Genomic DNA, 56,917 nt, shown 5'->3' with positions numbered 1-56,917 from the left:
TACGTGAGAGGACCGATTTCTGTTAGCAGAAATCGGTCCCTTTTAATGATTTAATAAAATTTTTTTCATTGTTAGTATGTATCCGAAGACGCAGTAGAAGATTGCAAAACCGATAAACACTTCCGTATATTGATATTTACCCAATACGTAGAAGGAAACAGCTGGTATAATAGCTACCGCTAAAATGCTATAACCAGGATACTTGTGCCGATGCATGATAGCGAATAGAACAGAGAGAAACGTAGCGATGATACAAAAGACAGCAATCATTATTGGTGCACCTCCTAAATGGATTATACCATTTTTAGGGAAATAGAGAAGTTTTGTATCTTCTGTTATAATATAAGAAGATAAATATTTCCTATGTTATATAAAAATATATTGATTTTTTCTAACAATTCAATATAATGAACAATAACTACAAAATTCGACATCAAGAAGTGATGATGAGGACACGATCAATTTTTTACGATTTCCAGAGAGGGAAGCCTTTGGCTGCGAGCTTCCTAATACGGAAAAATGGATTACCACCTCTGAACTGCAGCAGTGAACGAGCATCTAGTAATTGCTTGCCGGCAAAAACCGTTATTTAGACTTGAGAAATTGGTGAAGTGTGTTACTTTACGAATTGAAACAAGGGTGGAACCACGAATACAACACTCGTCCCTTTTTTAGGGAGGAGTGTTTTTTTATTTCATTTTTGCATCACACTAGGATTGGAAGGAGGATACGCAGCATGCATCATGATGAGAAGAACAAAATTGGTTTAACAGTAGCACTTTCTATCGTAGTAGGAACGATTATTGGATCTGGTGTGTTTATGAAACCAGGGAGCGTATTAGATTACTCGGGGAGTTCTAATATGGCCATTCTTGCTTGGGTAATTGGTGGTCTGTTGACGCTAGCAAGTGGTTTAACAGTTGCTGAAATTGGAGCGCAAATCCCGAAAAATGGTGGGTTGTATACGTATTTAGAGGAGATTTACGGAAGTTTTTTGGGATATTTATCAGGTTGGATGCAAACAATTGTTTATGGACCTGCTATTATCGGAACATTAGGTTTATACTTTAGTTCTTTAATGATTAATTTTTTCTATTTAGATAAAGTGTGGAATTTACCAATCGCAATTGGAACGGTTGTGTTCCTTGGCGTTGTAAATAGTATGGGAACAAAATACGGAGGTATCGTTCAAACAATCACGACAATTGGGAAGATGATTCCGATTGTGTTAATTGTTGTGCTAGGTTTCTGGAAAGGGAATAGCGATATTTTTAACGTAGTTGTGCCGATATCGGAAAATCAAAGTATCGGTATGGCAATTTTAGCAACGTTATTTGCTTATGACGGCTGGATTTTACTTGCTTCGATTGGTGGAGAAATGAAGAATCCAACAAAGTTATTACCGAAAGCAATGACAGTAGGGATTTTAATCGTAACGGCTGCTTACGTATTAATTAACTTGGCATTATTAAATGTATTACCAGCAGCGAAAATTGTAGACCTTGGAGAAAATGCAACAGCGACAGCTGCAGGCATGTTACTTGGAGAATATGGCGGAAAAATTATTAGTATCGGTATTATCGTTTCTATTTTCGGCTGTTTAAATGGAAAGATTTTAACGTTCCCACGTATCCCAATGTCTATGGCAGAGCGTGGACAACTTCCATTTTCTAAGTTTATTGCAAAGGAAAGTCCGAGATTTAAAACACCAGCAAATGCGATTACTGTTGAAATCATTTTAGGAATTATTTTAATGATTATTAGTGATCCAAATAAGCTGTCTGAGATTTCCGTATTCATTATTTATATTTTCTATGTAATGACGTTTATTGGTGTCTTCATTTTAAGAAAACGTAATAAGAATAAAGAGCGTGCATATAGTGTACCGTTATTCCCAATCGTACCAATCGTAGCGATTTTAGGTTCGTTCTTTGTAATTGGTAGTGCGATTATTAACGATCCAGTAAGTTGTTTCTTATCGATTGGAATTGTATTTACGGGACTTCCGGTGTATTGGTGTTTAAATAAGAAGAAAGAAACAGAATGATGAAAAGGTAGGCGTATTATACGCCTACCTTTTTTACTGTAAAAAAATTGTACTTGCGTCTATTTTCTGTTTTGGTTACTATAGTCGTAGTAACCAAAACAGAAAGCGTGGGGAAAGACTTGAATTTTCGTGTTTATATTTTAGCTATCGCGGCTTTTGTAGTCGGAACGGTTGAGCTAATTATAGGAGGAACGCTCGATTTAGTTGCCAATGATTTAGGAGTATCTATTAGTGCAGCTGGTCAGCTTATAACAATATTTTCGGTAGTATTTGCTTTGTCAGGTCCAGTTTTATTAGCTTTGACAGGGAAGTTTGAAAGAAAAACATTGTATGTTGGAGCATTATCGATTTTCTTAATCGGAAATATTATTTCGGCATTTAGTGTGAATTACGGAATGCTGATGTTCTCAAGGGTTATTTGTGCGGCGAGTGGTTCATTAATTATTGCACTATCGGTAACACTTGCTTCTAGTGTAGTAGAACCGCATTTTCGTGCGCGTGCAATTGGAATCATTTTTATGGGAATTAGTGGATCACTTGTGCTTGGAGTACCGCTTGGTCTTGTACTCGGAAATGCATACGGATGGCGTGCACCATTTGTATTAATTTCGGTATTAACAGTTATGGCAATTGCTTGTATTTCATTATTCTTAACGAAAGTACCACCGACATCGGTATTATCAATAAAAGAACAACTTGCTACTTTAAAAGATAAAAAAATTGTAAGTGCACAGTTAACATCATTTTTGTTTTTAACAGGGCATTTAACATTGTATGCATATTTAACACCGTTTTTAAAAGATGTCATGCATGTTGAAGCAAACTGGATTAGTGTGTTTTACTTTATTTTCGGAATCGCAGCAGTAATTGGTGGCGGCTTTGGTGGCTGGCTTGCTGATAAATGGGGATCGAAAAAAAGTATTATTTCCATCATTATCGTATTTGCGTGTGCAATATTCATACTGCCATTAATGACATTCTCATTCCCGCTCTTCATCATTATGATGGGACTTTGGAGTATGCTGAGCTGGGCGATTTCACCAGCGCAACAAAACTATTTAATTGAAATTGCACCAGAATCAGCTGGTATTCAGCAAAGTTTAAATAACTCTGCCCTTCACTTAGGAATTGCACTTGGTTCAACAGTAGGCGGAGTTGTTATCGAAAAATCATCTGTTATATATAATGCTTGGGTAGGCGGTGGCTTTATTGTATTAGCACTGCTTTGCGCGATTTTCTCGATTACGAGAGGACGCTCTACTCAGTTCGTGAAAGAAGAATCTATCGTTTGATAGGTTCTTTTTTTATTTGTAAAAAATTGCAGGTTTTAGTAGAAAGGTGGAGAATTTATATGTAGCGAGGTGATGTATATGTATACGAATTTTTCAATTATTGGTCTTCTAATTTCAATGCTCCCTTTGTTTCTTATTATTCTTGCACTTAGATGGGTTCGTTTCATCTATAAAAATTCAGAGAAACAGGTAGAGCAAAATGAGAAAATCATTGAGCTGTTGATGGAGATAAAGGAACAAAACGAAAAGGAGTCTAAGTGAAAAACTAGACTCCTTTTTATTATTTAATTAGTATCTTAATTTCATTAACAAACTCTTAATTTCCTCATCTTCCATAAAGAGGTCATGGTGTTTCTGGGTAATCTTTGCAAGTGCAACGTCATGATAGAAAAATTCTGTAAAGAACTTTACGAAAGGTTGTGACATTGTTTTCATCGCTTGCCATGACTCTTGTTCTACGCCAGCAAATAAAATTTCACGATCGTCAACGATGAGTAGCAAGTAGCGCTCTAATGCATTAGGTTCTTCAGCTGGGATTAGAAAATGCATGTTTTCTAAGTCTGTTTCTACTTCTCCAACAATAAGGGATTCAATTTGAACACCTTGTTTTGCTTTTTGTTCTAGTAAAGGAAGATATTCTAAAAGAGTATCATTCCAAGCTGAAATAAGGATTGATTCTTTTGCACTTTCAATGAGTTCTTTACTTTGAACTCGAATAGAAGATTGCATCTTTAAGCTCCACACACGGTCATCTGTAAATGATTTTTTTGATATATTTGTTTCCAGTTCTTTAATATTTGATTGGAATTCTGTCGTTAATTTTTCAATTGCTAGCTTTAGTGGTAATGCTGTATACAGTTTTTTCTTTTCTGAAACAGAATCCATTACCATTCCTTTATCGATTAGGCGTGCTAGCACTTCATATATTTTTGCTTTTGGAACACCTGAATGCTTCACAATCGTTGTAGCATCTAATGGTTCATTGCTTGATACGACAACTTCGTAAGCTTGGCTTTCATATTGTGAGAAACCGAATTTTTGTAACATAGTTACCTCCGAACGAATGAGATTATATTTTAAGGATAATGAACTATTTGTTTTTGCACAAGTGGTAGTCCGTTTTCTAATTGTATTAAGGTGAGAATTAATTTCAATTTTTTAATTTTATCTATTATACTTAATATAATGATTAATAAGATTTCAATTTAATGCGAAGGGGATGCTTGGGGGAAGATGTTAAGAAGTTTACGATTAAAAATTGCGGTAGTGTTTTCAGTTCTTATTTCTATGATGTTCGTAATATTGGGTACAGCTGTGTATCAATTACAGAAAGAAAAGGAAGTGCGTTCCTTAGACGAGTATTCTCAAAATGCGATGGATCTTGTGACAGAGCAACTTACGACATTTGTTCAAAGAACGGATGAAGATATGGGGTATTACGCGAACAGTGAGATGATTCGTAATATGCTTCAAGGTGGGGTTACTCCAGAAGAGGAAGCGTTTTTAACGAAAGAGTTTGCAGAGTATAAAAAGAATCATCCTGGTATTTTAGATTTATATATTGGTACGAAAGATAAAAAAACATTAAGTGCCAATCTTGCTGAAGGTGGGCAAGTGCCAGAAGGATACGATCCAACGACAAGACCATGGTATAAAGATTCAGAGGCTGATGTAAAAAAGGTCCATTGGGGACAACCTTCTTATGAAATTGCAACAGGAAAGTTAAGTGTAGGTGTTTCTAAAGCAATTACAGCTCAAGATGGATCTGTATTAGGCGTTGTTGCGATGGATGTATCGCTTGGGACGATTCAGAAGTTGCTTCACAATATTCAATACAATAATGACGGAGAAATGTTTATTATAAATGATAAAAATATGGCTCTTGTTTATCCAGAAAAGATAGGGAAAGATGTTTCTAAAGAGCCACTTATAAAGAGCTTAAATAAAGAGGTAACAAAATATGCGGTCACTACAATAAAAGGTGAAGATGTAGTTGTTTATAGTCAATCATTTGATACGATGAAATGGACGATAGGAATCTTTTATCCGAAAGAAACGATCGATGGGCTATTAAATAGTACGAGAAATACAGTTATTATAATGGCATGTATTAGTTTATTAGTTGGAATCGTAGCTTCCTACTTGTTCTCAAGAAGATTAGCAAGACCACTGCAACTATTAAAGAATCACGTGCAAAAAGTAGCAGAAGGCGATTTAACGCTCCGAATGAAAGTGACAAGTAAAGATGAAGTTGGAGAGTTGACTAAGCACTTTAATGATATGGTTGAACAAATGAATGAAATGGTAAGTAAAATTAAAAACAGCGTATCAACGGTGCAACAATCAACGAATAGTTTACATTATTTAACGAACGAAACAGTAGCGGCTAGTAGAGAAGTTTCAGGAGCAATGGATGATGTGAGCGGAGGAGCTTCTACTCTTGCGAATAGTGTGGATGAAGTTTCAGCTCAGCTCGAGAATATGGCGGAGTCAGTGGAACAAATGAATAGCTCCGTTGGTGAAATAAAAGGAGTGGCTGGCAAAGCGGAAGAGGCATCTAAGCAAGGATTAAATACAATGAGGAATTTAATCCGTACGAGGGGACAATCATCTTCGATTGTTGTTCATACAGAAGAAGCATCGGATAAGTTAGAACAAAGAGTTGGATCGATTCAAAATGTTGTTGAGCTTATAAAAGGCATTTCGGATCAAACAAATTTACTTGCTTTAAATGCATCGATTGAAGCTGCCCGTGCAGGTGAGCAAGGTAAGGGATTTGCGGTTGTTGCTGAAGAGGTGCGGAAATTAGCAGAACAATCAAAAGAGGCAACCGGAGAAATCACAACGATGATTGGTGATGTACAATTAGAAGTAAAAAGGGTTGTAGAAGTTGTAAGTAAATTGAAAGACATTGCAGATGTGCAAAATAAAGTGACGACAGAGGCGGAAATGGAGTTCCGCACAATTATGTCAGTCGTAAATACGATTAGTACTTCAGTTGAAAAAATTGTAGAAGAGGTACATAACATAGGTTACGAGCAGGGGGAAATTACAGCGGTAATGCATACAATTGCTGGTACGAGTCAAGAAAGTGCAGCTGTTTCTGAAGAGGTACATGCTGCAACGGAATCACAGGTGAATCATTTAGAAAAGGTAGCTCACACGATGGAAAGTTTGACAGAACATATGAGAGATTTAGAAAGATTAGTCGAGCAGTTTAAAGTGGAAGAGTAACATATTAGTAAAATGATGAGGATTTCGGTAAAATAGACAATGGATATATAAGAAACAATTATAGGAGGAAGACTACTATGGCAATTGTTGATGTATCGATTATTCCAGTAGGAACAGGTAATCCAAGTGTTAGTGAATATGTAGCAGAAGTACAAAAGGTGCTAGAGAAAAATGCGGATCGCGTGAAGTATCAATTAACACCGATGAATACAATTATTGAAGGAGATCTTCCTGTCATTCTAGAAGTAATTCAACAAATGCATGAAGTTCCATATACGAAAGGTGCACAGCGTGTTGCAACAACAATTCGTATCGATGATCGTCGTGATAAAGTAAGCACGATGGAAAAGAAATTAAACTCTGTTCGATCAAAATTATAAGGAAAAGCAGCGATTTTCGCTGCTTTTTTCATATAGGAGGTAGATAAGATGAGTGAAAAGTTTAATGAACAATTTGACGGGTTACTAGAAAAATACACGGAACTATTACTTGGAGAGAGCAATGAAGAGAGAAAAGAACAGGTGCAGAAGTGGGCACTGTATTCTTACATAGCGAAGACGATGCCGGCTTTAGTGAAGCATTGGAATGAGACATATCCTGATGCGAAAGAAGAGATGGTACAGTTAATTACAGATATTAAAAGGCTGAATGAAGAGAAGCGAAATGAGCAATAAAAAAACTTGAGGGAAATATAATCGTAAGTTTTCTGTATTAATATCCTTATATAATTTACATGGAGTATAAAGGATTTTATAGGCATGTCGAATATTTTCGACATGCCTATTTTATGCCTATTAAACTCCATTTTTCTAAATGTCGAAAAATATTTCAGGTATATTTATAAGCAGAAATATAGGTTTTTAAATGTTTTTATAGTATTTTATAAATTATCTAAATAATTATTTGTATCCAATAATTTTAAACAATGATATAATTTTGAAGAGGGGTAAAAAACAGATAAATTACAGTCATAGGGGTGAATTACATGGAACAATTAATGCGAAATTCGTTTCTTTTCTTATCTAAAAATAAAGCGCTAACAAAACTGGCTAAAAAGTACGGTTTACGCTTTGGTGCAGGTCGCTTCGTCGCAGGGGAGACGATTGAATTAGCGACAGCTGCCATTCAACAATTAAATAAGCAAGGTCTTTGCGTAACAATCGATTATTTAGGTGAATTCGTTGATAATGAAGCGGAAGCAAATGAAATGGCTAACCAATCGATTGAAGCGATCCGTGCAATTGGAAGAGAAGGTCTTGATTCGCAGCTTTCTTTAAAGATGACTTCTATGGGATTAGATATCTCTGATGAAATCGTAATGAACAATATGCGCCGTATTTTAGAAGCGGCGAAAGAAAATGGTGTGTTTGTTACCATTGATATGGAAGACTATACACGCTGTGGTAAAACAATTGATATCTTTAAACAATTAAAATCTGAATACGATAATATTGGTACTGTTATTCAAGCTTACCTATATCGTACAGAAAAAGATATTGAAGATTTAAATGCTTATAATCCGAATTTACGTCTTGTAAAAGGTGCTTATAAAGAACCTGAAGAAGTGGCGTTCCCAGACAAGAAAGATGTAGATGACAATTATAAAAAAATTATTAAAATGCACTTATTAAATGGAAATTATACTGCAATTGCTTCACATGACGAAGCGATTATTGAATATACAAAAAAACTTGCTGAAGAACACAATATTCCAAGGGATCAATTTGAATTCCAAATGTTATATGGTATTCGTAATGAGCGTCAACTTGAGCTAGTAAAAGAAGGATACAAAATGCGTGTTTACGTACCTTATGGAAACGACTGGTATGGATATTTCATGCGTCGTTTAGCAGAACGTCCAGCAAACGTTGCGTTCGTATTAAAAGGTATGGTTAAAAAATAACCAAGGAGAAAATACTCCTTGGTTATTTTAATTGCTGAAATGCATAATGTGCCATTTTCTTCGTATCAGGATATAGTTGCGCACGAGTAGAAGATAATACGACGTTAATGACGCGTTTACCGTCTTTTTCATCCACTGTTACGACTGTATATTTGCCAAGTGCTGATAGACCGCTTTTACTTCCAATCGCATATGGATCATCATATAGTTCTTCTCGTCCGTAGTTTGCGATGTTTGGAGAGCGTTCTGAAGTATGTAGAGTTGTACGTGTTGAATTCATATATTCTAAAACAACTGGATACTTTAATGCTTCTTTCGTAATAATAGCAATGTCATATGGCGATACTTTATTTCCAAGTGCATCAGCACCACTTGCGTTCTTGAAAGTCGCATGCTTTGTACCGAGTTCCTTCGCTCTAGCATTCATCATTTTCACAAATTCATTTTTTGATCCTGCGATATGTTCTGCAATTGATTCAGCTATTGGATCTGCACTAATGATAAGCATAAGTTTTAATGCCTCATCACGCTTTAATTTTTCTCCAGCACGAAGTTTAATTTTCTTACTTTGACTTTCTGTTTTAATTGCGTTTTCTGTAACTGTAATTTCTTCATCTTCTTTTACATTCTCTAGTAAAAGAAGGGTTGTCATCATTTTGGCTATACTAGCCGGATAAGAGCGTTCGTCTTCACGTTTCCCATACAAAATTTCACCTGTGTCTGCATCGATTGTAACTCCGTATTGCCCAGTAATATTAGGTTGATCAGCTCTTACAGATTGTTGCCTTTGTGCATAAGAGAAGAAAATCATCCCTGTAAATAGTGTGGCAATCATTACAATCATAACTATTGTTCGTTTCATTATAATTCCCTCATTTGTTACAAATAAATTGGGCAGAAAAAGCAGCCATTAATCATTATGCCACGTTCTCTGCCCAAAAATATAGCGTTATTTTTCGCCCATATTATGCTTTTTATATTGTTGGTTATTACCTTGACGTCCTTTTTCCACGCCGTGGTTATGCGGACCTGCGTTTCCAGTTACACTAGCTGCACTAATTCCAGCCTTTGAAGGGTTCTTCTTAAGTTTTGCCATATATATTCCTCCAGTTTCGTCAGATTATAAAAAGGGAAAGTGTATTTTAGTGAAGAAAATACATATATAGCATGGCCAAATGAAAGAAAAATATTTATTTCAGAAAATTTTATCAATAAATATATTGCGAAAATTTAAACAGTATCATATATTTATTAGTAGAGGCTCACTCATTGATTGCGACTTATGTCGAAAAATTGAATGAGCATTCATTCAAGAATAGGGGGAGAATTGGATGTTCCAAATTAAAAAGGCTGCTGTTCTAGGTTCAGGCGTAATGGGTTCGGGAATTGCGGCACACTTAGCTAATATTGGTATTCCGACATTATTGCTTGATATTGTACCACCTGCGCTTACGAAAGAAGAAGAAGCGAAGGGACTTACATTAGAACATAAAAGTGTGAGAAATCGTTTTAGTAATACGGCTGTGCAAAAACTATTAAAGCAAAAACCAGCTCCTCTGACAGTGAAAGGAAATCTAGCACTGATTGAAGCAGGTAACTTAGAAGATGATCTTGAGCGTCTAGCTGATGTAGATTGGATTATTGAAGTAGTAGTTGAAAACTTAGATATTAAAAAGAAATTATTTGAAAAAGTAGACGCTGTTCGTAAACCGGGCTCAATTGTAAGCTCGAATACGTCAGGCATTTCAGTTGAAAAAATGGCAGAAGGTCGTTCAGACGACTTCCAGAAACACTTCTTAGGCACACACTTTTTTAACCCACCACGATATTTAAAACTTCTAGAGGTAATACCGACGAAAGAAACAGATCCACAAGTATTAAGCTTCATGAAACTATTTGGCGAAGACGTTCTTGGAAAAGGCGTTGTTATCGCAAAAGATACACCAAACTTTATTGGAAACCGCATCGGTACGTACGGTTTACTTGTTACTCTTCAAGAGATGGTAAAACGCGGCTATAGCATTGGGGAAGTTGATTCTGTAACAGGCCCACTTATTGGTCGTCCGAAGAGCGCAACGTTCCGCACATTAGATGTTGTCGGTTTAGATACATTCGTACACGTTGCAAATAACGTATATGAAAATGTGCAAGAAGAAGAGCGTGATGTATTTAAAGTACCAGCTTTCATGCATGACATGCTTGATAAAAAATGGCTTGGAAGCAAAACAGGTCAAGGCTTCTTCTTAAAACAAGGAAAAGAAATTTTAGAATTAAATCCTGAAACGATGGAATATGAAGCGCGTAAAAAATTAAAAGCTGCATCCGTAGAGTTAAGTAAACAAGAAAAAGGATTAGCGAATAAATTGAAAGCGCTTGTATACGCAAAAGACCGCGCAGGAGAGTTGTTATGGAACATCATTACACCAACTCTTTTATACTCTGCAAAACTTCATAAAGAAATTGCTGACGATATCGTTGCAATTGACCAAGCGATGAAGTGGGGCTTCGGCTGGGAGCAAGGACCGTTTGAAGTGTGGGATGCAATCGGCGTTGAAAAATCTGTTCAAAAGATGGAAGAAAACGGCGTAGTTGTTCCTACTTGGGTGAAAGAAATGTTAGAGAAAGGTTTCACTACTTTCTATAAACATGATAACGGCGATAGCTACTATTACGATAATGGCGAATATAAGCTAATCGAGCGTAATAAAAAAGCAATTTCTCTTAAGCAATTAAAAGCGAAAAATGGTGTATTAAAGAAAAATAGCGGAGCGAGCTTAATTGATTTAGGCGACGGTATCCTTTGCTTAGAGTTCCATTCGAAGAGCAATGCAATCGGTATGGATATTACGCAAATGATTAACTACGCTGTTGATGAAGTAGAAAAGAATTATAAAGGTCTTGTTATCGGTAACCAATCGAAGAACTTCTGCGTTGGTGCGAACCTAGCAATGATCTTAATGGAAGCACAAGACGACAACTACTTTGAAATTGAGTGGGTTGTGAAAAACTTCCAAGATGCAATGACGAAAATTAAGTACTCTTCTAAGCCAGTTGTAGCAGCACCATATGGTATGACGCTTGGCGGAGGTACAGAAGTTTGCTTACCAGCAGCGAGCATTCAAGCTTCTAGTGAAACGTATATGGGCTTAGTAGAAGTTGGTGTTGGCTTAATCCCTGGCGGAGGCGGTAATAAAGAGCTATACATTAAACACTTAAACAAAATGGCAAACGGTGTAGAGTTTGATCTGCAAAAAGTTGCAAATAAAGTGTTCGAAACAGTCGCAATGGCGAAAGTTTCAACTTCAGGACAAGAAGCAGTTTCTCATAACTTCTTAGGTGATAAAGATGGTATTAGTGTGAATGGTGATCACTTACTATACGATGCGAAACAGAAAGCACTTGCTTTATATGAAGCTGGTTATAAAGCGCCGATCCGTAAAAAGATACCAGTTGTTGGGGAAACAGGATATGCAACTCTTGCACTTGGTGCGGAAGCAATGCATTTATCTGGTTACATTTCAGAGTACGATCTTCACATTGCTAAGAAACTTGCATATGTCATTGCGGGCGGAAAAGTGCCGTACGGAACAGAAGTTGATGAGCAATATTTATTAGATGTAGAACGTGAAGCATTTATTAGCTTAGTAAGTGAGATGAAATCACAAGCAAGAATGCAGCACATGCTTGTAAAAGGAAAGCCATTACGTAACTAATAACGAGGGGAGATATCGTTCATGAGAGAAGCTGTCATTGTTGCGGGAGCAAGAACACCAATTGGAAAAGCAAAGAGGGGTTCGTTAAAAACAGTTCGTCCTGACGATCTAGGGGCGTTAGTAGTAAAGGAAACGTTAAAGCGTGCAAATTATGAAGGACCAATCGATGATTTAATTTTCGGTTGTGCGATGCCAGAAGCAGAGCAAGGTTTAAATATGGCTCGTAATATCGGCGGATTAGCAGGACTTTCTTACGATGTTCCAGCTATTACGATTAACCGTTACTGTTCTTCAGGTTTACAAAGTATCGCTTACGGAGCTGAGCGTATTATGCTTGGTCACTCTGAAGCTGTATTATCAGGCGGAGCAGAATCAATGAGTTTAGTTCCAATGATGGGACACGTTGTTCGTCCGAATAGTCGCCTTGTAGAAGCGGCTCCAGAATATTATATGGGTATGGGACATACAGCAGAGCAAGTTGCTGTGAAATATGGAATTTCTCGTGAAGAGCAAGATGCATTTGCAGTAAGAAGTCATCAACGCGCTGCGAAAGCATTAGCTGCAGGAAACTTTGCTGATGAAACAGTATCTGTAGATGTGACGTTACGCTCGGTTGGATCAAACAATAAACTGCAAGAAGAAACAATCACTTTCGCACAAGACGAAGGTGTAAGAGCAGAGACAACGCTAGACATTTTAGGGAAATTACGTCCAGCATTTAACGTTCGCGGTTCTGTAACAGCTGGTAACTCTTCACAAATGAGTGATGGTGCAGCATCTGTACTATTAATGGATCGCGAAAAAGCAGTGAGCGATGGCATGAAGCCACTCGCGAAATTCCGTTCATTTGCAGTAGCTGGCGTACCACCAGAAGTAATGGGAATCGGTCCAATCGCTGCAATTCCGAAAGCGTTAAAACTAGCTGGTTTAGAGCTATCTGATATCGGCCTATTCGAACTAAATGAAGCATTCGCTTCACAATCAATCCAAGTTATTCGTGAACTTGGTTTAGATGAAGAAAAAGTAAACGTAAACGGTGGTGCAATCGCACTTGGACATCCACTTGGCTGTACAGGAGCAAAACTAACACTATCTCTTATTCACGAAATGAAACGCCGCAACGAACAATTCGGTATCGTAACAATGTGTATCGGCGGCGGAATGGGAGCAGCGGGAGTATTTGAATTACTATAAAAAAAGTGGAATCGGCTTGTTCAGAATGTGAGGGGGATGGAGCTTCAGACGTAGAGGCGCTCTTTGCCTCGTAGGAAGAAGCGAAGCCACCGAACATTCTAGCCGCTGGAACTGGACTATAAAAAAAGTGGAAGTGGCTTGCTCAGAACAGGAGGGCGTTGGAAGCCCTGACGAAGAGGCGCTTTTTGCCTCAAAGGAAGGGGTGAAACGACCGACTGTTCTAGCCACTGAAACTGGATTATAAAAAAAGAATGGAAGCAACAAAGGTTTATAAAAACAAAAGGGAGAGCCAGCTTCTTTCAAAAAGAGAGAAGCGGCTCATGAAAATATGAAGGAGGAAATTTTCATGGAAAAAACAGTAGGAAATGCGGTTAAAGGCGGTAGCTTTTTAGTAGATGAGATTACGATTGATCAAGTGTTTACGCCAGAAGATTTTTCATCTGAGCATAAAATGATTGCTAAAACGACAGAGGACTTTATCGTAAATGAAGTTCTTCCAGAGCTTGAATATTTAGAGCAACATGAGTTTGATCGTTCAGTTCGTCTTTTAAAAGAAGCTGGAGAACTTGGTTTATTAGGCGCTGACGTACCAGAAGAGTACGGCGGAATTGGTCTTGATAAAGTAAGCTCAGCGTTAATCGCAGAGAAATTCTCTCGCGCTGGTGGTTTTGCAATTACTCACGGTGCTCACGTAGGTATCGGATCTTTACCAATCGTATTATTCGGTAACGAAGAGCAAAAGAAAAAGTATTTACCATTACTTGCAACTGGTGAAAAATTAGCTGCATACGCATTAACAGAGCCAGGTTCAGGATCTGACGCATTAGGCGCAAAAACAACTGCACGTTTAAATGCAGAAGGTACACATTACGTATTAAACGGTGAAAAACAATGGATTACAAACTCTGCATTCGCTGACGTATTCGTTGTATATGCAAAAATAGATGGCGAGCACTTCTCAGCATTTATTGTAGAGAAAGACTACGCTGGCGTATCTACAAGCCCAGAAGAAAAGAAAATGGGTATTAAATGTTCTTCAACTCGTACGTTAATTTTAGAAGATGCGTTAGTACCGAAAGAAAACTTACTTGGTGAAATCGGTAAAGGTCATATTATCGCATTCAACATTTTAAATATCGGTCGTTATAAATTAGGTGTTGGTACAGTTGGATCTGCGAAACGTGCAGTAGAAATTTCAGCACAATATGCAAACCAACGTCAACAGTTCAAACAACCAATCGCTCGCTTCCCATTAATTCAAGAGAAACTTGCGAATATGGCAGCAAAAACATATGCAGCTGAAAGCTCTGTATATCGTACAGTAGGTTTATTCGAAAGCCGCATGAGCACATTATCTGAAGAAGAAGTAAAAGACGGTAAAGCAGTAGCAGCTTCTATCGCTGAATATGCAATCGAGTGCTCTTTAAACAAAGTATTCGGTTCTGAAGTATTAGACTATACAGTAGATGAAGGTGTTCAAATTCACGGTGGTTACGGATTTATGGCAGAATACGAGATTGAAAGAATGTACCGTGATTCTCGTATTAACCGTATTTTTGAAGGAACGAACGAAATTAACCGCCTAATCGTACCAGGTACGTTCTTACGTAAAGCGATGAAAGGTGAATTACCACTTCTTCAAAAAGCACAAAAATTACAAGAAGAGTTAATGATGATGATGCCAGAAGAAGTGGGTGATGAGCCATTAGCACTTCAAAAATATTTAGTAAGTAACGCGAAGAAAATCGGCTTAATGGTAGCTGGATTAGCAGCTCAAAAATATGGTAAAGCATTAGATAAAGAGCAAGAAATTCTTGTGAATATCGCTGACATCGTAAGCAACCTATACGCAATGGAATCAGCTGTTCTTCGTACAGAAAAAGCGATCAAAACAACTGGTCTTGAAAAGAATAAACAAAAAGTGTTATACACTGAAGTATTCTGCCAAGAAGCATTCAACGAAATTGAAGCAGATGCGAAAGAAACACTTATCGCAGTTGAAAACGGCGACATGCTGCGCATGATGTTATCATCATTACGTAAATTAACTCGCCACACACCACTTAACGTAATTCCGAAGAAACGTGAAATCGCTGCGAAAATTTTAGAAGATGAGCGTTACACAGTTTAATAGCTGTACAGAAAAGTAGTCGTATAAACGGCTGCTTTTCTTTTTTTTTGGAAAAAATGAAATTTTTAGTGACATAAAACTAATGACATTAGTATAATAAAACTAATAGTATTAGTTTTCGTGAAAAGGGAGATGGAAATATGAGAATGATACATGAACAAACGGTATATCAATTGTCATTTTTGCCAAGAGTGTTTCCTGTGAATTGTTACTTTGTGGAGGAAGAAGATGGTTTAACTTTAATTGATGCGGCTTTGCCATATAGCGCAAAAAGTATTTTACAGGCGGCTGAGAAAATAGGAAAACGAATTACTAAGATTGTATTAACACATGCGCATGATGATCACATAGGTGCATTAGACGCATTAAAGGAAGTACTCCCTCATGTTCCAGTCTATATTTCTAAGCGGGACGCAAAGCTGTTAGAAGGAGATACGACGTTACAAAAGGATGAACCAAATATACCGATAAAAGGCGGTGTACCTAAAAAGGTAAAAACGGTACCTGATGTTTTATTAGAAGATGGCGACCGAGTTGGATCGCTTCTTGCGATTATGACACCGGGACATACGCCAGGATCCATGTCGTTTCTTGATGTACGAAATAAAGCTCTTATTGTTGGGGATGCATTTCAAACAAGAGGAGGTATGGCTGTTTCGGGACAAATGAAATTTTGGTTTCCGTTTCCTGCGATGGCAACGTGGAGTAAAGAAATATCAGTACAAAGTGCAGAGAAGTTAAGCGAATATGAGCCTTCCTTGCTTGCGGCAGGACATGGGAAAATGATAAAGAATCCAGGCACTGCCATAGAGCTTGCTATTAAGGAAGCGAAACGGAATATAGAAAGTAAGAAAGAGGGTTAATTTATGTCACCGAGAATCGGACTTACATTACAGAAAATTGTAGAAACAGCTGCAGAAATTGCAGATGCAAATGGAATACAAGAAGTGACATTAGCTTCATTAGCGCAAAGGTTAGGGATACGTTCGCCCTCACTATATAATCATGTAAAAGGGTTACAAGATGTACGGAAAAATCTTGGTATTTACGGAATCAAACAGCTGCATAACAAACTGGAAGAAGCGGCCGAGGATAAACGTATGGATGAAGCAATTCATGCATTAGGAGAAGCGTATGTAGCATTTGTCCGAAAACATCCTGGACTATATGAAGCAACTTTTTTACGAGATGAAGAAGTAAGAAAAGCAGGTGACGGAATTGTAAAGCTTTGTCTTCAAGTATTACAACAGTATGGCTTAGAAGGAGAGAATGCACTTCATGCGACACGCGGATTCAGAAGTATTTGTCATGGATTTGCTTCGATTGAACAGCAAGGCGGATTTGGTTTGCCGTTAGATCTGGATACAAGTTTACATGTATTATTGGAAACGTTTATTAAAGGGTTACGTGAATAAGAAGCGAGGCAAACAAAAACCTTAGAAGTGATTCTAAGGTTTTTTAGTGCATATGATTCGAAAAGAGCGGTAGGCTTTTTCTCATTACATGATATTATTTAGCAGGTTTGAAAAATGTGTATATAGCTACGGAAAGGCAAACGAAAATAAAAGCAATAGGATCTTGATATGGACTAGGCTCAGAGCCCTTCTGGATTTCTGTAAGGAAGTCATGTGTTTTCATGTTCATTGCTCCTTTAACTAATAAGTTTTATATGATGCGAGGGTTATAGTGGATAGGGAGTATTTTTTGAAATTTCATATAATAATTATTGCATAGCAATTCTATTCCTAAAACTATAAAATATAAAGTTTTCATAATATGTAAAATTCCATATATTTTGTATGCACGTGAAAAAGTTAATTCATGTATACAATCAAAAAATAGCTAAATACTAACAGTGAACGAATAAAGAAAGGTAGGAGTATTCCATGCAAAATTTAACAGAGCTTGAAGTAGAAAACTTACGTCATTTAATTGGTGGACACGCAACAATTATTAACAAGTTGGAGCAGTATGCACAGACGTGTACAGATCCACAACTGAAACAAATGCTACAAAAAGATGCGCAAGATGCACGAAATACGAAACAGCAATTAATGACTTTCCTAGGATAGGAGGAAGAGAAAGATGAATGAAAAAGATATGGTAAATGATTATTTAGCAGGATTGAATGCAAGTTTAACAAGCTATGCAAATTATATTGCTCAGTCTGATAATGAACAGTTACATCAAACGTTAATTCAAATTCGTAATCAAGATGAGATGCGCCAACGTAATATGTATGAGTACGCAAAGCAAAAGAGTTATTACAAACCGGCAGCACCTGCTAATCCAATGATTGTGCAGCAATTAAAAAGTCAATTAAGTGCGGAATAACGGGATGACAAAAAACGGGCGAATGAAGTCGCTCGTTTTTTGTTTTGAGCATGTCAATAAATATAAAATAAATATTTTTCCAGTTGTAACAAATATGACGAAAATGGAATATAACAATTCACAAAAAGGACAAATGATTTGTTCAATATTTCACAAAGTATCCATGGTTTCTATCGTGGGAACCTCTATAATTAGGAGTGTAAAGAGCAAAAGAAATAGATTATATGATCAATTAGGAGAGATTGCTATGAAAAGACATACAAGAAAAATTGCAATTATCGGTACTGGATTAGTTGGATCAAGTTGTGCGTATTCCATTGTAAATCAAGGAATTTGCGAAGAGCTATTATTAATTGATATAAATCATGAACGTGCAGTTGGGGAAGCGATGGATTTATCACATTGCATTAACTTTACAAATACAAGAACAAAAGTATATGCAGGAAGCTATGAAGACTGCAAAGATATGGACATTGTTATTATTACAGCAGGGCCAGCACCAAAACCTGGACAAAGTCGCTTAGATACTTTAGGAGCGAGTGCGAAGATTATGGAAAGTGTTGTTGGCGGCGTAATGGAAAGTGGATTTGATGGTATTTTCTTACTTGCATCGAACCCAGTTGATATTATTACATATGAAGTGTGGAAATTATCTGGATTACCTAGAAATCGCGTAATCGGTACTGGTACATCATTAGATTCTTCTCGCTTAAGAACAATTTTATCTGAAATGCTACATGTAGACCCTCGTAGTATCCATGGGTATTCATTAGGAGAACATGGTGATTCTCAAATGGTTGCTTGGTCTCATGTAACTGTTGGTGGAAAGCCAGTTCTGCAAATTTTAGAAGAACAAAAAGAACGATTTGGTGAAATAGATTTAGATGAAATTGTTGAGAAGACTGCAAAAGCTGGCTGGGAAATTTATAAACGAAAAGGTACTACTTATTACGGAATTGGAAATTCTCTAGCATATATTGCGAGTTCAATCTTTAATGATGATCACCGTGTTATTGCTGTATCAGCCATTTTAGATGGTGAGTACGGTGAATATGATATTTGTACAGGAGTACCTGCTATTATTACTAGAGACGGTATAAGAGAAGTTGTAGAACTCAATTTAACAGAGGATGAAGAATCTCGATTCGCAAAATCAAACGATATTTTACGTGATTATATGAAAACAATTGGTTACTAACTTATAGAAGAAGGTGAAACGAATGAAGGAATATATAATGTCTCGTGTATTTAAAGCATCTGCTGGAATCGCACAAGGTATTTTCGTATCCCTCGGAATTGGTTTACTGATCGAAAATATAGGAAGAATTGTTGATATACCATTACTTATTACAATCGGAGTTGTTGCAAAATCCCTTATGGCACCGGCGATTGGTGCCGGCATTGCTTTTATGCTCGGTGCAAACGGTCTTGTAATCTTCTCGGCGATGGTAGCCGGAGCAATTGGTGCCGGATCCATTTCAATTACTGAAGCTGGTCTAATTATTAAAACAGGTGAGCCAATCGGTGCATTATTAACAGCAACTTTAGCTGTATATATTGGTAAACGTTTAAGCGGAAAAACTGCGTTAGATATGATGCTCGTTCCATTTGCAGCAATATTAGGTTCTGGTTTAGTTGGTATTTGGTTATCTCATAATATTACTCCTGTTTTAAATGCAGTTGGAGCGTTTATTAAAGATAGCTCAGCTGGTAGTCCGTTTATTGCTTCTATCGTCATTGCAGTAGTTTGGGGACTATTACTTATCTCTCCAGCTTCATCAGCTGCGTTAGCAATTGCACTTAGCTTAGACGGTGTTGCAGGTGGTGCTGCTCTTGCCGGATGCGTCGCTCAGTTTATCGGATTCTCTGTCATCTCAGCGAAAGAAAACAATTTAGGTGGCATATTAGCTCAAGCACTTTGTACTCCGAAAGTACAGTTGCCAAATATCACTAAAAACCCAATGATTCTCGTTCCAACTGTCGTCGCCAGTGCTATAGTCGGTCCAGTATCAGCATTAATTTTCCAACTGGAAGCAGGAAAGGAAATTGCAGGTCTTGGATTAAGTTCTCTTATCGCACCAATTAATTTAATTTCCAGCCAAGGGTGGGAAGTTCTCCCGGCGATGGTAATTACTTATATCGTCATTCCAGTAGCTGTTTCTTATATACTTTACATTGCTCTTAAAAAAGCAGGTCGTATTCACTCTGGTGATATGACTGTACCGCAATCTTAAGTTGAAAATCTCCTTACTAATAGATAAAAGCAGACTGAGAAGCCACAGTCTGCTTTTTTGTCATGCTACATTCTATGATTTTGTTTTACTGGAACTCTTATCGGTTCTTTGGCCAATAAGAGCTGAACGCCGAAGTAAAGTATACTTGCAAGCGTCATTCCAGAAACGGCATCTACAAAGGCATGCTGCTTCGTAAATAGCGTTGATAAAATAATAAGTGTACCGAAGAAAGTAAGGATGTAATATTCACAAGCATGCTGTTCTCTACGCTTAAAGGCAGCTAACATAATTACAAATGTAGTAAGAACGTGAATGCTAGGGAAACAGTTTACAGGTTGATCGATACTATAAATATAGCGAACTAGTTCAGAAAATACATCTGTCCCAACGACAGTCGGACGCGGTACAGTTGTTTGCCAAAAATAATAAATAGAAAAACAAGCAAGCTTTCCAAAAATAATACTACTTAAAGTGACATAATATTGCTTTCGGTCTGCAAAGCAGTAATAAATAAGTGCGCCGTATAAGTATGGAAACCAAAGTAAATAAGGAATAATAAATGCTTTTACAAATGGAATCCAATCATCTACTACAGTTGTAACGTCTACTGCGTGAACAGTCGATTTATTTAATACGTCGTAAAGGGGACTTACGAGTACGAGTAGAAGTATATAACTTAACGGAAGAAAAGATGAAAGTTTAAATTTCTTCATGTTGATCTCCTATGTTTAGTAATGTAAGTAAATTCAATTGATTATAATATAGAAACGTGAATTGGGCTATCGATTTTACTTACATTTTCTTGAATTAACCTTACGTTTTTGTCACTTGACTAAAAAGAAGGGAAGGGTGCTAAATGAAGCGTTTATCGTATTTCTTATTTTTTATATTGATATGCCTAGTCGGTGCTGGGTGTGCAAAGGATAAAGAAGGAGAGAAATTAGAATATAACGGAAGAGCACTCGTAATTGGAGTTGTTGGAGAAAAGCCGAAAGATACGTTTAGGAATGTAAAGTTTGAGGAAATGAAGTTAGAGGCACTGGAAAAGAAATCTAAGGAAGTGGATGGTTTTCTAATAATGAAAGATCACTTTCAAGAAGCCTCAACAGAGCAGTATAAAAATGTATTTTCATCGCTAAAGAAACCAGTGTTTTTTATCGGTTTACAAGATAAATCATATTCAATTTTTATTACAAAAGGGATAGAGTATAACAGTGCACGAAAAGATGTAAATGCGATGTATACGCAAGGTTTTGCGAATATCGGAAGTGGTGAAGGGCAACAATGGGCAATTGGTTTATCAAATGGTGGAAACACAGAAGAAAGTATTCATAATATGTATATCGTAGTATTTCAAACAATTGCAGATTATTTGAATAGATGATGAAGGAGCCTGTAAAAGAGGCTTCTTATTTTTTAAAATAAACGTTTGTTTAAGCTGTATGTTCGGTAGGAAGAAACCGATGTAACTCAAGGGTTAACAAAGAGAAATGGAGAATTAATCAAACGTTTGTTTAAGCTGTATGTTCGGTAGGAAGAAACTCCTGTAGTTCAAAGGTTAAGAAAGAAAAATGGAGAATTAATCAAACGCTTGTTTAAGATATATGTTTGGTGCAGAATCTAAAAAATTTATATATTTATTTTTTTCTTAACAAATGGCGGAAAAATAAGAAAAATTCGCAGGATTATTAAAAATTATCACGAAATAAGTAAAAGTTTAGCGAATAATGGTTTGAAATAATAAAACGTTTTCTATATGATAAAGGTAAAGGTTAGTAAAAAAGTAGGTGAATTTATGACAGTAACATTTTATTCATATCCAAAGTGTGGCACATGTCAAAAGGCAAAGAAATGGTTTGAGGCAAACGATGTAGCATATGAGATGATTCATATTGTTGAAAATCCACCATCAAAAGAAGATTTACGTAATTTACATGAAAAAAGTGAATTACCATTAAAAAAATTCTTTAATACAAGTGGAATGCGTTACCGTGAACTTGGTCTAAAAGATAAGTTGAAAGATGCAAGCGAAGACGAAATGTATGAGCTTTTAGCATCGGATGGCATGTTGATTAAACGTCCAATTGTAACAGATGGAACGAATGTAACACTTGGTTTTAACGAAGAGCAGTTTGAAAGTGTGTGGAAAAAGTACCAATAAGGTATTTTTACATAATTAATACATTCACTGGAGGTACAGTCATGAGCATTCCAAATAATTTACGTTACTCTGAAGAACACGAATGGGTAAAAACTGAAGGTAATGAAGTTGTTATCGGTATCACTCACTTTGCACAAGGTGAGCTAGGCGATATCGTATTCGTTGAACTTCCTGAAGTAGGTGCAACAATCGAAGCTGACGAGCCATTCGGAAGCGTAGAATCTGTTAAAACAGTTTCTGAGTTATACGCACCTGTAAGCGGTAAAGTTGTAGCAGTAAACGAAGAATTAAGTGACCAACCAGAACTTGTTAACGAATCTCCATACGAGGGTGCATGGATGGTTAAAGTTGAACTTTCTGATGCAAGCCAAGTTGAGAAGTTATTAACTGCAGAAAAATATGCAGAAATGACAAACCAAGACTAATTATAGTCGACTAAAGGACAGCCTTTGTGCTGTCCTTTTTTATTTTGTGTGAAATAATGAAATTCAAGTTATATGTAAATAAATAAGCTATTATGAGAAAAACTGTTTTGTGGTAAGGTTTCATAAGTCTTCACAATCTAAACGAGCCGCTTGCGCTTTTCATTGTCCAGCTCCAGCGGCTAGAACAGTCGGTCATTTCACTCCTTCACTTGAGGCAAAAGGCGCCTCTAGTTCAGGAGTTCGGGTGCCCTCCTGTTCTGAAAGAGCCGCTTGTGCTTTTCATTGTCCAGCTCCACCTCCTAGCCCTTCATGTCTAAGAACCTTCCGTACGAAGAAGACAAAAAGCGTCTTCTGTACGAAAGAACCTTAGCCAACAGGGCTAAACAGTCGGTTCTGCTTTTCTTTATGATCCAGCTCTAGCGGCTAGATTGTTCGGTGGCTTCGCTTCTTCCTGCAAGGCCAAAAGCGCCTTTACGTCAGAAGCTCCATCCCCCTCACAATCTGAATGATCCGCTTCCGCTTTTCTTTGTGATCCAGCTCCAGCGGCTAGAACAGTCGGTCATTTCACTCCTTCACTTGAGGCAAAAGGCGCCTCTAGTTTAGGAGTTCCAATGTCCTCTTGTTCTGAGCAAGCCGCTTCCGCTTTTCTTTTGCAAAAATAAACAGGAAACAACATGAAAATAACGAATATACTATATACTAAGTTCAATGTTATATAGTATATGGTGATCGGGTGATGACATATGATTTATGTAGAAAAAGTCATTATTGTAGAAGGTACATCAGATAGAAGAAAGATTGAATCTATTATTCGTGAACCGGTGGAAATTGTTTGTACAAATGGTACAATTGGTTTGTCGAAAATGGATGAGCTCGTTGATCAGTTTTTTGATAAGGAAGTGTATGTGCTAGTGGATGCTGATGATGCTGGAGAAAAGTTAAGGAAACAATTTCGAAAAGAATTTCCGCAAGCCGAGCATATCTATATTGATCGCTCGTACCGAGAAGTGGCAACTGCGCCATCTACACACTTAGCAAATGTATTATGGGGAGCCGACATTGACGTTTATACAGAATATTTACGGTAAGGAATGATAGAAGTGATTGATTGGACAGGAGCCGAAGCTACAGCCCTAATAGAGAACGAAGAAAAAACAGTATTATATGTATATACTCCAATGTGTGGAACATGCCAATTAGCAAAAAAGATGTTAACAGTCGTTGAGATGACAATTGAAGGCCTCAAAATTGGGATGTTAGATTTAAATTATGCTCCGTATTTAGCGAAAGAGTATGGGATTGAAAGTGTACCTTGTTTACTTGTTTTTGAAAATGGGACACTGATGAAGAAGATATACGCATTTCATTCGGTTGAATATTTATATACGGAATTAAAGTAGGCGGCAAAATTTTTGCCGCCTCGACATATTTCTTGGGAAATATGTCGAGATGCAGGGTGGATACAGTATTTGTCGAGCGAAAATAACAGGATTGCTCTTTAGTGAGAGGGAATGGTATGTAATAGAAAGTGATATGAAGGATGTGATTTAGGATGAGATTATATTCTTTGCTTCAATCATTTGTAAATTACGCTAATGGTCAATATCATTTAGAACCGCTTTTAAGACAAGAGGAAAAAACTGTTAATTTTCGTTTTGGAGATGAAAGTTGTTCGTTACAAATTTCAAGAGATTATATAGAGCTGGTACATGAGGAAAGAGGAACGGAACAAATCATTTGCTTAGATGAAAAGGATATAGAACAATTGGTGAATGGAAATGTACGATTGCAAATGTTAATGAACGATGGACGTGTACAATATTCGGGAACGTATCGAACGATGTTATTAGTGGAATCGATGTTTCATATATGTAAACCGATGTCAGTAGGTGCTTAAAATTCTGAAGTTTCATTTTTTGCGAAAATTTCTGTTGACATGGTGAGTGTATATTGATACAATTCAAGTCATAAAATATAGACAATTTAATAAATTTCAAATCAGACGAAAATTGAATCTGATTTCTCTTATCAAGAGAGGTGGAGGGACTGTGCCCTGTGAAGCCCGGCAACCGTCAACTTATGTTGAAATGGTGCCAATTCCTGCAAAGCGAATGCTTTGAGAGATGAGAGAGAGGGATAATGTTGTTATATACGCATATAAACCTTTCTGCTTCTCTAAAGCAGAAAGGTTTTTTTATTGTTTGAATGTGGAGGACATTCAAATAATAAGGGTAGTGATAACGGTGGACTACACACATTAAACATAAAAAATTGCGGAGTCGACCTAAAATCTTTATGAAATCTAGCTCCAGCGGCTAGAACAGTCGGTCGTTTCATCCCTTCGTATGAGGCAAAAAGCGTCTCTACGTCAGGGATTCGGGCGTCCTCTTGTTCTAAACGAGCCGCTTGCGCTTTTTATTTAAAAAAGGGGTGAACATCATGATTCTATTAGAGAACGTAAAGAAAATATATAAGGCGAAAAGCGGTGATGTCACTGCTGTAGATAACGCCAATTTAAAAATAGACAAAGGTGAAATCTTTGGTGTTATCGGATATAGTGGCGCTGGAAAAAGTTCTTTAATCAGATTGTTTAATCAGTTAGAGAAACCGACTTCTGGCCAAATTACAATTGCGAATCGTGTTATATCAGCAATTACAGGAAGTGAACTTCGTAAGGCAAGGCAAGAAATCGGAATGATTTTTCAGCACTTCAACTTACTTTGGTCACGAACTGTACGTGAAAATATAGAGTTTCCACTTGAAATTGCAGGTGTTGATAAAGCGCAGAGAAGAAAACGTGTTGATGAATTAATTCATCTCGTTGGATTAGAAGGGAGAGGAGACGCGTACCCATCTCAGCTGAGCGGAGGACAAAAGCAACGCGTCGGGATTGCAAGAGCTTTAGCTAACAATCCACAAGTGCTTTTATGTGATGAAGCAACGTCAGCTCTTGATCCAGAAACGACAGATCAAATTTTGGATTTACTATTAGACATTAATAAGCGCCTTGGTTTAACAATTGTACTCATTACACATGAGATGCACGTGATTCGAAAGATATGTAACCGAGTAGCGGTAATGGAGAGAGGAAAGATTGTAGAAACAGGTCCAGTACTTGATGTATTCCGTAATCCGAAGCAAGATATTACGAAACGATTTGTACAGCAGTTAACAGATTCTGAAGATACAAATGAAACAATTGAAAGTTTAATTGAAAAATATCCAGATGGAAAAGTAATTCGTTTGCAGTTTATCGGTGAGGCTGTAGAAAGACCAGTGCTTCAACGATTAATGCAACGCAGTGATATAGAAGTTAGCATTTTACAAGGAAATATTGCACAAACGAATAACGGTTCTTACGGTAGTTTAGTTGTTCATTTAAATGGTGAGGAAACAGCGATCCAGCAAGCAATAGAAGGAATTCATCAAGATCAAGTAGAGCTGGAGGTGATTGCACATGGATAAGTTACTCGCAAATGTTGATTGGAATCAAATGTTAGAAGCAACTGGTGAAACATTATATATGACGGCAATCGCAGCTCTTGCGACATTTGTTTTAGGACTAATTTTAGGATTGTTACTCTTCATGACAGCGAAAGATAATTTATGGGAAAACAAATCAATTAATACGGTGATTGGAGCATTCGTAAATATATTCCGCTCTATACCGTTCATCATTTTAATTATTTTATTAATCCCATTCACAAAGATTCTTCTTGGAACAATTCTTGGAGCAAGTGCAGCTTTGCCGGCTTTAATTATTGGAGCGGCACCATTCTATGCGAGAATGGTTGAAATTGCACTTCGCGAAATTGATAAAGGTGTAATTGAAGCTTCAAAAGCAATGGGAGCAAAAACAAGCACAATTATTTTGAAAGTGTTAATTCCAGAATCATTACCAGCATTAGTATCTGGTATTACGGTTACGACAATTGCTTTAGTAGGCTATACAGCAATGGCGGGAGTTGTTGGTGCTGGTGGCCTTGGAACACTTGCTTATTTAGAAGGATTCCAGAGAGGGAATAACGATGTAACAATCGTTGCGACAATTTGTGTATTACTAGTTGTATTTTTAATCCAGTGGATTGGTGATAGTTTAACGACTCGAATAGATAAACGATAATAAAAACGGGAGGATATTTTAAATGAAAAAATTATTACTTACGGCACTTATTTCAACTTCAATTTTTGGGTTAGCTGCTTGTGGCGGGAAAGATAAAGATGAAAAGAAACTTGTTGTTGGTGCTTCTAACGTACCGCATGCTGAAATTTTAGAAAAAGCAAAACCGTTACTTGAGAAAAAAGGAATTGAATTAGAAGTGAAAAAATTCCAAGATTACGTGTTGCCAAATAAATCGTTAGCGGATAAGGATTTAGATGCAAACTACTTCCAGCACATTCCGTATTTAGAAAAAGAAATTAAAGATAAAAAATATGATTTTGAAATAGCAGGGAAAATTCATATTGAACCAATTGGTGTATACTCTCAAAAATATAAGAGCTTAAAAGAACTTCCAGACGGGGCGACAATTATTATGAGTAATTCCGTTACTGACCATGGACGTGGTTTAGCAATTTTACAAAAAGAAGGCATTTTAAAAATTAAAGACGGAGTAGATCCAGTTAGTGCAACTCCAAAAGATATTGCAGATAACCCGAAAAACTTAAAGTTCAAAACGGATATTGAGCCAGGTTTGTTACCACAAGTGTATAACAATAAAGAAGGCGACGCTGTTTTAATTAACTCAAACTATGCAATTGATGCGAAATTAAATCCAGAAAAAGATGCAATTGCAATTGAAGGTGATGATTCACCGTACGCAAACGTATTAGTGGTTCGTAAAGGTGATAAAGATAAAAAAGAGATTAAAGAGCTTGTAGAAGTATTGCATTCTAAAGAAATCGAAGACTTTATTAATAAAGAATATAAAGGGGCAGTTGTTCCTGTAAAAGAATAATTGCTGAAAAGGCTGGTGTATGCCAGCCTTTTTTATAACTACATAACTATAGGGGAGAAGGGGACATCATATGAAAAAGATTCTATTGTCAGTTGTTACAGCGCTGTCTGTATTTACATTAGCTGCTTGCGGAGGAAAAGAAGAGAATAAGCTTGTTGTTGGAGCCTCTAACGTGCCGCACGCTGTTATTCTAGAGAAGGCACAGCCAATATTAGAGAAAAAAGGCATTAAGTTAGAGATTAAAAAGTTCCAGGATTATGTACTGCCAAATAAAGCGTTAGCGGATAAAGAAATTGATGCGAACTACTTCCAGCATATTCCATACTTAGATAAAGAAATTCAAGAAAAGGGATATAAAATTGTAAACGCAGGAAAAATCCATTTAGAGCCGATGGGTATTTATTCTAAGAAATATAAAAGCTTAAAAGACTTACCAGATGGCGGAACAGTAATTATGAGTAATAACGTAGCGGAGCGTGGCCGTATGCTCGCATTATTACAAAAAGGAGGAGTTATTAAACTAAAAGATGGCGTAGATGTTGTTAAGGCAACAGTAAAAGATGTAGTCGAAAATCCGAAAAACTTAAAGTTTAAAACAGATGTAGAGCCTGGATTGTCACCAAAGCTGTATGAAAATAATGAAGGTGATGCTTTATTTATTAATTCAAACTATGCAATTGATGCAAAATTAAATCCAACAAAGGATGCAATTGCGATTGAAGGAGCAGACTCTCCATATGCAAACATCATTGCAGTTCGTAAAGGTGATGAGAAGAAAAAAGAAATTAAAGAGCTAGTAGAAGTGCTACATTCAAAAGAAATTCAAGATTTTATTAATAAAGAATATAAAGGTGCTGTACTTCCGGTAAGTGAATAATTATAAGGAAAGGATTGGAAAATTACCAGTCCTTTTTTCTTTATATAAATAAGAAGAAAGGTGTATCATAGAAAGATGCAAAGGAAATACTTATATACATTTGTGAAAAAACGGTTACTTTTTTTCGTCGTTTGCGATATCATTTTATTTGATATAAAATTAGAATGAGAATAAAATGAGAATATGAACGTTTTAGGAATTTTTAAAATGTATATATAGGATTAATGGAGGTATTGAGATGGCTGGTTCTACATTAACGGTTAAAGACTTACACGTATCAATTGATGGCAAAGAAATTTTAAAGGGTGTAAACCTTGAAGTAAAAGGTGGAGAAATCCACGCAATTATGGGACCTAACGGAACAGGTAAATCAACTTTATCTTCTGCAATTATGGGTCACCCAAAGTATGAAGTAACAGAAGGTAGCATCATCATCGACGGTGAAGATGTATTAGAAATGGAAGTAGATGAGCGCGCACAAGCGGGTCTATTCCTAGCAATGCAATATCCAAGTGAAATTAGCGGAGTAACAAACGCTGACTTCTTACGTTCTGCAATTAACGCACGTCGTGAAGAAGGCGATGAAATTTCTCTTATGAAATTTATCCGTACATTAGATAAAAACATGGAATTCCTAGAAATGGATCCAGAAATGGCACAACGTTACTTAAACGAAGGTTTCTCTGGTGGAGAGAAAAAACGTAACGAAATTCTTCAATTAATGATGATTGAGCCAAAAATCGCAATCTTAGATGAAATCGACTCAGGTCTTGATATCGATGCATTAAAAGTTGTATCTAAAGGTATTAACGAAATGCGCGGCGAAGAGTTCGGTTGCCTAATGATTACGCATTACCAACGTTTATTAAACTACATCACTCCAGACTTCGTTCACGTTATGATGAACGGTCGTATCGTTAAATCTGGTGGCCCTGAGCTTGCACAACGTCTAGAAGCTGAAGGTTACGACTGGATTAAAAAAGAATTAGGTATTGAAGACGAAACAACAGAGCAAGAAGCGTAAGAGAGGAGCATAAACATGACAATCGGTACATTACCTTTCGATCAAGAAACAATCCGTCAACGCGCAAGCGAAGTAAACGAAGCTGCTTGGTTGACTGAGTTCCGCTTACAAGCTCTTGCACAAGCAACTGAACTTCCAATGCCAACGCCTGATAAAACGAAAATTGACAAATGGGACTTTATCGGAAAAGGCGACGCTGCTAAGCAAGAGCCTGTAAGTTCTTTAACTGAACTTCCAGAAGCAGTGAAAAACTTAATCGATGAAAATAACAGCGTATTAGTGCAACGTACTGGTACAACTGCATTCGTTTCTTTAGCAGACGAAGCAAAAGAAAAAGGTGTTATTTTTACAGACATCGTAACAGCAGCAACTGAGCATGCTGAACTAGTACAAAAGTACTTAATGAAAGACGGCGTGAAAGTAGACGAGCATCGTCTAACTGCACTTCATGCTGCATTAATCAACGGCGGTGCATTCATATATGTTCCGAAAAACGTTGTTCTTGAAACTCCACTTCAAGCTGTATTCTTAGTAGACGGCGAAGAAGCTAACGTATATAACCACGTATTATTCGTAGCTGATGCGAACAGTACTGCAACTTATGTAGAAAACTACGTTGCAAATGAAAATGCTAAAGGTATTGCAAATATCGTAGCAGAAGTAATCGTGGAACAAGGCGCACAAGTGAAATTCGGTGCGGTTGATCTATTAGCAAAAGACGTAACAACTTACGTTAACCGCCGCGGCGTTGTAGGACGCGACGGCCGCATTGATTGGGCTCTAGGCCTTATGAATGACGGAAACACAATTTCAGAGAACGTTACAAACTTAATGGGCGACGGTTCATATGCTGATACGAAAACAGTAACAATTGGCCGTGGTAACCAAACACAAAACTTTACAACTAAAGTTGTTCACTTCGGTAAACATTCTGAAGGTTGGATTTTAAAACACGGTGTACAAAAAGATAGTGCAACATCTATCTTTAACGGAATTGGTAAAATTGAACACGGTGCATCTAAATCAAATGCACAACAATCTTCTCGCGTTCTTATGTTAGATGAAAAAGCACGCGGTGATGCAAACCCAATTCTTTTAATCGACGAAGATGATGTAATGGCAGGTCACGCAGCTTCAGTAGGTCGCGTAGATCCAATCCAACTATACTACTTGATGAGCCGTGGTATTCCAAAACGCGAAGCAGAACGTTTAGTCATCCATGGATTCTTAGCACCTGTAGTTAATGAGCTTCCAATTGAAGGAGTAAAGGCACAGCTTGTTGAGGTAATTGAAAGGAAAGTTCGCTAATGAATATTCATGAAATACGCAAACAGTTTCCAATTCTTGATCAAAAAGTGAACGGCAAACAACTTGTTTATTTCGATAGTGCAGCAACTTCTCAAAAACCAATTCAAGTCATTGAAACGTTAGAACGTTACTATAAAGAATATAATTCTAACGTGCATCGCGGTGTTCATACGCTCGGTACGAAAGCTACTGACGCGTATGAAGGTGCACGCGAGAAAGTTCGTAAGTTTATTAACGCGAAATCAATGGAAGAGATTATTTTCACGCGCGGAACGACAACTGCATTAAATACAGTAGCGGCTAGCTATGGTCTTGAAAATGTAAAAGAAGGCGATGAGATCGTTATTTCTTACATGGAGCACCATAGTAACATCATTCCGTGGCAACAAGTTGCGAAGAAAACTGGTGCAACTTTAAAATACCTTCCGCTTCAACCAGACGGTACAATTTCTTTAGAAGATGTTCGTCAAACAGTTACACCGAATACAAAAATCGTTTCTATTATGCAAGTTTCAAACGTGCTTGGAACGATTAACCCTGTAAAAGAAATCGGAGCAATCGCACACGAAAATGGCGCAATTATGGTCGTTGACGGTGCACAAAGTACACCTCATATGAAAGTGGATGTACAAGATTTGAACTGTGATTTCTACGCATTATCTGCTCATAAGATGTGTGGACCTACAGGCATCGGCGTATTATATGGTAAAAAAGAATTGCTGAACAATATGGAGCCAATTGAATTTGGCGGTGAAATGATTGATTTCGTAGATTTACAAGAATCTACGTGGAAAGAGCTTCCGTGGAAGTTCGAAGCAGGTACACCGATTATCGGTAATGCAATCGGACTTGGTGCGGCAATTGATTTCCTAGAAGAAATCGGTCTTCATAATATTGAAAAGCATGAACATGAATTAGCGCAATATGCTTTAGAAAGACTATCAGAAGTAGATGGCGTTACAATTTATGGTCCAAAGCATCGCGCTGGTCTTGTTACATTTAATATTGAAGACGTACATCCTCACGATGTAGCGACAGTATTAGATGTAGAAGGTATTGCGGTTCGCGCAGGACACCACTGTGCACAACCGCTTATGAAGTGGCTAAAAGCTTCTTCAACAGCACGTGCGAGCTTCTATTTATATAATACAAAAGAAGAAATTGATACATTTGTTGAATCGCTAATCAAGACAAAGGAGTATTTCACAAATGTCATTTAATAATTTAGATACGTTATATCGTCAAGTTATTATGGATCATTATAAGAATCCTCGTAACAATGGCGTGCTAGAAGATAGTGTTACAGTAAACTTGAACAATCCAACTTGCGGCGATCGTATTCAACTTACGATGAAAGTAGAAGAAGGTATTGTGCAAGAAGCGAAGTTTGAAGGAGAAGGATGTTCTATCTCAATGTCTTCAGCTTCCATGATGACACAAGCAGTAAAAGGTAAGAAAATTGAAGAGGCACTTCAGCTTTCTAAAATTTTCTCTGACATGATGCTAGGAAAAGAGTACGATGACAGCATCGATTTAGGAGATATTGAAGCATTACAAGGCGTATGCAAGTTCCCTGCACGTATTAAATGTGCAACATTAGCGTGGAAAGCGTTAGAAAAGGGCTTAAACGAAGAGAAGTAATGTTAAAGGTTCCTAAAAACGAGGTTATCTAAGGAGGGACACACCAACATGGCGAAGCAACTGCCAGATATCGGCGATTATAAATATGGTTTCAAAGACAAAGACGTTTCGATTTTCCGTGCTGGACGCGGTTTAACAAAAGAAATCGTTGAAGAAATTTCACGTATGAAAGAAGAACCACAGTGGATGTTAGACTTCCGTTTAAAATCACTGGATAAGTTCTACGAAATGCCAATGCCACAATGGGGCGGCGACTTAAACGACTTAGATTTCGATGAAATTACGTACTACGTAAAACCATCTGAGAAATCTGAGAAGTCTTGGGATGAAGTACCTGATGAAATTAAAGCAACATTTGATAAATTAGGTATTCCAGAAGCTGAGCAAAAATATTTAGCTGGTGTATCTGCACAGTACGAATCTGAAGTTGTATACCACAACATGAAAGAAGACCTAGAAGCTCTAGGAATCGTCTTCAAAGATACAGATAGCGCATTAAAAGAGAACGAAGATATTTTCCGTGAACATTTCGGAAAAGTAATCCCACCAACAGACAACAAATTCTCTGCATTAAACTCTGCAGTTTGGTCTGGTGGATCATTCATCTACGTTCCAAAAGGTGTTAAAGTTGATACACCACTTCAAGCGTATTTCCGTATTAACTCTGAAAATATGGGACAATTCGAGCGTACGCTTATCATCGTAGACGAAGGCGCACACGTACACTACGTAGAAGGTTGTACAGCACCTGTTTACACGACTAACTCACTTCACAGTGCGGTAGTAGAAATCATCATTAAAAAAGATGCATATTGCCGTTATACAACAATCCAAAACTGGGCGAACAACGTATACAACCTAGTTACAAAACGTGCGGTTTGTGAAGAAAACGCAACGATGGAGTGGATTGACGGTAACATCGGATCTAAATTAACGATGAAATACCCAGCAGTTATCTTAAAAGGCGAAGGCGCTCGTGGTTTAACATTATCTATCGCGATTGCCGGTAAAGGCCAACACCAAGATGCTGGTGCGAAAATGATTCACTTAGCACCAAACACGTCTTCAACAATCGTTTCTAAATCGATTGCGAAGCATGGTGGTAAAGTAACTTACCGTGGTATCGTACACTTCGGACCAAAAGCGAAAAACTCTCGCTCTAACATCGAGTGTGACACGTTAATCATGGATAACCAATCTACATCTGATACAATTCCTTACAACGAAATCAAAAACGATTACGTTTCACTTGAGCACGAAGCGAAAGTATCTAAAGTATCAGAAGAACAATTATTCTACCTAATGAGCCGCGGTATTTCTGAGCAAGAAGCTACAGAAATGATCGTAATGGGCTTCATCGAGCCATTCACTCGCGAACTTCCAATGGAATACGCAGTTGAAATGAACCGTCTAATCAAGTTTGAGATGGAAGGTTCTATTGGTTAAATAGAAATGCGGAGCCGACTGTTCAGACCCGTTGGCTAAGATTCTTTCGCACAGAAGATGCTTTTCATCTTCTAGTGCGGAAGGTTCTTAGACATGATGGTCTAGGAGGCAAAGCTGGATAATATATGTATGAAGAAAGCGCCCTGCTGTGCAGGGCGCTTTTTTGTTTTGCGGATTTGTCTTGGCTTGGGAGAGGGTACCCGGGTGGGTGTTCAGTTAAATATATCAGCGATTTTTCAAATATATCGACCATAACTCGGAATATATCAGCGATTATTTCAATATATCAACGTTTCGACAAGGAATATCGATTTGTCGACAAGATAAGACAAAAGAAAATCCTCACATACCCCAAACATTTTATAAGAACAGAGAACGACTAGGTTTAAGATAAAGATACTGACAAATCCACTTGAACAACCACCCACTGAATTCTCTATTAAACTTTTTGACAAATCCACCCCTCCCTCCACTATTTGGAATTCTTTCCTGCATTAGCAAAAGTTTCTCATATAAAAAGGACAATCTTTTGCTTTTTCTCACAATGCGAGTACAATGTAAAATAGCAAGAAAAGACGAAAAGTATTTACAGGATTATTGCGTACGCATAGCGTAAATGGCAGTAAGGAACTGAGGGGAGGTTTTTTCTCTGAATATAAATAAAGAAACAATCATCCATCTTTATCATACAAACGATATACATAGTCATTTTGAAAATTGGCCGCAAATTTCTCGGTTTGTTCTAGGGGAGAAAAAGCGAAGACAGGAAGCGGGAGAGACCGTCTTGACAGTTGATATCGGAGATCATGTGGATCGTTTTCATAGTATTTCGGAAGCGACAAATGGCCTTGGGAATACGAAGCTTTTAAATGAGGCGTTATATGATTATGTAACGATCGGAAATAATGAAGGCATTACGTTAGCGAAAGAGCATTTAAATCGGCTCTATGATGATGCTGGATTTGAAATACTTGTCGCAAATTTATTTGAAAAAGAAGGGGTACGTCCGTCATGGGCAAGGCCTTATAAATTGCATACAACGACGGATGGGATTACCATTGCTTTTATTGGATTAACGGTAGCTTATCCAGAGTTTTATCAGATGCTCGATTGGCATATTGAAGATCCCATTATTCATTTAGAGTCTATTTTAGAAGAAGTGAAAGATGAGGCTCATATTACGGTTGTCCTTTCTCACCTTGGAAAAAGTATGGATGAGTATATGGCAGAGCATTATGATATAGATGTTATTTTAGGAGCACATACGCATCATTTATTTGAGCGTGGTATTCTACTGAATAATACTTTACTTTGTTGTTGTGAAAAGTGGGGACGTTACGTTGGTCACGTGCAGCTTACTGTGGATATAGAGACGAAGAAATTGCTGAAAAAAGACGGTAGAGCGATTAAGACGGAACGGTTAGGTGCTTATAGCGAGCCGTTATCCACAATTGAAATACTGCAGGAAGAAAGTGAGCATATAATGGCAGAGTCTGTCGTTCATTTAAAAGAGTCATTACCGGTTGATTGGTTTCAGGAGACGCCGTTTTCTCACATGTTAGCAAGTGCGCTGAAAACATGGTGCAATGCAGAGATTGGCATGGTGAACGCTGGTGTACTTCTTGAAGGGTTAGAAGAGGGTGTTGTAACGCGCGGAGATATTCACAGAATTTGTCCACATCCAATTAATCCGTGTGCTTTGAAAGTTCCAGGAAAGATATTAAGAGAAGTTATTTTGAAAGCACGTAAGCCGAATATGGAGAATCTTGAGGTGAAAGGATTCGGATTTCGGGGAAAAGTGATGGGGAAAATGATTTACGCTGGTGTAGAAGTCATTCCAGATACGATTCCCGGGAATAAAATTTTACTCGAAGATGTATTAATTAACGGGGAATCGCTGGAATTAGATCGTATATATACAGTAGGAACGATTGATATGTTTACATTTGGCTACTTATACCCAGAGCTATCCACACTTTCTGACAAACAATATTATATGCCAGAACTACTTAGAGATGTGTTAACAGATATGTTAATAACTTATACATCTTCCGTTAAACTATAGGCTAGTTAACTTGTAACACTCATTTTTCTCTTGTCATACAGATAAGAAAGAGAGGAGTGTGAACTATGGTTAATGTGGAGCCAATTATAATTGATAATTATACGTTTATTGCAGTTAGCGTGAAACTTCCAAAGACGAATTTGCTAGCTGTAATGAGCGATAAAGGATATATTATGTGTGGTGCATTAGATGTAGGTCTTTTAAATGAGAAATTAGGTGATCGAGGAATTATTGCTGGCCGTGCGGTTGGTGTAAGAACGATTGAACAACTTCTTGAAGCACCGCTAGAATCAGTAACGATTGAAGCCGAAGCTTTAGGTATTACGACTGGCACAATCGGAAAAGAAGCATTATTAAAAATGAGATAAGCATATATCGTCCCTCCTTCTTGCATAGAAATGATATAAGAAGGAGGTTTTTTTATGAGTATATTTCGCTCGAAAAACTCGCGGTTTCGAAGGGGACCTATTGCCTTTCGGTATATACTGCTTATGTCGTTTATTCTTTTTGTTATATTACTTACACAAGGGTTGTGGATTGTGAATAATAATATTCAGCCAACCTTAATTAAATATGGGGAAGTAGAGACACATAAAATGGCGACGGCAATTATGACGAAGGCAGTAAAGGATCGAATTAATGAAGGATTCGATGTAGATTCATTAATGAAAGTACAGAATGATAAAAACGGAAAAGTATCCACAATTAATTTAAATACAAAGCAAGTAAATGAAATCGTAACATCAACGACCACGTACATAGAAAAATATTTACAGCAAGTAGAACAAGGGAAGTTGAAGGAGCTAGGTATTTCTGAAAAAAACGGCGCGACTATGGCAGTTCCTTTTGGGCGTGTAACTGATAATGCACTTCTTGGTAATATAGGACCAGATATTCCGATTCATTTCACGCCAGTTGGACATGTGAATACAGATATTAAACAAAAAATTGAGCCGCATGGGATTAATACTACAGCGATTCAAATTGTTATGGAAATGGAAGTAACATTGCAAGTGATTATTCCATTTCATACGAAAGAGATAAAGGTGAAACAAAATGTTCCGATTGCGACGCGTATCGTTCAAGGGGAAGTGCCTACGTATTATGGAAGCGGAAGTGTTGCTGTACCTGATAAAAAGAAAACAGATAGTTAGTTGTAAATAAAGTGAAACTCGGCTCAGTCAGGCTTTTACTGGATAAAAAATAACCGTAGCAATGCAGCTACGGTTATCGTTTTGTATTTGCTCGTTCTTTGCGCTCCCAAAGGCTTAAATGCATGTATGGATCGAAGGCCCATTCTGTATAGCCATTGTCTTTATACATGCCAAAATGTAAGTGGGGCGGAAATTTTCCGGCTGTACCAGGAGGTCCATAACCAGTGCTACCAACAAATCCGATTACTTTCCCTGGCTCAACAATTTGTCCAAGCTGTATTTCTTTTGAGAACCCGCCTAAATGAGCGTAATAATGGTAATTGTTATGAAGGTCGCGAATACCAATGCGCCATCCACCAAGGCGGTTCCAACCTTTCGTTTCAATAATGCCATAGCAAGTTGATCTTACTGGCACGCCATATCCGGCAAAAATATCGGTTCCTTCATGAATCCTTCTGCCGCCAAAACTTCTTCCAGCGCCGAAAGTACTACGGTAGCTATGGTCACTACGGATCGGAAGAGGAAAAGCATTTCCTTCTAAATTAATACGTCCATAATGTTTATAAATTTGGGCGTATTCGCTAATTAAATCAACTGTTTTGGCACGTTTATAATATTCCCAGAGCATAATTTTAATACGGTCTTCTGACGTTCCTTGTTTCCTTAAAATAGTCGCTGCGGTATGCAGAAGATCACGGTCGCTATTTGCATTTGCAAATCCATCTTTGTCACCATCTAAACCTATTCCGCCAAATAGAGAAATTGTATGGGGGAGAGTATCGTTACTATTAATAGGTCCAGCCCATATTTCTGGTTTGAAATAAAGGGAAATGATGGCATCTGGTTTTTTCGGAATATCTTTTCTTACGCTCCGTATATTTCTTTCATATTGATCCATTGCAGCTAAGTAATACCATGGAATGCCTGAAGACTGCTCGGTTTCTTTATATAGTGCCATGCGCTTTTCGTATATGCTTTGCTGATTATCTTCACCGTAAGCGATGTTTTGGTGGAGAAGAAAACAAATAGAAAGCAAAAGAGAAATTTTTCGAAGCATGAAATAGACTCCTTTCACAACATCACTCTTTTTAGTGTGGGATATACGGAGTATTTCATTATAGGGAACGATTGGAAAAAATCTTAGAATCTTCATTTGAGCAAATCGCTTTCATACGTTAGAATAGATATGTTACATTGAAAGAAGCGAACACGGTAAACTATTTCATATTGTGCGGAGTTGATAACCATGACAAAACAAACAGAATATAAGCGCAAGCCCGAATGGTTGAAAATTAAGTTAAACACGAATGAAAACTATACAGGCTTAAAGAAAATGATGCGTTCTAAAAATCTTCATACCGTTTGTGAGGAAGCAAAATGTCCGAATATTCATGAATGCTGGGCTGTAAGAAAAACAGCAACATTTATGATTTTAGGTGCGGTTTGTACACGTGCTTGTCGTTTTTGTGCGGTTAAAACAGGCTTACCAACTGAGCTTGATTTACAAGAACCAGAACGCGTGGCAGATTCAGTAGTACAAATGGGCTTAAAGCACGTTGTTATAACAGCGGTTGCACGTGATGATTTAAAGGACGGGGGAGCAGCTGTTTTTGCTGAAACAGTACGAGCAGTACGTCGTAAAAATCCATTCACGTCTATCGAAGTATTACCATCTGATATGGGTGGAGTAGAAGAAAACTTAAAAATGTTAATGGATGCAAAACCAGATATTTTAAACCATAACATTGAAACAGTACGTCGATTATCTGACCGAGTTCGCGCTAGAGCAAAATATGAACGTTCATTAGAGTTTTTACGTCGAGCGAAAGAAATGCAGCCTGATATTCCAACTAAATCGAGCATTATGGTGGGCTTAGGTGAAACGAGAGAAGATTTAATTGAAGCAATGGATGACTTACGTGCAAACAATGTGGATATTTTAACTCTTGGGCAATACCTACAACCATCTAAGAAGCATTTACCAGTTCTTAAATATTACCCACCAGCAGAATTTGCAGAGCTTAAAGAAATTGCACTTAGCAAAGGATTTAGCCACTGTGAAGCTGGCCCACTTGTGCGTTCTTCTTACCATGCGGACGAGCAAGTACGTTCTGCAAAAGAAAAAACAGCAGAAGCTAAATAATGAAAAAAGAGAGCTAACGATTAGCTCTCTTTTTGTTTATACTCTAAAACGGTATTTGGACATGTTAATAAAATCTTTTTTAATTCTTCTGTGGATAATTCAATTGTAAATTCAGGTACACCAGGTGTAATTAAAATTTTATCGTACGTATAAATAGCGTTATCCACAATAATTGTTACATCGTGTGAATATCCGAAAGGAGCCACACATCCCGGCGTACAACCAGTTTTGTCTCGCAGTTCATCAGGAGAACAGAGAGATAACCGTTCTCCTGTTAGTTCTTTCATTTCTCCCCGGTTGAGTCTTGTGCCCTCTAACGTAAAAAATACGTAATAATCTCCAGACTTTGATTTTAAAAATAAGCTTTTACTTGGAGTGCCTTGTAAGCCGAGTCTCTCACGTACAATCCGATCTGTCTCATAATCGAGTACTGGTTCGTGTTCAAATTTTTCATAAGAAACATTTGTTTTATGTAGTAGAGCAAGTACATCTTCGTACATATGGAGTGATACCCCTTTCTATTATTAGTACAGTTTCTTCTCGTGGCGTCAACTGAATGTTTTGGAAAGGGATATTACTTGGACGATGCTTCCCATAAGCGTTTTATGATACATTGTTCGTCGATTGTAATTTCGTAAATATCAGGATTCGTTAAAGTTCTCCATTCATTAAAGCCAATCGTATGATCAAAATGCTTTAAAATGAGCGTAAGTAAATTGCCATGTGTAACAAGTAGTGTTGTCGTATGGTTTAATTGTAAAACGTCTTGAATAAGCGATATGGCACGGTCTGTTGCTTGTTTTGTTGACTCTCCGCCTGAAAAGGCAATATCTATATTTGTAAAAGTAGATTCTAGTTTTTGCATCCAATCATCCATTGGAACGTTGCTCAATATGCGTTCAGTTAATCGTTCATCTTCTTGGATAGATAAGTTAGCTTGGAGCGCATAGGGCCGAATGGAATCGATAGCTCGGACAAATGGGCTTGAAATAATATAATCGATTTGTAGATGATTTTCTAAGAGGAATGTAGCAAGGGTATTTGCTTGGTCTTTTCCATCGGTCGTTAATTCAGCATCACGTTTTTGCCCAGTTGCTGAACAATGTCGTATTACAATAATTTTCTTCATAATTCATCCCCATCTTTCAAGTTGACGCTATATACTTCGACAAATGTGGAAATAATTCCTTTTTCTTGTAAAACGGCATATGGATTTAAATATGTGGAAAAGTAATGTGGATAATGAACATTTGAGGTGCAATCATGAATAAAATGATATGTATTTTAGTTAGTCTTTGTTTTTTTATACACTTGTCCACAACTTATGCAGAGTCGAATCAAAAAGTAAATTATCCAAGCAATCGAAATAAGTCATTTGTGAGTGAGGATATTTTTTATAAACAGTTAGATAAGAAAATCTATAAAGAATACAATAATGCAGCATATAGTGTTCGAAAAAAAATCTTATTTAAAGAAGTGCCCGATGAAGAATTTTCTTTCCTACAAAAAACAGCCGTGGGTTGTCGGAGTAGTGTGATGCTTCAAGATTTTTTTGTTCATCCTGATCGCCAAGTTTATTTTTTTGCTTCCTTTTCTCAAAATGAAGTAGAAGAGTTTCATAAATATATCGTTATAGATGCAGAAACAAAGAGGGAGCTGCAAGAAGGAAAAAGCTATCATCATTGCGACAATCCATAAAAAATAAACCACCAATCGGTGGTTTATTTTTTACTCCGGTACACTCATTAATTTCGCTTTCATTTTGCGAATAAGAACGACAGCGCCAATTGTACAAAGAAGTGTAATTCCTTCTGCAACGAAGATATTGATTGTTTTTGTTTGGTAAAGTGCCGCGAAAAAGTCTACAAATGCGTGGAATAGTATAGCGTATACTAGGAAGATATATTTCTTCTGTTTTACTGCGTATAAAACAAGCATTGTAAAGGCAATTTGAAGCACGAGTGCCATAATTCTTTCTAAGCTACCAAGGAAGTATAAGTAGGCAGGTTGCTGAATTAACATGTCCTGTAAAATGCTCAGCTCGGGTTTTTGTTCAATCAGTCGAGCGAAGCTACCATCGTTAATAGAATTAGCAAAGATTAATGCTTGTAATGCAGAAAAACCGCCAATTAAAATAGATTCAATTCCGCCGTGACCAATTCCATAAGCGAAGCCATCTTTATATTCTAGATATTTTTTTAGTAAGAAGAAGAAGGCAACGAAGCGTCCTAATTCTTCAAAAATACCAGCAGTCAATCCGCCATAAATTGCGAAGACAAACGGATTTTCTAAAAATGGAGCGATTGTTGGATTACCGCGCATAAATAGGTGGAATGGTGTTTCAAGAATTTGGGTAAATCCGATAAAGATAAGAACACCAATGCCGACCACTTTCCAACTCATATTATATTTTTTACGGAAATAAACGAGTACAATAATTGGGACCAGAATCGAGACAATGAGTTGAAAGATGATGCTGGCAATTACAGTATTTGAAACCATACTTTCACCGCTTTCTAATATATGTACATATCTATTATGCATGAAATATAGGAGAGATGAAACTTTTTAAGATAAAATGAATTTACTTATTGACTCTAACGTTGCGTCATACTTTATCGTATGTATTAAGGGGGAGATACAAATGACAATGAGAGTAAAAGAAGTAGCTGATTTAGTTGGAATTAGTGTGCGCACACTGCATCATTACGATGAAATTGGGTTGTTAACCCCAGACGAGACGACAGAGTCTGGATATCGTCTGTATTCCAATGAAAATTTAGAGACATTGCAGCAAATTTTGTTTTTTAAAGAGCTTGGCTTCCCTTTGAAAAAAATTAAAGAGATTATCATGAGTCCATCATTTGATCGCGAAGAGGCACTACAGCTTCATAAGAAAATGCTTCTTGAAAAGCGTGCTAGATTAGATAAGGTGATTGCGACGATTGATAAAACAATTCAGCATACAAAAGGAGAGATTGAAATGACGAATAAAGAGAAATTTGAAGGATTCGATTTCAGCCATAACCCATATGAAGAAGAAGCACGGGAAAAATGGGGAGACGCAGCTGTAGATAAAGCGAACGAATATGCAAAAGGTATGTCAAAAGAGAACCAAGAGGAGTTTAATGCTATTTATAGAAATTTAGCAGCGCTTAGACACGGAGCACCAGATTCTAAAGAGGCACAAGAAGCAATCGGAGTGTGGTACGATTACTTGCAAAACTTCGGTGCATATTCATTAGATGCTTTTAAAGGACTCGGTCAAATGTATGTCGCTGATGAGCGCTTCATGAAAAATATCGATAAGTTTGGTGAGGGGTTAGCTCAGTTTATGTGTGATGCGATGGAGGTTTATGCGGATCGTAATAAAAAATAAAAAGTAAAACAGGTGGAGATTTTCTCCACCTGTTTTACTTTTTAATCATATCATTCAAAGTCTGATCTCCCGTATTGTTCAAATGAGGATTTTTACTCATTTCACGTTTTAGCATATCGAGGCTTTGCGTATATTCTGTATCATTTAATGCGCCAGATTGAAGACCTTGAATTTGGGAAATCAACTTTTGGTCTGTTGATACATATGCTTTATAATAGCGAGGGACGATGGACAAAGCAGCTCTATATACTTGATCTGCTACGAGTTTTGGATCCGTTGTGTTTGCACGGTATACAACAAATACTTCATCATCGGTAACGAGCGTAGCAGCGTTTGTAACGTCAGGAAGTTTGACTGTCATACTTGTAATCATTTCAGCAACTTTCTCACGGTTAATGGCTCCTACTTGTTTGTTAGATACTTCATGCTTTTGTTTAGATGAATAGCCGACTCTTGTGAGCCGTGTATTTGTATTTTCCGTATGATACATGTCGTTTTTATTGGAAACAAGAACACGGCTTCCTTCTTCACGTTCCATTTCAGCTTTGTTCGCTGATTGGCAGCCTGCAAATAAGGAAATAGTGAGAAGGGAAAGTAAAATTTGTTTTTTCACGATGTATCACCTCCTTCTCCATAGCATGTACTAATTTGCAATTTTTTGTATTTGAAATTGTTGGTTGTTATGCTTTGTGATACGATAAAAAGAAGAATGCTTAGAGAGGAAGTTAATGATGGAGCAAAAGCAAGAGATTCATGCTACGGTGAGCATTAATAATGTGCAGTACGAAGTAATTAAAAACTTTCGTGATGGTTTTAGTGAAGAAGCATTTAAAGAGCGCTATGCAGAAATTTTAAATAAATATGATTATATCGTTGGAGACTGGGGATATGAGCAACTTAGATTGCGCGGATTCTTTGATGATAGTAACCAACGTGCGACATATGATACGAAAATTAGTACGTTAACGGAGTATTTATACGAGTACTGTAACTTCGGTTGCGCACATTTCGTATTACGAAAAATGAAGAAATAAAAAAATCCTCTTACGATTGTAAGAGGATTTTTTGTATATTCTCATTTATAAACAAATCGAGATATGATCGCCTTCAGAAAGTATTGTATTTGGTTTCATTTGTTGTCCGTTCAATTGAATATCCCCGTTTTTAATTTTATCCACAATGAGTGTACGGCTCCAGTCGGAAATATATGTGGATAAGGCCTTATCTATTCGGTGGGAACCCAAAATGATGTCTAATACGATTGTGATTTCAGCTATGCCGTTTTCTTTATGTTGCATAATAGAAATAGTAGTTGTTTCGGCTTGATCTTGCTGCGTCATATCGACTGTTTCAACGTGATCAGTAAATGATTTATAAATACGCAGTTTTTGATTCCACGTATGATCTTTCGGACATTTATAAATGGCAAAGCGGTATATGTTTTTTCCGTTGGCGTTATGCCTACGAATATTCGTGTCAGTAAATAAGGTAGTGTGTCTGCAATTTTTACAATACTTTTCGATTGTGTTTTGCTCATTTTCATATAAACTCCAAGAAAGTTGTACTTTCTGCATTTTTCTTCACCTCTTATAGTAGTGGCAAAGAAACGTAATACAGCTATTTGGATGTCTTGTAGTATGAAGACATGAGAAAAAGACAAAAATAAAAGGAGGTTCCCTTAGGAACCTCCGTAAACATCATACTACAGATGCGTTACGTTCCTTTGTAATGGGAATAATGGGCAGACTACTCCCTTGAAAAAGCGTGGTGCTTTTTTGAGAGTAATGCTATCCAATTGCTGGTCCATTACAAAGTAAATGTTGGCATACGTAGATAACGTCCTTTCTATCCAAATAGATTTATTCTTAATTATAACACAGAAGATTGAAAATTGAAAATTCTTGAAATGGAAAACACCAGCTAAAATAGCTGGTGCATACGATAAATTATATAAGTTCAAATAAAAATGAGCGTAATTCTTCTGCAATTTCTTCAGTCATAGAAAATGCGTGCTCTAAGTAGCCTGGTTCGTTTAAATCGTCAGCACCGATGATTGCAAATTTATTGCGTTGCATATCAAGAACAATTGTTTTACCATAATGACGATCGGAGTATAATAGCGCTAAATCGTGACGCTCATTTTCTCCCATAAAGCTAACGAAACGAGTTTTTGTAGCGACAGTATCGTCGTACAGAAAGAAACGTTCTTCCATACACATGGCTCCTTTATTAAATATCTAAGTTTAAGTGTGGTTTATGATCTAAATGGTGATGCGTTTTAATGAATCGTACTGTTCTTGTTTTGTAACGCATTACGATAGAGTATGTTTCAGCTAAATCTCCACCAAGGAATTTAACACCGTCTAATAACTCACCAGCAGATACACCAGTTGCTGAGAAGATTGCATCATCCCCAGATACTAAGTCATCTAACATAAGAAGTTGACGAGGATCTTCTAATCCCATTTCACGACAACGAGCTTCTTCTTCTTCGTTCATTGGAACTAAACGAGCTTGCATTTCACCTTCAAGGCACTTTAATGCTGCTGCAGAAATAACACCTTCTGGAGCTCCGCCAATACCTACGAATAAGTCGATACCCGTTCCAGGTAGTGCTGTTGCGATTGACGCACCAACATCACCGTCACCAAATAATTTTACGCGTGCACCTTTTGCACGAACACGGTCAATAATATCTTGATGACGTTCACGTTCTTGAACGATAACTGTTAGATCGCGAATCTTTTTATTGTTAGCTTCTGCTACAATTTCAATTGTTTTTTCAATTGGATCATCTAAGCTAATTTTACCAGCTGCTTTTGGACCAACCGCGATTTTTTCCATGTACATATCAGGAGCATGAAGAAGGTTCCCTTTGTCTGCGATTGCAATAACTGCCATTGCATTTGCAAGACCTTTTGCAACGATGTTTGTACCTTCTAATGGATCAACGGCGATGTCTACTTCTGGACCGTTACCTGTTCCTAGTTCTTCACCAATATACAACATCGGTGCTTCATCAAGTTCTCCTTCACCAATTACAACTGTACCTGCCATGTTTACTGAATCGAACATATCACGCATTGCTGTAGTTGCTGCATCATCTGCTTCATTTTTCTTTCCGCGGCCCATCCACTGTGCGGATGCTAAGGCTGCTGCTTCTGTTACACGGACAATTTCTAGTGCGAGTTCACGTTCCAAGATTCCATTCCTCCAATTTCAAAAATCATACAAATATAACTATAACAAATAACGGAGAAAAGGTGAATTCGAAAAATTGTCGATTTTTTCAGAAGAAAGCGTTACAATTAAAATGTAAATGCTTTAATTTCCAGGTAGGTGACATTCATGTATTTTGTAGACAGAAAGAAAATAGAACAAATGCTAGTATGTTTAGAACGAGCAACAAGTACATTTCAAGAGAAAAAGATATATGAAACCGAGTTTGAATTTTACGCATTAGAGCGCATAGCCCATCTTATTATTGATACTGTATTAGATGCCGGGAATGCGATGATTGATGGATTTATTATGCGCGATCCAGGAAGCTATGAAGATATTATTGATATTTTAATGGACGAGCGAGTGATAAGTGAAGAAGATGGACAAGGGATGAAAGAAATTATCCTTCTTCGAAAAATGCTTACGCAAGACTATATTCAAATGAATCATGATGAATTATATAAGACGATTCAAAAACATATTGCAGTGGTAGAAAAATACCCAGCAAATATTCGCAGTTATTTAGAAAAGGAATTAGGACCTGTATCTGCATTTGTACCAGAATAATTATGCTTATAAGATCCCCAGAGAATGCCTTTTGGGGATCTTATATTGTATGTGAGAAAGAAAAGGGAGAAGGGTGAAGTATGGGGGAAGCACGTACTACGAAAGACGAGATTGTACAATTGTTGAAAGTAAAGGGAGAGCACACAGTAGCTGAATTAGCTGACATTTTAGAGATTACAGAAATGGCAATCAGAAGACATTTAAGTAATCTTGAGAAAGACGGACTCATTTATTCTAAGATGGTAAGGCAACATGTCGGAAGACCAACTTATTTGTATGGATTAAGTGAAAAGGGAGAAGATACATTCCCGAAAGAGTATAAGCAATTTGCGATTGATATGCTAGAAGATTTAGCTCGAATGGGTGATGAAAAAATACTTCGTTACGTTTTAAAAGAGAGAACGAAGCGAATGGAAGAACAGTTACAAAAGAGAGTAAGTAATCAAAAGAATTTAGCATATAAAGTGCAAGAGATAGCAGCTATGCAAGAGAAAAATGGTTATATGGTTCAAATAAAGAGAGATGGAGAGAAATCTTTCGTAATTGAAAAACAAAACTGTCCGTTAAAAGAAATTGCAGAGAGATTCCCGCAAGTATGCGAAGATGAAAAAGAAATGTATAAGCGTTTATTTGCAGGGGCAGATGTAAAGACGTTAGCAAACATGTGTGAGGGCGATTGTAGTTGTTCTTACCAAGTAAAAGAGAAAAAATGAACGTTATGGGGCGCTTTTAGGTAAAGCGTTTTTTTCTTTGGAAAAAGCGGGTAATATAAGAGTGGTATGATAAGGTGAGAACGTTAGCATAGAAGGAGAGACATAATCGATGTATAAAGGTTACTTAATTGACTTAGACGGTACGATGTATCGCGGAGAAGAACAAATTGAAGAAGCGAGCGACTTCGTAAAAGCATTAGGAGAGCGCGGCATTCCTTATTTATTCGTTACGAATAACTCAACGCGTAAACCAGAACAAGTGGCAGAAAAACTTGTTCGTTTCGATATTCCAGCGAAAGCAGAGCAAGTATTCACAACGAGTATGGCGACTGCGAACTTCATTTATGAACGTAAACAAGACGCAACTGTATATATGATTGGTGAAGAAGGCTTACACGATGCACTTGTGGAAAAAGGATTTGAACTTGTGGATGAAAATCCTGATTTCGTTGTTGTTGGTTTAGATCGTGACATCACATATGAAAAGTTAGCAAAAGCATGTCTTGCTGTGCGTAACGGCGCAACGTTTATTTCCACAAATGGAGACATTGCCATTCCGACTGAGCGCGGATTATTACCAGGTAACGGCTCATTAACATCAGTTGTAGCAGTATCAACAGGTGTGGATCCAATCTTTATCGGAAAACCAGAATCAATCATTATGGAACAAGCTTTAAAAGTACTTGGCATAGAAAAAAATGAAGCATTAATGGTTGGGGATAACTACGATACAGACATTTTAGCAGGAATAAATGCTGGCATGCATACCCTTCTTGTCCACACTGGAGTCACAACTGTGGAGAAGTTAACAGAATACGAAGTACAACCAACGCAAGTTGTGCATAACTTGACGGAGTGGATTGAGAAGATGTAATGAAATGCAGGTAACCGAAGAGGTTACCTGTTTTTTTATGCATAATTGCATATGTACTATAGGTATATAAAATGTAGAATTTAAATGTATTGATATAAGGGAGGGATAAGAATGTACTGGATGTCATGTATTATGCTTGTTTTTACATTATGTGTTTTGTTCTTTGTTCTATGGAAAATATATAAAATAAATGAAATGAAAAAAAGTGCAGGAAAACTTATTGCAATGTATCCTCGGGTGAGAAGACGTTGGATTGCATTACTTGGACCAGCATATTTCATTGGACAATGTATGTATATATATGCTCAGTACGTAAGTGGCGATATTGATACAGTTGAACAGTTTTTTATTCAGCTAGGTATTTATGCTGTAGCAAGTTGTTTTATGACTTTAATAGCTATACACCTTATTAAAAGTGTACAAATATATGAAAAAGGTGTAATAGATGGATTAAACTTTTATTCATATGAAGAATTGAAAGGCTATAAAACATCAACATGGGAAAATCCAAAAGAAAATATATTTTTATATCGCGGGCGAGAAAAAATGAATGACAATGTGAACTTACTTATTAGACAGGAAGATATGAATGAATTAGAAAGCATTCTTCAAAGATATATTCCGAAATTAATGATGAAATAAAAAAACTCCGGTTTTAACAACCGGAGTTTTTTATTAGAACGCACGATTCACAACGTCTTTAACCTCTTCAAGATATTGTTTACGCACACTGTTATCCACAGAAGGAACACTTGTATAGAATGTATGCTCAATTGTTTCAATGCCTGTAAATTCAAAAATACCAACATCCGCTGTTTTTTTCATTGCATCAAACATGCCGCCTGCTGTGTATGCTTCTTTCGTATTGCCCATTGTAGATAATAACAATCCTTTTTTACCGCTTAATAACTTTTCAATGCCGTTTTCACCGTAAGCATAAGCAAATCCATGGCTAAACACACGGTCAACGTATCCTTTTAAAATAGCAGGAAGCCCCGCCCACCAAACTGGATAAATGAATGTAATGCTGTCAGCCCAAGAGATATGTTCTTGTTCTTTTTTAATATCTTCTGGTGTATTTCCTTGAGAAAATGAGATGAAATCGGAAGCGCCTAATACTGGATTAAAGTTTAATTCGTATAGATCGCGAACGCGTACTTCGTGACCTTTTCCTTCTAATTCACTTTTTACCGTTTCTAAAATCGCATGGTTGAAGCTTTCTGTATTCGGGTGTGCATAAACGATTACATGTTTCATTTTTCTTCCTCCTATTTGTGGATATGTGAATAGTTATTTGTATATATGTAACTATTATGGTTACTACCTTTATAGAAGTCAAGTAATACATATGTATGTATAAAAAGACGCCCGAAAATCGCCTTTTTATACCCCGCTCATACAAAGTACAAAAAAGACAAATAAAATAATGACAATACCAATGCCGAAGTTAAATACGAGAGTACTATCCATATATGTAGCCTCCTTGTTTGAAAGTAAAAAGCACTCTAGTTAAGAGTGCTTTTTTATTTTGAATCTACTTTATAACTTTTAGAAAGTGATGCATGCGTGTAATATTTACATTATTTTATGTATGCATACTTTGAAATGAGTAAGTCCTTGTGAGATATAGAAAAAAAGACACTCTTGGAGTGTCTTTTAAGATGACAAAATGTGCCAATTGCTTGAGGTTGATAAGACGCTAATTTCCGTGTTAACGCCTTTTCTTTAATCAAGAAGTGTAGCAACAGCGATTCAAATAAATTGTACCACTTGTTTAATTGTGGTGCGTATGCAATTGTGCATATTATGATCATGGGGTAGGTAATGAACTGTGAATAATTTGAAGTGATTTATTTACGATTTCTTCTGCGGCATATATGCCAATTGCGTCTGTTTTTAAAATATGAGGTTGTAAGTTATCATGCATTGCCCCTAACTCACCATGAAGTGGTGCGAAGGCATGGTTCGCCTTTTCAAGCATGCATAAATCAAGTAAAGAATCCCCAGCTGTAATAATCGTATCTATTTGCAAAATTTCTTTTATATATTGCACGGCGTCCCATTTGTTAATTGGTTTTGGTACAAAGTATAGCTTTCTGCCTTGAAGTGAATGATTCCAGCCTTGTTTGTCTAACCAGGAAGTAAAAGATGATAATTCATCATAAGGAATGTTCTCCCGTTTAATAATGCAATAATGGAATAGATCATCGGCTGTTTTTTGTGATATAACCCAATCTTTATGAGCTATTTGTCCAAATTCCTTTAGTATGTCGTTTCTCTCTATACATTCAGCCGATAGTCTTTCTTTTACTGTCCTGTTCCAAGTACCATCTTGTTTCCCGTTATGAAGGATATTACCACCATTACTTGTAATGGCGTATTCGGGAATGATTTCGTCTTGGAATAAAGCAATCCGCTGAAACTGCTCAATAGTTCTTGTTGTAACTGGGATGAAATGTGAGTGCAGTTGTAATTTTTTTAGTAGTGAAATGGTTTTATGTGATATGAAAGAAATTTCTTTCCCATCTAAAGTTTCAATGAGTTGAATTGATTCATCTTCTATAGGGGCACGAAACGATTTCCGGGAATAAATAAGCGTCTGATCAAGATCACTGGCGAAAATCATATCATTTCCCTCTTAAGAGGCTTAATGAGCCCGCAACATGAATAAGCCATATTTTCATAGATTTCAATAGGGACATTCTTTTCTTTAGCGAGAAGTAAAATATGCTTTAAATCGGGATTGTTTTGCTTGCGTATTAAAATTTTCCACGGTATTCTCCGGAGTAATACGCGAGTTGTTTCACCGACTCCTGGTTTAATTAAGTTAATATCGTCAATTTCAAAGTGATTTTGGATAGACTGTATATCTTTTAATCCTTGCCAAGAGGGATTAGTGTAAGTTGAAGTAATATAACGTAATTGATTATCTATATGAGAATGAACAGAAGGGAATAAATCTGTTACCTCATCAACGAATAAATTTGATAAGTCTTCTTGTTCTAGCTCTTTATAATATTTAACACCATGAAAATCATTTGGACCGATATAGGTGTCATTTAGTACAGTGCGGCTAATGAGTCCAGAGACTGTTGCATTTAAGCAAGCGCTAGGAATAAGAAAATCTTCACGTGTACCGTAAATTGAAGTACAGTAACCGGGATCAGCAAGTACAGCCATACAATGAGAAATGTGTGTATTATTTCGTTCGTTAAATGTGTGTACTGCATATTCTAATTCTTTTTTTATTGCACCTTTTCCAGTCCACCCATCAATGAATTGAATTGTTTCTTTAGGGTGATGTTCCAAAATATAATGGAGTGCATTTTCATCAATACCGCGTCCGCGAACAATAGAAATACAATAGTGAGGTACATCAAGGTTGTATTGATAGCGTATGTAGCGTTTGATAAGAATGCCAATAGGTGTACCAGCACGAGCTAATGAAACGAGGACAAGGTTAGTTCCTTTAGTTTGTATAATCTGTTCGGCGACAACTCCAACAGCGATGGCTAGTTTGTGTTTGTATTGTTGCAGGGAAGAAAAGAATAAATCCATATACGCTTTAGAGGGTTTATATTCCATTGGTAACATTTCGGAATAATGTGTGCCAGCTTGAATTGCTTGTTCTCTAGTTTCCGTGGAACTTTCTTTCATTAAATCACTAATATCTTTTAATAGAAAAATAGCATCATTTGGATTGTAACTACTAATATGAGAATTTACTTTTACCATAATTATCAACCTTCCTTTTCTATGCTATTTGAAAATGAGACGATATGAATAAAAGGAATAACTGTTTGTAACTGCTGTAGAAGAGGAGATAGGGCTTCTTCCCCTAAATTACGCTCAATGAAAACAAATACTTCATCGTAATCATGAGGTGAAATATTATAAAAGTAATTTGTAATAGTAGAATCTTCAGGACTTGGATATGAGAAATGATTATGAATGGCGTAGTTCACATCATTTGAAACAGGATGGATAGGGCTTCTTGTTGTAGATTGATATAAAATATTTTCACCCATTTCAGCAGCAATTTTCATTGGAATATACATAAATTCACCCGTTCCGAGACAGAGTGTTCGTTTTCCAATTCTTTCTCTTTTTAAAGTTTTTCCTGCTTCTTGGGCGAAAGAATGAATGTGCTTTTGTTCATATGCTGAAATGCCAAATCGCCCAGTATATTTTATATAATTTGATGTATAGGGTGATTTTGGGCAGGTAAGGGTATGTTTTTTGAAATCAGGTTTTGTTTCTTCAATTTGAATCTTTGTTTTTGCAATATTTAATGGTTGGCCAGTTGTATGAATACTGCCTTCTAATAAAGAAATAACATGAACCTTAATTTGAAGTTCTTCTTCTAATTGTTTAAATTGTTTTCTATTAGTATGAGAACGCCAGTCTAATAAAGAAGCAATTATATATTCTTCTCGTGGGAATTTATTTTGAATAGATCTAATAATATTTAATGCTGTTTTTCCTGTTGTCATCTCATCATCTACGAGAACAATTGGATTGTTGTTTTGAAAAAAGCTTTCATCTACATAACAACGGTGCGATGTTGCATGAGAATGTTCTTCCTCAAATGTAATGACAGATTCTAGGTGGGGTATCGATTCCCTAGTTGTATGTACATACTTTGCATTTTGAAAGCATTGAAACATAGAATGACCAAGTGATGTCGCTGTTTCAGCGAATCCGATGAACAAAACTTCTTCTTGCAGAGGATATTGATAACGAAATACTTCCTCTGGGATTTCATCAATTTCTAATGAAATGAGATTTAAAATTTCTTTTTGAAATGGATGAGAAATATTATGTAGTATTTCCATATATCTTGCAGCGAGAGCAACTCCACTTGATAGAGAGACTGCAGGTTTAGTAGGAAGATGCTTTCCAAGGATTGTACTCACAAATAAAAAACTACGTTTCTTATTTATTCTCGCAGCCATTTGAAAAAGATTGTCTAGCGCTAAATTATATGGATTATCACGTACTTCTACATGAACTTGTATATTATTTAAAACGTTATACGTGTTGCTTTGCATTTGCAATAAGGAGATCGGTGAATTGTTTGTTTTCATGTAGCACCCCGTAAATATTAGATTTTAAAATGGTTTTGCGAGCCCAGCCATAATGAGGTTTTACTTCATTCATTTTGTTAGAAAAACTGCTTTTTAGCACTCCATTATACGTATCTGCATTTTGTAAAATTAATCTCGCATCTAAATAATCTTCCATTGTGACAATGTGCATTGCCTGTACAACTTTAATATGAGATGGGTGAATAACTGTCTTTCCGATTAAGCCATTTGCATGGTCAAGTGATACCTCTTGAATAAGCCCTTCTTCATGATCATTAGAAAAATATTCCCATACACATCCTGAAATAATATATTCATTTGTTGCCCTTGAGAAAACGTTAATAATGTCTGAAATACAATCACGGACAACAGTAATATGATAGATAGGTGTGTATTTATTGCGCCGAATACTAAATATACTTGAAAAATCAGTAGCACCAATACGTACATTTAAGATGTAATCGTGATAAGAATCTAGTAAATCCTTTATTTGTAATAATGATTCTGCCCGTGTTTCCTTATACATAATTTCGGGTGATTCTAAAATCGGCATGCCATATAGCGATAATGAGTATAACTCGTTTATATATGCAAGCTGATCGATATAAGTCTTTCCGTTAATCGGTGTGAATTTTGGAAAGACAAAACCACATAAACAATGAACAGCACTACCTAATTCAGTAACAATCTTCTTCATTTGACTTGGCTGTCGAACTCTAATAAAAAGAAGTGGGATGTCTGCTTGATTTAGTATGTTGGCACTGACTAAGTTAGCGATTTGCTGTATTTGAACGACGATGTTTTGCTCTGCAAGTTTTACTTCCTCATCGCTGATAGCGTCCTCTAGACAAAGAATAATTGAGATAGCATCCACATGTTTCCTTCTAATTATATCTTCCGCAATCGTTTCTTTCGTGCCAGGAGTATATAGTGTGGCACCTAGTGCGTAAGCTAGTTGTTCTTTCTCTATATTTTTTGAAAAACCAAGAGGTTCTTTATAGAAAAAATTTTGCCGTTCTTCCGAGGAGAGATAAGAAAAGTAATTCAAATTGTCACCACCTTATTTGTAATGATTATGTTTAATCGTAACATAATAAGAAAAATCTTCCATAAAAATGAGGCGAGAAATTAAAAAAATATATTGAGAAAGATGAATTATAAGATGAATATCGAATATTGTTAATAGAAATATAATAGGGGGAAAGAGAAAGTGGATATACATAAATTAACAGAGGAAGAAGCAAATGAGATAAATACTTGGACGTACGAGGAACCATATAATTTATATAGTTTTTCAGGCGAGAAAGAAGTAATGGAAGAGCTATTAGATGGAACGTATTATGGCTGTTGTGATGATCAAGGAGACTTCATCGGTTATTTTTGTTTTGGAGCAAATGCACAAGTACCAGGTGGAAGAGATGCTCATTTATATGGTGGAGAAGATGTGATTGATATCGGACTTGGCATGAAGCCGGCGTTAACCGGGAAAGGAATGGGGAAAGAATTCTTCCAAGCTGGAATAGCGTTTGCCACGAAAGAGTTTAATGCAAAAATGTTTCGATTAAGCGTAGCGACATTTAATACAAGAGCGATTACGTTATATAAAAATATCGGATTTAAGCAAGGGCCTATTTTTTTGAGTCGCGGAAGAGAATTTATGCTGATGGAATATGAAAGACCGTCAGCATGAACCTGACGGCCTAGAAAACACTATTATTCTGAGTGCTCAGCTCGGTGCGCTAAACGGCTTGAAGCAGCGGCAGCGATTCCGCCAACGATATCATCAAGGAATGTATGCACCTTTCCAGTTGATTTATCATTTAAGTATTCTAAAATACCAGGTTTTAATTTATCAATATATCCAAAGTTCGTGAAACCGATAGAGCCGTACACATTCACGATAGAAAGTGCGATAACTTCATCAATTCCATATAAGCCTTCATCACGTTTTACAATATCTTGTAACGGTTCACTTAGCATTCCCTTTTCAGCAAGGACATCAAGCTCGATACCAGTAATCAGTGCGTTTTGTACTTCACGTTTTGATAGTACACGTTCTACATTGTAACGGCATTCTGACATCTCTAAATTTGGATGATATTTTTTTTGAAGAAAATGAACAAGTTCAGCAATATCGTCAATTGTTACACCGCGTTCTTGTAATAGTTTTAATGCTCTTTCTTGTAGTTGATTTGATTCTTTCATGTTTATCACCTTTTTTTCTTTTTAGTATTTGTATACGTTTCGTTGCTTTATCATGTGCATAGGAATGAAAGGCGAGCACAAGCTCATATATATAAAGAAAAACCATAGGTGGCGACTGCGATGATTCAGCATATTTATGAGCATTATCACATGCATGTTAAAGAATTAATCCCCCTTGGCCCCTATAAAAGCTTTTGGATTCGCAACAAAATTTATGTACTTGTTCCAATTGGAGAAATGGAGGAAGAAGTACTTGTAGAGATGAAAAAGCTCAGTGATTATATGAACCAGCAAGGGGATATAACTGTAGCGACTTTCGTTCCGACTATACACGGCTACTATGTAAGTGAGATAGAAGAACAAAATTACTGCTTATTAAAAGGTATGCGCACGTTAGAACGACATGCTATGTCATTAGGAAGTGAGCTTTCTATATTCCATAAACGAGGTGCATTCTTTCCAGAAGAAATTGAGCAATTAAGCCGAATTGGTGAATGGAAAGCGTTATGGGAAAAAAGGCTCGATCAATTAGAAAAGTTTTGGCAATCACAAGTAATGAACCACCCTTCAGATGTATTCGATCAATTGTTTATTGAATCCTTCCCGTATTACTTAGGAGTTGCAGAAAATGCCATTCAATATGTTGTCGATACAGAAATGGATGATACGCCGCAACTAACGGATGCAGCAACAATTTGCCAAGAACGATTCACACCTTTATTATGGCATCAAACGAAGCGTCTCAAACTCCCTTTTGATTGGGTATATGATCACCCGAGTCGAGATATTGCAGAATGGATCCGCCATATGACGATAGAAAAAAAGAAAGACTGGGAGCAAACAATCGTTCAATTTGTTACGGATTATGAACGGAATTATTCGCTATCCTCATTTGGCTGGCGCTTATTATTTGCAAGGCTCCTGTTCCCGCTTCATTATTTTGAAACGGTCGAACGATATTACCAAACTGGAAACGAAGAACAAAAAAGCATATATAGAGATCGCTTAGAAGCCATTTTACACGATGTGAACCGCTCAGAGCAATTTATGAAGCATTTTTATGGTTCACTTCGTTTACCAGTAGATAAGCTCGGGATTAGAAAATTAGATTGGCTATCTTAAAAGTATAAAAAAGAGACCGATGGAGGTCTCTTTTTTATACCACAATTTTATGTAATACATTATGCCCCTACCTGCTGATCTGCACATATATTTAAAACGAATTGATGCCCTTCGAGTTTTTCATTTACTTTACCCAATAATTCTTGCTGAATTTCTTTAAATAAAAATTGATAGCTTGTATTCCATGTTGGTATAACGGATGAAAGGCCTAATAAATATTCTTTTTTCTTTTCTAGTTCTTGAATTGTTAAAAAAGTGTTCCCCATTTTTGGCATCTGTCGTCCCCCTATGTTTTTTACTTTATATGTGTGAACGATTCACTATATAGTATTAATTATCGCATTTTTTGAGAGGGATTTCCAATTTTGTTTTATGATGTTAACGGATAAATGTGATTTGAATAAAAAAAGGAGACCAAATTTGGTCTCCTTTTAGCAAGTGACTTTGAACGAGCCGCTAGATAA

Annotated in this window: 64 protein-coding genes, 1 pseudogene, 1 riboswitch and 1 other annotated feature; of the genes and pseudogenes, 45 read left to right on the top strand and 20 right to left on the bottom strand. The window is 36.9% G+C overall.

Features of this window, described 5'->3' with window-relative positions:
• Positions 1–42 precede the first annotated feature (42 nt).
• Positions 43–270 carry a hypothetical protein gene (locus MHB52_RS25920; protein ID WP_000562238.1) on the bottom strand — a complete coding sequence of 76 codons (228 nt, stop codon included), beginning with the start codon at positions 268–270 and terminating at the stop codon, positions 43–45.
• A gap of 164 nt (positions 271–434) precedes the next feature.
• Positions 435–671, top strand: a binding site (T-box leader).
• A 65-nt stretch (positions 672–736) separates the two neighbouring features.
• Between MHB52_RS25920 and MHB52_RS25915 the strand changes: the two genes are divergently transcribed.
• The 3 genes from MHB52_RS25915 to MHB52_RS25905 all read left to right on the top strand — a co-directional run bounded on the left by MHB52_RS25915 (position 737) and on the right by MHB52_RS25905 (position 3,600).
• Positions 737–2,047: an APC family permease gene (locus tag MHB52_RS25915; RefSeq protein WP_000546303.1), complete on the top strand. Its 1,311-nt coding sequence runs from the start codon at positions 737–739 to the stop codon at positions 2,045–2,047.
• 107 nt (positions 2,048–2,154) lie between these two features.
• Positions 2,155–3,339 (top strand): MFS transporter, encoded by a 1,185-nt coding sequence (locus MHB52_RS25910; protein WP_002001400.1) that lies wholly within the window; start codon positions 2,155–2,157, stop codon positions 3,337–3,339.
• Positions 3,340–3,417: 78 nt separating this feature from the next.
• Positions 3,418–3,600 carry a hypothetical protein gene (locus tag MHB52_RS25905; protein ID WP_000288473.1) on the top strand — a complete coding sequence of 61 codons (183 nt, stop codon included), beginning with the start codon at positions 3,418–3,420 and terminating at the stop codon, positions 3,598–3,600.
• Between the two features lie 27 nt (positions 3,601–3,627).
• On the opposite strand, the gene MHB52_RS25900 is transcribed toward MHB52_RS25905, so the two are convergent.
• Positions 3,628–4,386, bottom strand: a complete 759-nt coding sequence (locus MHB52_RS25900; protein ID WP_061663181.1) for a TrmB family transcriptional regulator — start codon at positions 4,384–4,386, stop codon at positions 3,628–3,630.
• Positions 4,387–4,572: 186 nt separating this feature from the next.
• On the opposite strand from MHB52_RS25900, the pseudogene MHB52_RS36860 reads away from it, so the two are divergent.
• The 5 genes and pseudogenes from MHB52_RS36860 to MHB52_RS25880 form a co-directional block, all read left to right on the top strand.
• Positions 4,573–5,625, top strand: a pseudogene (locus MHB52_RS36860) (cache domain-containing protein); the annotation flags it as partial.
• Entirely contained in the window at positions 5,620–6,573 is a 954-nt protein-coding gene (locus MHB52_RS36855; RefSeq protein WP_409193497.1) for a methyl-accepting chemotaxis protein, read from the top strand. The pseudogene MHB52_RS36860 and the gene MHB52_RS36855, both read left to right, overlap by 6 nt.
• Positions 6,574–6,650: 77 nt before the next feature.
• Positions 6,651–6,953: an MTH1187 family thiamine-binding protein gene (locus MHB52_RS25890; protein WP_001018860.1), complete on the top strand. Its 303-nt coding sequence runs from the start codon at positions 6,651–6,653 to the stop codon at positions 6,951–6,953.
• Positions 6,954–7,001: 48 nt separating this feature from the next.
• The gene (locus tag MHB52_RS25885; RefSeq protein WP_001290594.1) at positions 7,002–7,247 is read left to right on the top strand and encodes a YusU family protein; all 246 of its coding nucleotides are present in this window, start codon (positions 7,002–7,004) and stop codon (positions 7,245–7,247) included.
• A gap of 311 nt (positions 7,248–7,558) precedes the next feature.
• Positions 7,559–8,476: a proline dehydrogenase family protein gene (locus MHB52_RS25880; protein ID WP_000436785.1), complete on the top strand. Its 918-nt coding sequence runs from the start codon at positions 7,559–7,561 to the stop codon at positions 8,474–8,476.
• Positions 8,477–8,498: 22 nt separating this feature from the next.
• Here the strand turns inward: MHB52_RS25880 and MHB52_RS25875 are convergent, their stop codons facing one another.
• Complete coding sequence (locus tag MHB52_RS25875) at positions 8,499–9,338, bottom strand: D-alanyl-D-alanine carboxypeptidase family protein (protein WP_044794995.1); 840 nt, start codon at positions 9,336–9,338, stop codon at positions 8,499–8,501.
• Positions 9,339–9,425: 87 nt separating this feature from the next.
• Positions 9,426–9,572, bottom strand: a complete 147-nt coding sequence (locus tag MHB52_RS25870; protein ID WP_001096344.1) for a YuzL family protein — start codon at positions 9,570–9,572, stop codon at positions 9,426–9,428.
• 235 nt (positions 9,573–9,807) lie between these two features.
• Between MHB52_RS25870 and MHB52_RS25865 the strand changes: the two genes are divergently transcribed.
• From MHB52_RS25865 to MHB52_RS25825, 9 genes are all read left to right on the top strand, one after another.
• Positions 9,808–12,189: a 3-hydroxyacyl-CoA dehydrogenase/enoyl-CoA hydratase family protein gene (locus tag MHB52_RS25865; protein ID WP_000486375.1), complete on the top strand. Its 2,382-nt coding sequence runs from the start codon at positions 9,808–9,810 to the stop codon at positions 12,187–12,189.
• A 21-nt stretch (positions 12,190–12,210) separates the two neighbouring features.
• Positions 12,211–13,383 carry an acetyl-CoA C-acetyltransferase gene (locus tag MHB52_RS25860; protein WP_001206333.1) on the top strand — a complete coding sequence of 391 codons (1,173 nt, stop codon included), beginning with the start codon at positions 12,211–12,213 and terminating at the stop codon, positions 13,381–13,383.
• Positions 13,384–13,729: 346 nt separating this feature from the next.
• On the top strand, positions 13,730–15,514 hold the full coding sequence (locus MHB52_RS25855) for an acyl-CoA dehydrogenase family protein (RefSeq protein ID WP_000416290.1): 1,785 nt from the start codon (positions 13,730–13,732) through the stop codon (positions 15,512–15,514).
• 140 nt (positions 15,515–15,654) lie between these two features.
• Positions 15,655–16,377 (top strand): MBL fold metallo-hydrolase, encoded by a 723-nt coding sequence (locus MHB52_RS25850; protein ID WP_001242350.1) that lies wholly within the window; start codon positions 15,655–15,657, stop codon positions 16,375–16,377.
• Between the two features lie 3 nt (positions 16,378–16,380).
• Positions 16,381–16,929 carry a TetR/AcrR family transcriptional regulator gene (locus tag MHB52_RS25845; RefSeq protein WP_000074923.1) on the top strand — a complete coding sequence of 183 codons (549 nt, stop codon included), beginning with the start codon at positions 16,381–16,383 and terminating at the stop codon, positions 16,927–16,929.
• A gap of 471 nt (positions 16,930–17,400) precedes the next feature.
• The gene (locus MHB52_RS25840) at positions 17,401–17,586 is read left to right on the top strand and encodes a hypothetical protein (protein ID WP_001180555.1); all 186 of its coding nucleotides are present in this window, start codon (positions 17,401–17,403) and stop codon (positions 17,584–17,586) included.
• Positions 17,587–17,599: 13 nt separating this feature from the next.
• Complete coding sequence (locus MHB52_RS25835; RefSeq protein ID WP_001002987.1) at positions 17,600–17,848, top strand: spore coat protein; 249 nt, start codon at positions 17,600–17,602, stop codon at positions 17,846–17,848.
• A gap of 247 nt (positions 17,849–18,095) precedes the next feature.
• The gene (locus MHB52_RS25830; protein WP_000820652.1) at positions 18,096–19,046 is read left to right on the top strand and encodes an L-lactate dehydrogenase; all 951 of its coding nucleotides are present in this window, start codon (positions 18,096–18,098) and stop codon (positions 19,044–19,046) included.
• Positions 19,047–19,068: 22 nt separating this feature from the next.
• Complete coding sequence (locus tag MHB52_RS25825) at positions 19,069–20,082, top strand: PTS transporter subunit IIC (protein WP_000666172.1); 1,014 nt, start codon at positions 19,069–19,071, stop codon at positions 20,080–20,082.
• 65 nt (positions 20,083–20,147) lie between these two features.
• Here the strand turns inward: MHB52_RS25825 and MHB52_RS25820 are convergent, their stop codons facing one another.
• Positions 20,148–20,795, bottom strand: a complete 648-nt coding sequence (locus MHB52_RS25820; RefSeq protein ID WP_000713761.1) for a phosphatase PAP2 family protein — start codon at positions 20,793–20,795, stop codon at positions 20,148–20,150.
• Positions 20,796–20,938: 143 nt separating this feature from the next.
• Here MHB52_RS25820 and MHB52_RS25815 point away from each other — a divergent pair, with 143 nt between their 5' ends.
• The 18 genes from MHB52_RS25815 (at position 20,939) to yunB (ending at position 37,141) form a co-directional block, all read left to right on the top strand.
• Entirely contained in the window at positions 20,939–21,466 is a 528-nt protein-coding gene (locus MHB52_RS25815) for a hypothetical protein (protein ID WP_000826876.1), read from the top strand.
• A gap of 411 nt (positions 21,467–21,877) precedes the next feature.
• Positions 21,878–22,243, top strand: a complete 366-nt coding sequence (locus MHB52_RS25810; RefSeq protein WP_000218968.1) for an arsenate reductase family protein — start codon at positions 21,878–21,880, stop codon at positions 22,241–22,243.
• 41 nt (positions 22,244–22,284) lie between these two features.
• Positions 22,285–22,668 (top strand): glycine cleavage system protein GcvH, encoded by a 384-nt coding sequence (gene gcvH, locus MHB52_RS25805; RefSeq protein ID WP_000026896.1) that lies wholly within the window; start codon positions 22,285–22,287, stop codon positions 22,666–22,668.
• Positions 22,669–23,411: 743 nt separating this feature from the next.
• A complete protein-coding gene (locus tag MHB52_RS25800) occupies positions 23,412–23,756 on the top strand; it encodes a toprim domain-containing protein (protein ID WP_000640870.1) in 345 nt (114 codons plus the stop codon).
• 3 nt (positions 23,757–23,759) lie between these two features.
• On the top strand, positions 23,760–24,068 hold the full coding sequence (locus MHB52_RS25795) for a thioredoxin family protein (RefSeq protein WP_002062684.1): 309 nt from the start codon (positions 23,760–23,762) through the stop codon (positions 24,066–24,068).
• Between the two features lie 152 nt (positions 24,069–24,220).
• Entirely contained in the window at positions 24,221–24,565 is a 345-nt protein-coding gene (locus MHB52_RS25790) for a hypothetical protein (RefSeq protein ID WP_001242139.1), read from the top strand.
• Positions 24,566–24,690: 125 nt separating this feature from the next.
• A riboswitch (SAM riboswitch) is annotated at positions 24,691–24,798 on the top strand.
• Positions 24,799–25,107: 309 nt separating this feature from the next.
• A complete protein-coding gene (locus tag MHB52_RS25785) occupies positions 25,108–26,133 on the top strand; it encodes a methionine ABC transporter ATP-binding protein (RefSeq protein ID WP_000601767.1) in 1,026 nt (341 codons plus the stop codon).
• Positions 26,126–26,791: a methionine ABC transporter permease gene (locus MHB52_RS25780; protein ID WP_000359401.1), complete on the top strand. Its 666-nt coding sequence runs from the start codon at positions 26,126–26,128 to the stop codon at positions 26,789–26,791. Before MHB52_RS25785 ends, MHB52_RS25780 begins: the two co-directional genes overlap by 8 nt.
• 22 nt (positions 26,792–26,813) lie before the next feature.
• Positions 26,814–27,626, top strand: a complete 813-nt coding sequence (metQ, locus tag MHB52_RS25775) for a methionine ABC transporter substrate-binding lipoprotein MetQ (RefSeq protein ID WP_061663182.1) — start codon at positions 26,814–26,816, stop codon at positions 27,624–27,626.
• Between the two features lie 70 nt (positions 27,627–27,696).
• Positions 27,697–28,503: a methionine ABC transporter substrate-binding lipoprotein MetQ gene (gene metQ, locus MHB52_RS25770; protein ID WP_000722399.1), complete on the top strand. Its 807-nt coding sequence runs from the start codon at positions 27,697–27,699 to the stop codon at positions 28,501–28,503.
• Positions 28,504–28,741: 238 nt separating this feature from the next.
• Entirely contained in the window at positions 28,742–29,527 is a 786-nt protein-coding gene (gene sufC, locus MHB52_RS25765; protein ID WP_000929160.1) for a Fe-S cluster assembly ATPase SufC, read from the top strand.
• Between the two features lie 15 nt (positions 29,528–29,542).
• Positions 29,543–30,835, top strand: a complete 1,293-nt coding sequence (gene sufD, locus MHB52_RS25760) for a Fe-S cluster assembly protein SufD (protein WP_000152164.1) — start codon at positions 29,543–29,545, stop codon at positions 30,833–30,835.
• Entirely contained in the window at positions 30,835–32,055 is a 1,221-nt protein-coding gene (gene sufS / locus MHB52_RS25755; RefSeq protein WP_001020769.1) for a cysteine desulfurase SufS, read from the top strand. The genes sufD and sufS overlap by 1 nt, the downstream gene beginning before the upstream one ends.
• Positions 32,045–32,476 (top strand): Fe-S cluster assembly sulfur transfer protein SufU, encoded by a 432-nt coding sequence (sufU, locus tag MHB52_RS25750; protein ID WP_000009526.1) that lies wholly within the window; start codon positions 32,045–32,047, stop codon positions 32,474–32,476. Before sufS ends, sufU begins: the two co-directional genes overlap by 11 nt.
• Positions 32,477–32,524: 48 nt before the next feature.
• On the top strand, positions 32,525–33,922 hold the full coding sequence (gene sufB / locus MHB52_RS25745) for a Fe-S cluster assembly protein SufB (RefSeq protein ID WP_001118827.1): 1,398 nt from the start codon (positions 32,525–32,527) through the stop codon (positions 33,920–33,922).
• Positions 33,923–34,571: 649 nt separating this feature from the next.
• The gene (locus MHB52_RS25740) at positions 34,572–35,987 is read left to right on the top strand and encodes a bifunctional metallophosphatase/5'-nucleotidase (RefSeq protein WP_227414888.1); all 1,416 of its coding nucleotides are present in this window, start codon (positions 34,572–34,574) and stop codon (positions 35,985–35,987) included.
• Positions 35,988–36,052: 65 nt separating this feature from the next.
• Positions 36,053–36,355, top strand: coding sequence for a YunC family protein (locus tag MHB52_RS25735; protein WP_016118834.1), 303 nt, complete (start codon positions 36,053–36,055; stop codon positions 36,353–36,355).
• 54 nt (positions 36,356–36,409) lie between these two features.
• On the top strand, positions 36,410–37,141 hold the full coding sequence (yunB, locus tag MHB52_RS25730) for a sporulation protein YunB (protein ID WP_000021805.1): 732 nt from the start codon (positions 36,410–36,412) through the stop codon (positions 37,139–37,141).
• Positions 37,142–37,214: 73 nt separating this feature from the next.
• Here the strand turns inward: yunB and MHB52_RS25725 are convergent, their stop codons facing one another.
• On the bottom strand, positions 37,215–38,198 hold the full coding sequence (locus tag MHB52_RS25725) for a M23 family metallopeptidase (RefSeq protein ID WP_016118833.1): 984 nt from the start codon (positions 38,196–38,198) through the stop codon (positions 37,215–37,217).
• Positions 38,199–38,387: 189 nt separating this feature from the next.
• Between MHB52_RS25725 and lipA the strand changes: the two genes are divergently transcribed.
• Positions 38,388–39,284: a lipoyl synthase gene (gene lipA / locus MHB52_RS25720; protein WP_000166372.1), complete on the top strand. Its 897-nt coding sequence runs from the start codon at positions 38,388–38,390 to the stop codon at positions 39,282–39,284.
• Positions 39,285–39,304: 20 nt separating this feature from the next.
• On the opposite strand, the gene MHB52_RS25715 is transcribed toward lipA, so the two are convergent.
• Complete coding sequence (locus MHB52_RS25715) at positions 39,305–39,784, bottom strand: YbaK/EbsC family protein (protein ID WP_000272747.1); 480 nt, start codon at positions 39,782–39,784, stop codon at positions 39,305–39,307.
• A 74-nt stretch (positions 39,785–39,858) separates the two neighbouring features.
• Positions 39,859–40,413 carry a histidine phosphatase family protein gene (locus tag MHB52_RS25710; RefSeq protein ID WP_061663184.1) on the bottom strand — a complete coding sequence of 185 codons (555 nt, stop codon included), beginning with the start codon at positions 40,411–40,413 and terminating at the stop codon, positions 39,859–39,861.
• Positions 40,414–40,547: 134 nt separating this feature from the next.
• On the opposite strand from MHB52_RS25710, the gene MHB52_RS25705 reads away from it, so the two are divergent.
• On the top strand, positions 40,548–40,982 hold the full coding sequence (locus tag MHB52_RS25705; protein ID WP_061663185.1) for a hypothetical protein: 435 nt from the start codon (positions 40,548–40,550) through the stop codon (positions 40,980–40,982).
• 30 nt (positions 40,983–41,012) lie between these two features.
• Here MHB52_RS25705 and MHB52_RS25700 read toward each other — a convergent pair whose 3' ends face one another.
• The gene (locus MHB52_RS25700; protein ID WP_009327507.1) at positions 41,013–41,828 is read right to left on the bottom strand and encodes a YhfC family intramembrane metalloprotease; all 816 of its coding nucleotides are present in this window, start codon (positions 41,826–41,828) and stop codon (positions 41,013–41,015) included.
• A 100-nt stretch (positions 41,829–41,928) separates the two neighbouring features.
• Between MHB52_RS25700 and MHB52_RS25695 the strand changes: the two genes are divergently transcribed.
• Complete coding sequence (locus MHB52_RS25695; protein WP_000178773.1) at positions 41,929–42,663, top strand: MerR family transcriptional regulator; 735 nt, start codon at positions 41,929–41,931, stop codon at positions 42,661–42,663.
• A gap of 34 nt (positions 42,664–42,697) precedes the next feature.
• Here MHB52_RS25695 and MHB52_RS25690 read toward each other — a convergent pair whose 3' ends face one another.
• A complete protein-coding gene (locus MHB52_RS25690) occupies positions 42,698–43,276 on the bottom strand; it encodes a YhcN/YlaJ family sporulation lipoprotein (protein WP_000744128.1) in 579 nt (192 codons plus the stop codon).
• 118 nt (positions 43,277–43,394) lie between these two features.
• On the opposite strand from MHB52_RS25690, the gene MHB52_RS25685 reads away from it, so the two are divergent.
• Positions 43,395–43,697: a YutD family protein gene (locus tag MHB52_RS25685; RefSeq protein WP_000435942.1), complete on the top strand. Its 303-nt coding sequence runs from the start codon at positions 43,395–43,397 to the stop codon at positions 43,695–43,697.
• A gap of 45 nt (positions 43,698–43,742) precedes the next feature.
• On the opposite strand, the gene MHB52_RS25680 is transcribed toward MHB52_RS25685, so the two are convergent.
• The 3 genes from MHB52_RS25680 to glpX all read right to left on the bottom strand — a co-directional run bounded on the left by MHB52_RS25680 (position 43,743) and on the right by glpX (position 45,864).
• Positions 43,743–44,237: a hypothetical protein gene (locus MHB52_RS25680; RefSeq protein WP_061663186.1), complete on the bottom strand. Its 495-nt coding sequence runs from the start codon at positions 44,235–44,237 to the stop codon at positions 43,743–43,745.
• Positions 44,238–44,609: 372 nt separating this feature from the next.
• Positions 44,610–44,876, bottom strand: coding sequence for a DUF3055 domain-containing protein (locus MHB52_RS25675; RefSeq protein WP_000392606.1), 267 nt, complete (start codon positions 44,874–44,876; stop codon positions 44,610–44,612).
• Between the two features lie 16 nt (positions 44,877–44,892).
• Positions 44,893–45,864 carry a class II fructose-bisphosphatase gene (glpX, locus tag MHB52_RS25670; protein ID WP_000439090.1) on the bottom strand — a complete coding sequence of 324 codons (972 nt, stop codon included), beginning with the start codon at positions 45,862–45,864 and terminating at the stop codon, positions 44,893–44,895.
• 147 nt (positions 45,865–46,011) lie between these two features.
• On the opposite strand from glpX, the gene MHB52_RS25665 reads away from it, so the two are divergent.
• The 4 genes from MHB52_RS25665 (at position 46,012) to MHB52_RS25650 (ending at position 48,681) form a co-directional block, all read left to right on the top strand.
• Positions 46,012–46,452 carry a DUF86 domain-containing protein gene (locus MHB52_RS25665; RefSeq protein ID WP_016110892.1) on the top strand — a complete coding sequence of 147 codons (441 nt, stop codon included), beginning with the start codon at positions 46,012–46,014 and terminating at the stop codon, positions 46,450–46,452.
• Positions 46,453–46,532: 80 nt separating this feature from the next.
• Positions 46,533–47,165: a helix-turn-helix transcriptional regulator gene (locus tag MHB52_RS25660; RefSeq protein ID WP_061663187.1), complete on the top strand. Its 633-nt coding sequence runs from the start codon at positions 46,533–46,535 to the stop codon at positions 47,163–47,165.
• 109 nt (positions 47,166–47,274) lie between these two features.
• Positions 47,275–48,039: a TIGR01457 family HAD-type hydrolase gene (locus tag MHB52_RS25655; RefSeq protein ID WP_000276467.1), complete on the top strand. Its 765-nt coding sequence runs from the start codon at positions 47,275–47,277 to the stop codon at positions 48,037–48,039.
• A 111-nt stretch (positions 48,040–48,150) separates the two neighbouring features.
• Entirely contained in the window at positions 48,151–48,681 is a 531-nt protein-coding gene (locus tag MHB52_RS25650) for a hypothetical protein (protein ID WP_061663188.1), read from the top strand.
• A 33-nt stretch (positions 48,682–48,714) separates the two neighbouring features.
• Here the strand turns inward: MHB52_RS25650 and MHB52_RS25645 are convergent, their stop codons facing one another.
• From MHB52_RS25645 to MHB52_RS25625, 5 genes are all read right to left on the bottom strand, one after another.
• Positions 48,715–49,296 carry an NAD(P)H-dependent oxidoreductase gene (locus tag MHB52_RS25645; RefSeq protein WP_000683447.1) on the bottom strand — a complete coding sequence of 194 codons (582 nt, stop codon included), beginning with the start codon at positions 49,294–49,296 and terminating at the stop codon, positions 48,715–48,717.
• A gap of 553 nt (positions 49,297–49,849) precedes the next feature.
• Positions 49,850–50,665, bottom strand: a complete 816-nt coding sequence (locus MHB52_RS25640; RefSeq protein WP_000575376.1) for an HAD family hydrolase — start codon at positions 50,663–50,665, stop codon at positions 49,850–49,852.
• Positions 50,662–51,774, bottom strand: a complete 1,113-nt coding sequence (locus MHB52_RS25635; protein ID WP_061663189.1) for a cysteine protease StiP family protein — start codon at positions 51,772–51,774, stop codon at positions 50,662–50,664. The genes MHB52_RS25640 and MHB52_RS25635 overlap by 4 nt, the downstream gene beginning before the upstream one ends.
• Before the next feature lie 5 nt (positions 51,775–51,779).
• Entirely contained in the window at positions 51,780–53,126 is a 1,347-nt protein-coding gene (locus tag MHB52_RS25630) for a phosphoribosyltransferase family protein (RefSeq protein WP_061663190.1), read from the bottom strand.
• Positions 53,071–54,174 (bottom strand): HpcH/HpaI aldolase/citrate lyase family protein, encoded by a 1,104-nt coding sequence (locus MHB52_RS25625; RefSeq protein WP_001106076.1) that lies wholly within the window; start codon positions 54,172–54,174, stop codon positions 53,071–53,073. The genes MHB52_RS25630 and MHB52_RS25625 overlap by 56 nt, the downstream gene beginning before the upstream one ends.
• Positions 54,175–54,336: 162 nt before the next feature.
• On the opposite strand from MHB52_RS25625, the gene MHB52_RS25620 reads away from it, so the two are divergent.
• Positions 54,337–54,816 (top strand): GNAT family N-acetyltransferase, encoded by a 480-nt coding sequence (locus MHB52_RS25620; RefSeq protein WP_000351145.1) that lies wholly within the window; start codon positions 54,337–54,339, stop codon positions 54,814–54,816.
• Positions 54,817–54,839: 23 nt separating this feature from the next.
• On the opposite strand, the gene MHB52_RS25615 is transcribed toward MHB52_RS25620, so the two are convergent.
• Positions 54,840–55,331 (bottom strand): phosphatidylglycerophosphatase A family protein, encoded by a 492-nt coding sequence (locus MHB52_RS25615; protein ID WP_000665094.1) that lies wholly within the window; start codon positions 55,329–55,331, stop codon positions 54,840–54,842.
• Positions 55,332–55,451: 120 nt separating this feature from the next.
• Between MHB52_RS25615 and yutH the strand changes: the two genes are divergently transcribed.
• Positions 55,452–56,453, top strand: a complete 1,002-nt coding sequence (yutH, locus tag MHB52_RS25610; RefSeq protein WP_000614218.1) for a spore coat putative kinase YutH — start codon at positions 55,452–55,454, stop codon at positions 56,451–56,453.
• 59 nt (positions 56,454–56,512) lie between these two features.
• On the opposite strand, the gene MHB52_RS25605 is transcribed toward yutH, so the two are convergent.
• Positions 56,513–56,728, bottom strand: coding sequence for a hypothetical protein (locus MHB52_RS25605; protein WP_016118827.1), 216 nt, complete (start codon positions 56,726–56,728; stop codon positions 56,513–56,515).
• Positions 56,729–56,917: the final 189 nt, after the last annotated feature.

The organism is Bacillus sp. FSL K6-0073, from assembly GCF_038006085.1.
GTDB classification, from domain to species: domain Bacteria; phylum Bacillota; class Bacilli; order Bacillales; family Bacillaceae_G; genus Bacillus_A; species Bacillus_A cereus.
Note: the sequence above shows the minus strand (reverse complement) of the source record. Positions and strands in the feature narration are given on the sequence as shown.

Bases quoted from the DNA above. Each gene is read 5' to 3' on its own strand.
- MHB52_RS25920 (WP_000562238.1), bottom strand. From the start codon at position 270: ATGATTGCTGTCTTTTGTATCATCGCTACGTTTCTCTCTGTTCTATTC.
- MHB52_RS25915 (WP_000546303.1), top strand. From the start codon at position 737: ATGCATCATGATGAGAAGAACAAAATTGGTTTAACAGTAGCACTTTCT.
- MHB52_RS25905 (WP_000288473.1), top strand. From the start codon at position 3,418: ATGTATACGAATTTTTCAATTATTGGTCTTCTAATTTCAATGCTCCCT.
- MHB52_RS25900 (WP_061663181.1), bottom strand. From the start codon at position 4,386: ATGTTACAAAAATTCGGTTTCTCACAATATGAAAGCCAAGCTTACGAA.
- MHB52_RS36855 (WP_409193497.1), top strand. From the start codon at position 5,620: ATGGTTGAACAAATGAATGAAATGGTAAGTAAAATTAAAAACAGCGTA.
- MHB52_RS25890 (WP_001018860.1), top strand. From the start codon at position 6,651: ATGGCAATTGTTGATGTATCGATTATTCCAGTAGGAACAGGTAATCCA.
- MHB52_RS25885 (WP_001290594.1), top strand. From the start codon at position 7,002: ATGAGTGAAAAGTTTAATGAACAATTTGACGGGTTACTAGAAAAATAC.
- MHB52_RS25880 (WP_000436785.1), top strand. From the start codon at position 7,559: ATGGAACAATTAATGCGAAATTCGTTTCTTTTCTTATCTAAAAATAAA.
- MHB52_RS25875 (WP_044794995.1), bottom strand. From the start codon at position 9,338: ATGAAACGAACAATAGTTATGATTGTAATGATTGCCACACTATTTACA.
- MHB52_RS25870 (WP_001096344.1), bottom strand. From the start codon at position 9,572: ATGGCAAAACTTAAGAAGAACCCTTCAAAGGCTGGAATTAGTGCAGCT.
- MHB52_RS25865 (WP_000486375.1), top strand. From the start codon at position 9,808: ATGTTCCAAATTAAAAAGGCTGCTGTTCTAGGTTCAGGCGTAATGGGT.
- MHB52_RS25860 (WP_001206333.1), top strand. From the start codon at position 12,211: ATGAGAGAAGCTGTCATTGTTGCGGGAGCAAGAACACCAATTGGAAAA.
- MHB52_RS25855 (WP_000416290.1), top strand. From the start codon at position 13,730: ATGGAAAAAACAGTAGGAAATGCGGTTAAAGGCGGTAGCTTTTTAGTA.
- MHB52_RS25850 (WP_001242350.1), top strand. From the start codon at position 15,655: ATGAGAATGATACATGAACAAACGGTATATCAATTGTCATTTTTGCCA.
- MHB52_RS25845 (WP_000074923.1), top strand. From the start codon at position 16,381: ATGTCACCGAGAATCGGACTTACATTACAGAAAATTGTAGAAACAGCT.
- MHB52_RS25840 (WP_001180555.1), top strand. From the start codon at position 17,401: ATGCAAAATTTAACAGAGCTTGAAGTAGAAAACTTACGTCATTTAATT.
- MHB52_RS25835 (WP_001002987.1), top strand. From the start codon at position 17,600: ATGAATGAAAAAGATATGGTAAATGATTATTTAGCAGGATTGAATGCA.
- MHB52_RS25830 (WP_000820652.1), top strand. From the start codon at position 18,096: ATGAAAAGACATACAAGAAAAATTGCAATTATCGGTACTGGATTAGTT.
- MHB52_RS25825 (WP_000666172.1), top strand. From the start codon at position 19,069: ATGAAGGAATATATAATGTCTCGTGTATTTAAAGCATCTGCTGGAATC.
- MHB52_RS25820 (WP_000713761.1), bottom strand. From the start codon at position 20,795: ATGAAGAAATTTAAACTTTCATCTTTTCTTCCGTTAAGTTATATACTT.
- MHB52_RS25815 (WP_000826876.1), top strand. From the start codon at position 20,939: ATGAAGCGTTTATCGTATTTCTTATTTTTTATATTGATATGCCTAGTC.
- MHB52_RS25810 (WP_000218968.1), top strand. From the start codon at position 21,878: ATGACAGTAACATTTTATTCATATCCAAAGTGTGGCACATGTCAAAAG.
- gcvH (WP_000026896.1), top strand. From the start codon at position 22,285: ATGAGCATTCCAAATAATTTACGTTACTCTGAAGAACACGAATGGGTA.
- MHB52_RS25800 (WP_000640870.1), top strand. From the start codon at position 23,412: ATGATTTATGTAGAAAAAGTCATTATTGTAGAAGGTACATCAGATAGA.
- MHB52_RS25795 (WP_002062684.1), top strand. From the start codon at position 23,760: ATGATAGAAGTGATTGATTGGACAGGAGCCGAAGCTACAGCCCTAATA.
- MHB52_RS25790 (WP_001242139.1), top strand. From the start codon at position 24,221: ATGAGATTATATTCTTTGCTTCAATCATTTGTAAATTACGCTAATGGT.
- MHB52_RS25785 (WP_000601767.1), top strand. From the start codon at position 25,108: ATGATTCTATTAGAGAACGTAAAGAAAATATATAAGGCGAAAAGCGGT.
- MHB52_RS25780 (WP_000359401.1), top strand. From the start codon at position 26,126: ATGGATAAGTTACTCGCAAATGTTGATTGGAATCAAATGTTAGAAGCA.
- metQ (WP_061663182.1), top strand. From the start codon at position 26,814: ATGAAAAAATTATTACTTACGGCACTTATTTCAACTTCAATTTTTGGG.
- metQ (WP_000722399.1), top strand. From the start codon at position 27,697: ATGAAAAAGATTCTATTGTCAGTTGTTACAGCGCTGTCTGTATTTACA.
- sufC (WP_000929160.1), top strand. From the start codon at position 28,742: ATGGCTGGTTCTACATTAACGGTTAAAGACTTACACGTATCAATTGAT.
- sufD (WP_000152164.1), top strand. From the start codon at position 29,543: ATGACAATCGGTACATTACCTTTCGATCAAGAAACAATCCGTCAACGC.
- sufS (WP_001020769.1), top strand. From the start codon at position 30,835: ATGAATATTCATGAAATACGCAAACAGTTTCCAATTCTTGATCAAAAA.
- sufU (WP_000009526.1), top strand. From the start codon at position 32,045: ATGTCATTTAATAATTTAGATACGTTATATCGTCAAGTTATTATGGAT.
- sufB (WP_001118827.1), top strand. From the start codon at position 32,525: ATGGCGAAGCAACTGCCAGATATCGGCGATTATAAATATGGTTTCAAA.
- MHB52_RS25735 (WP_016118834.1), top strand. From the start codon at position 36,053: ATGGTTAATGTGGAGCCAATTATAATTGATAATTATACGTTTATTGCA.
- yunB (WP_000021805.1), top strand. From the start codon at position 36,410: ATGAGTATATTTCGCTCGAAAAACTCGCGGTTTCGAAGGGGACCTATT.
- MHB52_RS25725 (WP_016118833.1), bottom strand. From the start codon at position 38,198: ATGCTTCGAAAAATTTCTCTTTTGCTTTCTATTTGTTTTCTTCTCCAC.
- lipA (WP_000166372.1), top strand. From the start codon at position 38,388: ATGACAAAACAAACAGAATATAAGCGCAAGCCCGAATGGTTGAAAATT.
- MHB52_RS25715 (WP_000272747.1), bottom strand. From the start codon at position 39,784: ATGTACGAAGATGTACTTGCTCTACTACATAAAACAAATGTTTCTTAT.
- MHB52_RS25710 (WP_061663184.1), bottom strand. From the start codon at position 40,413: ATGAAGAAAATTATTGTAATACGACATTGTTCAGCAACTGGGCAAAAA.
- MHB52_RS25705 (WP_061663185.1), top strand. From the start codon at position 40,548: ATGAATAAAATGATATGTATTTTAGTTAGTCTTTGTTTTTTTATACAC.
- MHB52_RS25700 (WP_009327507.1), bottom strand. From the start codon at position 41,828: ATGCATAATAGATATGTACATATATTAGAAAGCGGTGAAAGTATGGTT.
- MHB52_RS25695 (WP_000178773.1), top strand. From the start codon at position 41,929: ATGACAATGAGAGTAAAAGAAGTAGCTGATTTAGTTGGAATTAGTGTG.
- MHB52_RS25685 (WP_000435942.1), top strand. From the start codon at position 43,395: ATGGAGCAAAAGCAAGAGATTCATGCTACGGTGAGCATTAATAATGTG.
- MHB52_RS25680 (WP_061663186.1), bottom strand. From the start codon at position 44,237: ATGCAGAAAGTACAACTTTCTTGGAGTTTATATGAAAATGAGCAAAAC.
- MHB52_RS25675 (WP_000392606.1), bottom strand. From the start codon at position 44,876: ATGGAAGAACGTTTCTTTCTGTACGACGATACTGTCGCTACAAAAACT.
- MHB52_RS25665 (WP_016110892.1), top strand. From the start codon at position 46,012: ATGTATTTTGTAGACAGAAAGAAAATAGAACAAATGCTAGTATGTTTA.
- MHB52_RS25660 (WP_061663187.1), top strand. From the start codon at position 46,533: ATGGGGGAAGCACGTACTACGAAAGACGAGATTGTACAATTGTTGAAA.
- MHB52_RS25655 (WP_000276467.1), top strand. From the start codon at position 47,275: ATGTATAAAGGTTACTTAATTGACTTAGACGGTACGATGTATCGCGGA.
- MHB52_RS25650 (WP_061663188.1), top strand. From the start codon at position 48,151: ATGTACTGGATGTCATGTATTATGCTTGTTTTTACATTATGTGTTTTG.
- MHB52_RS25645 (WP_000683447.1), bottom strand. From the start codon at position 49,296: ATGAAACATGTAATCGTTTATGCACACCCGAATACAGAAAGCTTCAAC.
- MHB52_RS25640 (WP_000575376.1), bottom strand. From the start codon at position 50,665: ATGATTTTCGCCAGTGATCTTGATCAGACGCTTATTTATTCCCGGAAA.
- MHB52_RS25635 (WP_061663189.1), bottom strand. From the start codon at position 51,774: ATGGTAAAAGTAAATTCTCATATTAGTAGTTACAATCCAAATGATGCT.
- MHB52_RS25630 (WP_061663190.1), bottom strand. From the start codon at position 53,126: ATGAAAACAAACAATTCACCGATCTCCTTATTGCAAATGCAAAGCAAC.
- MHB52_RS25615 (WP_000665094.1), bottom strand. From the start codon at position 55,331: ATGAAAGAATCAAATCAACTACAAGAAAGAGCATTAAAACTATTACAA.
- yutH (WP_000614218.1), top strand. From the start codon at position 55,452: ATGATTCAGCATATTTATGAGCATTATCACATGCATGTTAAAGAATTA.
- MHB52_RS25605 (WP_016118827.1), bottom strand. From the start codon at position 56,728: ATGCCAAAAATGGGGAACACTTTTTTAACAATTCAAGAACTAGAAAAG.